At 63.5% G+C, this 51,357-nt stretch carries 75 protein-coding genes; 35 read left to right on the top strand and 40 right to left on the bottom strand.

The window, feature by feature from the left end; translation table 11 throughout:
* Positions 1–117: 117 nt before the first annotated feature.
* On the bottom strand, positions 118–999 hold the full coding sequence (locus EOA79_RS03265) for a tyrosine-type recombinase/integrase (protein ID WP_164893814.1): 882 nt from the start codon (positions 997–999) through the stop codon (positions 118–120).
* Between the two features lie 24 nt (positions 1,000–1,023).
* On the opposite strand from EOA79_RS03265, the gene EOA79_RS32605 reads away from it, so the two are divergent.
* Entirely contained in the window at positions 1,024–1,356 is a 333-nt protein-coding gene (locus EOA79_RS32605) for a hypothetical protein (protein WP_164748195.1), read from the top strand.
* Positions 1,357–1,508: 152 nt separating this feature from the next.
* Here the strand turns inward: EOA79_RS32605 and EOA79_RS03260 are convergent, their stop codons facing one another.
* From EOA79_RS03260 to EOA79_RS03175, 17 genes are all read right to left on the bottom strand, one after another.
* Positions 1,509–1,820 (bottom strand): hypothetical protein, encoded by a 312-nt coding sequence (locus EOA79_RS03260; RefSeq protein ID WP_127334957.1) that lies wholly within the window; start codon positions 1,818–1,820, stop codon positions 1,509–1,511.
* Positions 1,821–1,979: 159 nt separating this feature from the next.
* Entirely contained in the window at positions 1,980–2,420 is a 441-nt protein-coding gene (locus tag EOA79_RS03255; RefSeq protein WP_127334956.1) for a MucR family transcriptional regulator, read from the bottom strand.
* A gap of 220 nt (positions 2,421–2,640) precedes the next feature.
* Complete coding sequence (locus EOA79_RS03250; RefSeq protein WP_095825836.1) at positions 2,641–3,456, bottom strand: glycosyltransferase family 25 protein; 816 nt, start codon at positions 3,454–3,456, stop codon at positions 2,641–2,643.
* A 77-nt stretch (positions 3,457–3,533) separates the two neighbouring features.
* Complete coding sequence (locus tag EOA79_RS03245; protein WP_127334955.1) at positions 3,534–3,815, bottom strand: hypothetical protein; 282 nt, start codon at positions 3,813–3,815, stop codon at positions 3,534–3,536.
* A 234-nt stretch (positions 3,816–4,049) separates the two neighbouring features.
* The gene (locus tag EOA79_RS03235; protein ID WP_127334953.1) at positions 4,050–4,307 is read right to left on the bottom strand and encodes a hypothetical protein; all 258 of its coding nucleotides are present in this window, start codon (positions 4,305–4,307) and stop codon (positions 4,050–4,052) included.
* Complete coding sequence (locus EOA79_RS03230; protein WP_095825840.1) at positions 4,297–4,695, bottom strand: hypothetical protein; 399 nt, start codon at positions 4,693–4,695, stop codon at positions 4,297–4,299. The genes EOA79_RS03235 and EOA79_RS03230 overlap by 11 nt, the downstream gene beginning before the upstream one ends.
* Positions 4,695–4,874: a hypothetical protein gene (locus EOA79_RS03225; protein WP_127214613.1), complete on the bottom strand. Its 180-nt coding sequence runs from the start codon at positions 4,872–4,874 to the stop codon at positions 4,695–4,697. Before EOA79_RS03225 ends, EOA79_RS03230 begins: the two co-directional genes overlap by 1 nt.
* Positions 4,874–5,089 carry a hypothetical protein gene (locus EOA79_RS03220; RefSeq protein WP_127334952.1) on the bottom strand — a complete coding sequence of 72 codons (216 nt, stop codon included), beginning with the start codon at positions 5,087–5,089 and terminating at the stop codon, positions 4,874–4,876. The genes EOA79_RS03225 and EOA79_RS03220 overlap by 1 nt, the downstream gene beginning before the upstream one ends.
* Positions 5,089–5,325 (bottom strand): hypothetical protein, encoded by a 237-nt coding sequence (locus EOA79_RS03215; RefSeq protein WP_127214617.1) that lies wholly within the window; start codon positions 5,323–5,325, stop codon positions 5,089–5,091. The genes EOA79_RS03220 and EOA79_RS03215 overlap by 1 nt, the downstream gene beginning before the upstream one ends.
* Entirely contained in the window at positions 5,310–5,525 is a 216-nt protein-coding gene (locus EOA79_RS03210) for a hypothetical protein (protein WP_127334951.1), read from the bottom strand. The genes EOA79_RS03215 and EOA79_RS03210 overlap by 16 nt, the downstream gene beginning before the upstream one ends.
* Positions 5,522–5,776 (bottom strand): hypothetical protein, encoded by a 255-nt coding sequence (locus tag EOA79_RS03205; protein ID WP_095825844.1) that lies wholly within the window; start codon positions 5,774–5,776, stop codon positions 5,522–5,524. Before EOA79_RS03205 ends, EOA79_RS03210 begins: the two co-directional genes overlap by 4 nt.
* Positions 5,773–6,183, bottom strand: coding sequence for a hypothetical protein (locus EOA79_RS03200; protein ID WP_127334950.1), 411 nt, complete (start codon positions 6,181–6,183; stop codon positions 5,773–5,775). Before EOA79_RS03200 ends, EOA79_RS03205 begins: the two co-directional genes overlap by 4 nt.
* A 2-nt stretch (positions 6,184–6,185) precedes the next feature.
* The gene (locus EOA79_RS03195; RefSeq protein ID WP_127334949.1) at positions 6,186–7,292 is read right to left on the bottom strand and encodes a hypothetical protein; all 1,107 of its coding nucleotides are present in this window, start codon (positions 7,290–7,292) and stop codon (positions 6,186–6,188) included.
* A complete protein-coding gene (locus tag EOA79_RS03190) occupies positions 7,289–7,474 on the bottom strand; it encodes a hypothetical protein (protein ID WP_128292859.1) in 186 nt (61 codons plus the stop codon). The genes EOA79_RS03195 and EOA79_RS03190 overlap by 4 nt, the downstream gene beginning before the upstream one ends.
* Positions 7,475–7,476: 2 nt before the next feature.
* Complete coding sequence (locus tag EOA79_RS03185; RefSeq protein ID WP_127334947.1) at positions 7,477–7,788, bottom strand: hypothetical protein; 312 nt, start codon at positions 7,786–7,788, stop codon at positions 7,477–7,479.
* Complete coding sequence (locus tag EOA79_RS03180; RefSeq protein ID WP_127334946.1) at positions 7,785–8,621, bottom strand: hypothetical protein; 837 nt, start codon at positions 8,619–8,621, stop codon at positions 7,785–7,787. Before EOA79_RS03180 ends, EOA79_RS03185 begins: the two co-directional genes overlap by 4 nt.
* 610 nt (positions 8,622–9,231) lie before the next feature.
* On the bottom strand, positions 9,232–9,849 hold the full coding sequence (locus EOA79_RS03175; protein WP_164748194.1) for a helix-turn-helix domain-containing protein: 618 nt from the start codon (positions 9,847–9,849) through the stop codon (positions 9,232–9,234).
* Positions 9,850–10,129: 280 nt separating this feature from the next.
* Here EOA79_RS03175 and EOA79_RS03170 point away from each other — a divergent pair, with 280 nt between their 5' ends.
* From EOA79_RS03170 to EOA79_RS03110, 12 genes are all read left to right on the top strand, one after another.
* Entirely contained in the window at positions 10,130–10,681 is a 552-nt protein-coding gene (locus tag EOA79_RS03170) for a hypothetical protein (protein ID WP_127334944.1), read from the top strand.
* Between the two features lie 94 nt (positions 10,682–10,775).
* Entirely contained in the window at positions 10,776–10,985 is a 210-nt protein-coding gene (locus EOA79_RS03165) for a hypothetical protein (RefSeq protein WP_127334943.1), read from the top strand.
* Positions 10,986–11,125: 140 nt separating this feature from the next.
* The gene (locus tag EOA79_RS03160) at positions 11,126–11,365 is read left to right on the top strand and encodes a GIY-YIG nuclease family protein (RefSeq protein ID WP_245322469.1); all 240 of its coding nucleotides are present in this window, start codon (positions 11,126–11,128) and stop codon (positions 11,363–11,365) included.
* Positions 11,362–12,264, top strand: a complete 903-nt coding sequence (locus EOA79_RS03155) for a helix-turn-helix domain-containing protein (protein ID WP_127334942.1) — start codon at positions 11,362–11,364, stop codon at positions 12,262–12,264. Before EOA79_RS03160 ends, EOA79_RS03155 begins: the two co-directional genes overlap by 4 nt.
* Complete coding sequence (locus tag EOA79_RS03150; RefSeq protein WP_127334941.1) at positions 12,261–12,965, top strand: hypothetical protein; 705 nt, start codon at positions 12,261–12,263, stop codon at positions 12,963–12,965. Before EOA79_RS03155 ends, EOA79_RS03150 begins: the two co-directional genes overlap by 4 nt.
* A complete protein-coding gene (locus tag EOA79_RS03145; protein ID WP_127334940.1) occupies positions 12,955–13,380 on the top strand; it encodes a hypothetical protein in 426 nt (141 codons plus the stop codon). Before EOA79_RS03150 ends, EOA79_RS03145 begins: the two co-directional genes overlap by 11 nt.
* Positions 13,380–13,688, top strand: coding sequence for a hypothetical protein (locus EOA79_RS03140; RefSeq protein ID WP_127334939.1), 309 nt, complete (start codon positions 13,380–13,382; stop codon positions 13,686–13,688). Before EOA79_RS03145 ends, EOA79_RS03140 begins: the two co-directional genes overlap by 1 nt.
* A gap of 90 nt (positions 13,689–13,778) precedes the next feature.
* On the top strand, positions 13,779–14,129 hold the full coding sequence (locus EOA79_RS03135; RefSeq protein WP_095783013.1) for a hypothetical protein: 351 nt from the start codon (positions 13,779–13,781) through the stop codon (positions 14,127–14,129).
* Positions 14,130–14,132: 3 nt separating this feature from the next.
* A complete protein-coding gene (locus EOA79_RS03130; protein WP_127334938.1) occupies positions 14,133–15,218 on the top strand; it encodes an SAM-dependent methyltransferase in 1,086 nt (361 codons plus the stop codon).
* Between the two features lie 14 nt (positions 15,219–15,232).
* Complete coding sequence (locus EOA79_RS03125) at positions 15,233–15,697, top strand: hypothetical protein (protein ID WP_127334937.1); 465 nt, start codon at positions 15,233–15,235, stop codon at positions 15,695–15,697.
* A 131-nt stretch (positions 15,698–15,828) separates the two neighbouring features.
* Positions 15,829–16,104: a hypothetical protein gene (locus EOA79_RS03115; RefSeq protein WP_127334936.1), complete on the top strand. Its 276-nt coding sequence runs from the start codon at positions 15,829–15,831 to the stop codon at positions 16,102–16,104.
* Entirely contained in the window at positions 16,104–16,376 is a 273-nt protein-coding gene (locus EOA79_RS03110) for a hypothetical protein (RefSeq protein WP_127334935.1), read from the top strand. The genes EOA79_RS03115 and EOA79_RS03110 overlap by 1 nt, the downstream gene beginning before the upstream one ends.
* A 107-nt stretch (positions 16,377–16,483) precedes the next feature.
* On the opposite strand, the gene EOA79_RS03105 is transcribed toward EOA79_RS03110, so the two are convergent.
* The 19 genes from EOA79_RS03105 to EOA79_RS03015 all read right to left on the bottom strand — a co-directional run bounded on the left by EOA79_RS03105 (position 16,484) and on the right by EOA79_RS03015 (position 29,237).
* The gene (locus EOA79_RS03105) at positions 16,484–17,338 is read right to left on the bottom strand and encodes a ParB/RepB/Spo0J family partition protein (protein WP_127334934.1); all 855 of its coding nucleotides are present in this window, start codon (positions 17,336–17,338) and stop codon (positions 16,484–16,486) included.
* Between the two features lie 79 nt (positions 17,339–17,417).
* A complete protein-coding gene (locus EOA79_RS03100; protein ID WP_127334933.1) occupies positions 17,418–17,747 on the bottom strand; it encodes a hypothetical protein in 330 nt (109 codons plus the stop codon).
* A complete protein-coding gene (locus EOA79_RS03095) occupies positions 17,740–18,018 on the bottom strand; it encodes a hypothetical protein (RefSeq protein ID WP_127334932.1) in 279 nt (92 codons plus the stop codon). Before EOA79_RS03095 ends, EOA79_RS03100 begins: the two co-directional genes overlap by 8 nt.
* A gap of 11 nt (positions 18,019–18,029) precedes the next feature.
* Entirely contained in the window at positions 18,030–18,542 is a 513-nt protein-coding gene (locus EOA79_RS03090; protein ID WP_127334931.1) for a hypothetical protein, read from the bottom strand.
* A gap of 4 nt (positions 18,543–18,546) precedes the next feature.
* Complete coding sequence (locus tag EOA79_RS03085; protein ID WP_127334930.1) at positions 18,547–19,047, bottom strand: hypothetical protein; 501 nt, start codon at positions 19,045–19,047, stop codon at positions 18,547–18,549.
* A 47-nt stretch (positions 19,048–19,094) separates the two neighbouring features.
* Positions 19,095–19,697: a DUF6011 domain-containing protein gene (locus EOA79_RS03080; protein ID WP_127334929.1), complete on the bottom strand. Its 603-nt coding sequence runs from the start codon at positions 19,695–19,697 to the stop codon at positions 19,095–19,097.
* Between the two features lie 291 nt (positions 19,698–19,988).
* A complete protein-coding gene (locus EOA79_RS03075; protein ID WP_127334928.1) occupies positions 19,989–20,585 on the bottom strand; it encodes a hypothetical protein in 597 nt (198 codons plus the stop codon).
* A 106-nt stretch (positions 20,586–20,691) separates the two neighbouring features.
* Complete coding sequence (locus tag EOA79_RS03070) at positions 20,692–21,141, bottom strand: hypothetical protein (protein WP_127334927.1); 450 nt, start codon at positions 21,139–21,141, stop codon at positions 20,692–20,694.
* On the bottom strand, positions 21,126–21,482 hold the full coding sequence (locus EOA79_RS03065) for a hypothetical protein (RefSeq protein ID WP_066993672.1): 357 nt from the start codon (positions 21,480–21,482) through the stop codon (positions 21,126–21,128). The genes EOA79_RS03070 and EOA79_RS03065 overlap by 16 nt, the downstream gene beginning before the upstream one ends.
* 65 nt (positions 21,483–21,547) lie before the next feature.
* The gene (locus EOA79_RS03060; protein ID WP_127334926.1) at positions 21,548–23,119 is read right to left on the bottom strand and encodes a DUF4942 domain-containing protein; all 1,572 of its coding nucleotides are present in this window, start codon (positions 23,117–23,119) and stop codon (positions 21,548–21,550) included.
* A complete protein-coding gene (locus EOA79_RS03055) occupies positions 23,116–23,382 on the bottom strand; it encodes a hypothetical protein (protein WP_127334925.1) in 267 nt (88 codons plus the stop codon). Before EOA79_RS03055 ends, EOA79_RS03060 begins: the two co-directional genes overlap by 4 nt.
* Positions 23,383–23,620: 238 nt before the next feature.
* On the bottom strand, positions 23,621–23,806 hold the full coding sequence (locus EOA79_RS03050) for a hypothetical protein (RefSeq protein WP_127214664.1): 186 nt from the start codon (positions 23,804–23,806) through the stop codon (positions 23,621–23,623).
* 73 nt (positions 23,807–23,879) lie between these two features.
* A complete protein-coding gene (locus EOA79_RS03045) occupies positions 23,880–26,147 on the bottom strand; it encodes a DNA cytosine methyltransferase (protein WP_128292855.1) in 2,268 nt (755 codons plus the stop codon).
* A gap of 12 nt (positions 26,148–26,159) precedes the next feature.
* Positions 26,160–27,020, bottom strand: a complete 861-nt coding sequence (locus tag EOA79_RS03040) for a hypothetical protein (protein WP_127335457.1) — start codon at positions 27,018–27,020, stop codon at positions 26,160–26,162.
* Positions 27,013–27,513, bottom strand: coding sequence for a hypothetical protein (locus EOA79_RS03035; RefSeq protein WP_127335456.1), 501 nt, complete (start codon positions 27,511–27,513; stop codon positions 27,013–27,015). The genes EOA79_RS03040 and EOA79_RS03035 overlap by 8 nt, the downstream gene beginning before the upstream one ends.
* The gene (locus tag EOA79_RS03030; RefSeq protein WP_127335455.1) at positions 27,513–28,247 is read right to left on the bottom strand and encodes a DNA N-6-adenine-methyltransferase; all 735 of its coding nucleotides are present in this window, start codon (positions 28,245–28,247) and stop codon (positions 27,513–27,515) included. The genes EOA79_RS03035 and EOA79_RS03030 overlap by 1 nt, the downstream gene beginning before the upstream one ends.
* Positions 28,234–28,488 (bottom strand): hypothetical protein, encoded by a 255-nt coding sequence (locus EOA79_RS03025; RefSeq protein WP_127335454.1) that lies wholly within the window; start codon positions 28,486–28,488, stop codon positions 28,234–28,236. The genes EOA79_RS03030 and EOA79_RS03025 overlap by 14 nt, the downstream gene beginning before the upstream one ends.
* Positions 28,488–28,856, bottom strand: coding sequence for a hypothetical protein (locus tag EOA79_RS03020; protein WP_127335453.1), 369 nt, complete (start codon positions 28,854–28,856; stop codon positions 28,488–28,490). The genes EOA79_RS03025 and EOA79_RS03020 overlap by 1 nt, the downstream gene beginning before the upstream one ends.
* Positions 28,857–28,985: 129 nt before the next feature.
* The gene (locus tag EOA79_RS03015; protein ID WP_127335452.1) at positions 28,986–29,237 is read right to left on the bottom strand and encodes a hypothetical protein; all 252 of its coding nucleotides are present in this window, start codon (positions 29,235–29,237) and stop codon (positions 28,986–28,988) included.
* A gap of 147 nt (positions 29,238–29,384) precedes the next feature.
* Here EOA79_RS03015 and EOA79_RS03010 point away from each other — a divergent pair, with 147 nt between their 5' ends.
* The 7 genes from EOA79_RS03010 (at position 29,385) to EOA79_RS02985 (ending at position 36,712) form a co-directional block, all read left to right on the top strand.
* Positions 29,385–30,650, top strand: coding sequence for a hypothetical protein (locus tag EOA79_RS03010; RefSeq protein WP_127335451.1), 1,266 nt, complete (start codon positions 29,385–29,387; stop codon positions 30,648–30,650).
* Positions 30,628–31,368: a ParB/RepB/Spo0J family partition protein gene (locus EOA79_RS03005; protein ID WP_095783034.1), complete on the top strand. Its 741-nt coding sequence runs from the start codon at positions 30,628–30,630 to the stop codon at positions 31,366–31,368. Before EOA79_RS03010 ends, EOA79_RS03005 begins: the two co-directional genes overlap by 23 nt.
* A complete protein-coding gene (locus EOA79_RS32600; protein WP_164748353.1) occupies positions 31,358–31,507 on the top strand; it encodes a hypothetical protein in 150 nt (49 codons plus the stop codon). The genes EOA79_RS03005 and EOA79_RS32600 overlap by 11 nt, the downstream gene beginning before the upstream one ends.
* A gap of 250 nt (positions 31,508–31,757) precedes the next feature.
* Complete coding sequence (locus EOA79_RS03000) at positions 31,758–32,393, top strand: helix-turn-helix domain-containing protein (RefSeq protein ID WP_127335450.1); 636 nt, start codon at positions 31,758–31,760, stop codon at positions 32,391–32,393.
* Positions 32,394–32,398: 5 nt separating this feature from the next.
* Entirely contained in the window at positions 32,399–34,048 is a 1,650-nt protein-coding gene (terL, locus tag EOA79_RS33400) for a phage terminase large subunit (RefSeq protein WP_245479225.1), read from the top strand.
* Positions 34,045–35,622: a DUF1073 domain-containing protein gene (locus EOA79_RS02990; RefSeq protein WP_127335449.1), complete on the top strand. Its 1,578-nt coding sequence runs from the start codon at positions 34,045–34,047 to the stop codon at positions 35,620–35,622. The genes terL and EOA79_RS02990 overlap by 4 nt, the downstream gene beginning before the upstream one ends.
* Before the next feature lie 388 nt (positions 35,623–36,010).
* Positions 36,011–36,712: a phage minor head protein gene (locus EOA79_RS02985; RefSeq protein WP_127335448.1), complete on the top strand. Its 702-nt coding sequence runs from the start codon at positions 36,011–36,013 to the stop codon at positions 36,710–36,712.
* A 55-nt stretch (positions 36,713–36,767) separates the two neighbouring features.
* Here EOA79_RS02985 and EOA79_RS02980 read toward each other — a convergent pair whose 3' ends face one another.
* The 3 genes from EOA79_RS02980 to EOA79_RS02970 form a co-directional block, all read right to left on the bottom strand.
* On the bottom strand, positions 36,768–37,019 hold the full coding sequence (locus EOA79_RS02980; RefSeq protein ID WP_127335447.1) for a GlsB/YeaQ/YmgE family stress response membrane protein: 252 nt from the start codon (positions 37,017–37,019) through the stop codon (positions 36,768–36,770).
* 74 nt (positions 37,020–37,093) lie between these two features.
* Positions 37,094–37,408, bottom strand: a complete 315-nt coding sequence (locus tag EOA79_RS02975) for a HigA family addiction module antitoxin (RefSeq protein WP_095783039.1) — start codon at positions 37,406–37,408, stop codon at positions 37,094–37,096.
* Positions 37,408–37,686, bottom strand: coding sequence for a type II toxin-antitoxin system RelE/ParE family toxin (locus tag EOA79_RS02970; RefSeq protein ID WP_127239322.1), 279 nt, complete (start codon positions 37,684–37,686; stop codon positions 37,408–37,410). Before EOA79_RS02970 ends, EOA79_RS02975 begins: the two co-directional genes overlap by 1 nt.
* Positions 37,687–37,764: 78 nt before the next feature.
* On the opposite strand from EOA79_RS02970, the gene EOA79_RS02965 reads away from it, so the two are divergent.
* From EOA79_RS02965 to EOA79_RS02890, 15 genes are all read left to right on the top strand, one after another.
* A complete protein-coding gene (locus EOA79_RS02965; protein WP_127239323.1) occupies positions 37,765–39,741 on the top strand; it encodes a DUF2213 domain-containing protein in 1,977 nt (658 codons plus the stop codon).
* Positions 39,742–39,813: 72 nt separating this feature from the next.
* On the top strand, positions 39,814–40,764 hold the full coding sequence (locus tag EOA79_RS02960; RefSeq protein ID WP_127335309.1) for a hypothetical protein: 951 nt from the start codon (positions 39,814–39,816) through the stop codon (positions 40,762–40,764).
* A gap of 60 nt (positions 40,765–40,824) precedes the next feature.
* Positions 40,825–41,919, top strand: a complete 1,095-nt coding sequence (locus EOA79_RS02955) for a hypothetical protein (protein ID WP_206519851.1) — start codon at positions 40,825–40,827, stop codon at positions 41,917–41,919.
* A gap of 676 nt (positions 41,920–42,595) precedes the next feature.
* On the top strand, positions 42,596–42,865 hold the full coding sequence (locus tag EOA79_RS02945; protein WP_095825883.1) for a helix-turn-helix transcriptional regulator: 270 nt from the start codon (positions 42,596–42,598) through the stop codon (positions 42,863–42,865).
* Between the two features lie 132 nt (positions 42,866–42,997).
* Positions 42,998–44,725, top strand: coding sequence for a SulP family inorganic anion transporter (locus EOA79_RS02940; protein WP_127239326.1), 1,728 nt, complete (start codon positions 42,998–43,000; stop codon positions 44,723–44,725).
* A gap of 123 nt (positions 44,726–44,848) precedes the next feature.
* On the top strand, positions 44,849–45,490 hold the full coding sequence (locus EOA79_RS02935) for a hypothetical protein (protein WP_127335310.1): 642 nt from the start codon (positions 44,849–44,851) through the stop codon (positions 45,488–45,490).
* Between the two features lie 25 nt (positions 45,491–45,515).
* Entirely contained in the window at positions 45,516–45,941 is a 426-nt protein-coding gene (locus EOA79_RS02930) for a DUF4054 domain-containing protein (protein WP_164746624.1), read from the top strand.
* Positions 45,942–45,953: 12 nt separating this feature from the next.
* Positions 45,954–46,328, top strand: a complete 375-nt coding sequence (locus EOA79_RS33115; protein WP_206519852.1) for a hypothetical protein — start codon at positions 45,954–45,956, stop codon at positions 46,326–46,328.
* Between the two features lie 4 nt (positions 46,329–46,332).
* Positions 46,333–46,776, top strand: a complete 444-nt coding sequence (locus EOA79_RS02920; protein ID WP_127239328.1) for a hypothetical protein — start codon at positions 46,333–46,335, stop codon at positions 46,774–46,776.
* Between the two features lie 17 nt (positions 46,777–46,793).
* Positions 46,794–47,375 (top strand): hypothetical protein, encoded by a 582-nt coding sequence (locus tag EOA79_RS02915; RefSeq protein ID WP_127335313.1) that lies wholly within the window; start codon positions 46,794–46,796, stop codon positions 47,373–47,375.
* A gap of 6 nt (positions 47,376–47,381) precedes the next feature.
* Positions 47,382–47,774: a hypothetical protein gene (locus EOA79_RS02910; protein ID WP_127239330.1), complete on the top strand. Its 393-nt coding sequence runs from the start codon at positions 47,382–47,384 to the stop codon at positions 47,772–47,774.
* 1 nt (position 47,775) lies between these two features.
* Entirely contained in the window at positions 47,776–48,048 is a 273-nt protein-coding gene (locus EOA79_RS02905) for a hypothetical protein (protein WP_127335314.1), read from the top strand.
* The gene (locus EOA79_RS02900; protein ID WP_127335315.1) at positions 48,048–48,779 is read left to right on the top strand and encodes a hypothetical protein; all 732 of its coding nucleotides are present in this window, start codon (positions 48,048–48,050) and stop codon (positions 48,777–48,779) included. The genes EOA79_RS02905 and EOA79_RS02900 overlap by 1 nt, the downstream gene beginning before the upstream one ends.
* Positions 48,780–48,805: 26 nt before the next feature.
* Complete coding sequence (locus EOA79_RS02895; RefSeq protein ID WP_128292853.1) at positions 48,806–50,764, top strand: DUF3383 family protein; 1,959 nt, start codon at positions 48,806–48,808, stop codon at positions 50,762–50,764.
* Positions 50,765–50,797: 33 nt separating this feature from the next.
* A complete protein-coding gene (locus EOA79_RS02890; protein WP_067328704.1) occupies positions 50,798–51,229 on the top strand; it encodes a hypothetical protein in 432 nt (143 codons plus the stop codon).
* Positions 51,230–51,357: the final 128 nt, after the last annotated feature.

Genomic DNA, 51,357 nt, shown 5'->3' with positions numbered 1-51,357 from the left:
GTTATGGCAGAAGCGCCGCCATCGCAGGCTGCGGTAGCTCAGTGGTAGAGCACTCCCTTGGTAAGGGCGCAACCAAGATGGAAACGCGGCCCTTTTTCTAGCAAAATCAGATTGTTATCAGGCAGGCCGTTTTCGGCTGGTGTAAGGTCTCGTAACCACTTTGGTTGCTTTGTCACCAGCGTTCGCCGCCTTGCGCGGCTTCTTCTTCCCGAAGACCTTATCGATGACGCCCTTGCCCTCGCCGTGGGTGTAGTTTTCGAGGAGGAGCTTTTTCGTTTTCCAACGGCCCTTGTTTGCCGTGGTGGCGATGTCGACGCCGTTGCGCACGATCATCTCGGTGGCGAAGCTGTGACGGCCGGGTTGATGGGTGCCAAGATAGGGGATGCCGGCCTTTTCGCAGATGCGCTTGATGTCCTTGTAGACCGAACCGCGCTGGATATAGCCGAACAGGCGGGTGTTCGGCTTCTTAGCGGCCCGGCCGTTGTGGCGTGGGGCTGAGCGCCTATTCTTCCAGGGTACGCGCACCTCCCATGCGGCCAAGCGTTCCCGCTTCCACTGGCGGAGTTCCTGGATCTCGTAGACCATCTCGACCGTTAGATCGGCCTCGCCGTCCTCGCCATTCTTCGTGTCGCGGAAAATGACCTTGCGGTTCACCAGGTCGACATCAGGCGAATCATCCTCAAGCGCGATCGCCTCCGAGACACGGGCGCCGGTCTGGTAGATGAATAGCATCAAGGCGCTGATTCGGGGGTCGTCGCTGTGCTCCCGGAATGTGTCGATGTAGGAACGGTCGACCGCGCGCTTGGGCGGGGTGCTCGGCCGGCGGACGTCCTTGTCCGATTTCTTGAACCCTTTGATCACCACTTCTCGACATTTGCCGTCATCGGCACTGAGATTGATGACGGCCCGGGTGGGGATGATCACCTGCCGGTTCCATGTCGTGTAAGCAGCACCGGGGTACAGCACCTTGGCGGCGGCACGCACGCCCGATCCGGTCATGTCCGAGATCCTGGTGTCGGCGAAATGTTCGAGCAGCTTCTGGATGTAGCTCTCGCTCTTGCCGGCTTGCAGATAGGCCTCGACGGCTTGGGCGAAGGTGAAGAAGTCCTTTGGGTCGAGATCGATTTCCTGCTGGGCACGCAGCTCGCGATTCAGGCGGACCTTGTTCGCTTTGGCTTCGTCAGTTTCGCCAGTGCTCTCGTGTACGCGCTGCTCGCCTTGCCGGGTTGGGACCCTTCCGGTGAGCCACCAGAACCGGCCGCGCTTGTAGATCGTGAGCGGCATGACGCTTTACTCCACAAAAACAACTCATCGATCTGCCGCGGCGAGATCAGCACCTGCCTGTCGACACAGTAGCAGAGGCCCGTCTTGATCGCCTTCTCGCGCAACGACCTGGCGGACATGCGCAACCCTTTGTCGCGAAAACGCGACGACCAGTATTCCGGTGTCTGCGACATGGTCAGCACTTCGGGCGGCTGGTCATTCATGGCTCTTCCCGGTCGCGGCAGTCATCTCCTCGAAATCTTCTTCCTCGGGCGCGCGCTCGTGCGCATCGATGCGCGCCAGCTCGTCCCATTCCTCGCAGATTCGTATTCGGACTCGTCGCCGTCGAAGAACGAATGTCGCCCGAGATCGCGGTGCATGCGCCAACGGGTTTCGTCGGCGTAGCGACGGGTGTGGAAGGGCATCACCCAATCGGGCGGTGTCGGCTTCCAGGCGTCGTAGCTGGCCCAGGGGTCACCGTGCATCGGAACATCCTCGACCAGCCAGGTCTGCGAATTTCCCTTGAAGCCGAACAGGCTGTCGCCGGCCTCGATCACGGCGACAGCCCCGTCGTGCACCGCCGCGTGAAGATATGCTCTGGCACGACCTGGTAAGGTCCTTCGAACCACCACCGCCTCTGGCCACTGGAGAAGCCGAGGCGCAGGGAATCGCCCTTCGCAAGTCGCTCAATGACGGCGGTGACTTTCATGGCGCGCCTACTGGAAGGCGCGGCGCGCGGGCGTCTTGGTGCGGATCGGCGGCACCTTGGAATGCCGGCCGAGGCCAGAGGCCTTCGCCAGCCGCGACCGCGTGGCGGAATAGTTCGGCGCCACCATCGGGTAATCCGCCGGCAGACCCCACTTCGCGCGGTAAGCGGCGGGCGTAAGACCGTGGTCGGTCATCAAGTGCCGCTTGAGCGATTTGAACTTCAACCCGTCTTCCAGGCAGATGATGAAATCGGGATGGATCGACTTCTTGGGGTGGACGGCCGGCTCCTTCGGTGCGGTCGCGTTGACGACCGCCGGGCCGTCAAGCTTGCGCACAGCGGCGTTCACGCATGCGATCAGCTCCGGCAATTGCGCGGCTTGCACCGGGTTGTTTCCGACATAGGCCGAGACGATCGAGGCCGTTAACTCGATGTAGTTCTTGTCTTCCATGCTTACTCTCCGTGGTAGGGGTTGTGTCGTCGAGGTCAGATCGCCTCGGGTCGACCTGGTGACGGGCGCGCTTGCCCGATTGGCGCCGGCGTCTCGAGGAGATCGATTTCCATCATTGCTGGCAAACTGCTCATGCTGCTTCTCTTTGCTACCAAATCGGTGCTCAGTGTAACCATTTCGGTTACAATAATGTCAAGCAAAAAAGGCGGTCTAATTTTCCCTAGGTCTTGCTGCAGAAAGCACCTGTTTGATCGGCAAACATGACCTCGGTTCGCCAATGGCGGCGCAGCGTGTGTCCCAGCCGACGGAGCGCCTGCAAGACCTTTCGCTGCAGCCACGGCTTCTCCATCAAGTTCCCGGGAAAGCGAGGATCGCTGTGCACGGCGAGCGCCGGCACTTCGATCAAAGGGGAACCCTTGGGATAGAAGCTCTGCGTTTGAACGCTCAGAGCCGGGATCATCTGATAGGATTTCAGACTACCGGCGATCCCGCAGGCGGGGTTGAACTTCACATGGTCGACCGCATCCGAGAATACCCTGGTCATCGCCAACAGGCGCTCGGCCGCAGTTTTCGATAGAATGTATCCGCCGGACCCAAAAGAGAAGCTCCGCAAGCGCGCCAGTTCGAAGCCGTCGCGCAGCGCAAGTACGGTGCGGTCCAGCCACACCCTTCCGACGACTGTCTCGACCTTGACCAGGTCCGCGTCGCGAGGAACCCAGCTGGCCTCCTCGACCAGGAACAGACCGGCCCGCTTGGATATCAACATGTCGTCTTCGAAAACGCAGCCGTAAGCGTCCGGACCCGACGCGATCCGCTCCCAGCATTTTCGATGGCTCAGGAAGCAGCCCACCTCTTCCGGCGTCATCGCGGCCACGCCAGCTATGGGCTTGTAGACGTCCGCAATCTCAGCGTCGCTAAGCAGGCGCCCGTCCACCGCCGGCACTCGTTCAAAGGCTGCTCCGATGGAGTTGAGACGATCAGCCATGCGCTGCATTCTGCCCGGGCTGCGGTCCAGGTTGATGATGTAAGATTTCATGGAGGTTATTCGACACCAGTTGCGGGTCGATCCCTTACTTGAACCGCGCAACAAAGGCGGATCACGAATGCTTGAGCCTATTTGTGATCAGGTCGTGGCGCGCCGGCCCCTATGACGCGCAGGCCTGCTTCGGTGAGACGAACATAGGTCCAAGGGTACCCGTCGCTCCCTTTGAGGCTCGCCGGCCTGTAGGTCTCGACGAGGTTGCTATTGACGATCGCCGTGATCGCTCGGTTGGCGGTGGCTTCGAAATTGCTGAAACGGCCCTCCCGCTGGAGGATCGTCAGTATGCGCTCGGGGGTGATCTGCTTTCGCGGGATATCGTCGAGACCGACCGACCAGCAGTCGATGAAGAACATCTCAGTTTCGCCCGGCGGCTAGGCTCATGGCTGTGCCTCCGGAGCGCGCTCGAGTCTCAGGTAGCCGAAGCCAGGCCCCGAAAGGATCTTGTGGCCAGCCGCACGCAATTGGCGCACGTAGCGATATACGGTGCGGGGTGCAGATGCCGACTCGCTCGGCCAGCATCTCGGCCGTGACGACGTCGGGACCGATCTCCGCCAGGAGCTGGTCTCTTTTTAACTCTTGGATGTCGCTCATAGTAGCGATCCTTGTTCGGCAATTGAGGATGGAAGTTCGATCGAGGAAGTCGCGGTGATCGGCATGGGTCGGTACCCACGGGCCATCTTCACTAAGTCTCCAAACGGGTTTTCGCGTTTGAATTCACCAATGCGGTTGAGATTGACCCAATGCGCCGCGTGGTAGCCGAACATGTAGAACTTGTAGCGGGCGAGGGCGTCCCATGCCTTTTGCTCCGCGGTCTCCATCGCCGCCAAGATCCGCTCAGACATCATTGGCTCTCGCGATGAGTTTCGTCTTGAGCTTCCCGCCCTTGGCTTTGGTCTCGATCGAGATCGGCACGCCCGGGCGCTGCTCGAAGATCGTGGCGAGCACCTTGCGAACCTGGTCGGCGCCGGGCGCATCGGTGGCGAGGATCATCAGCGCCGCGTCGGCGAGCGCCTGATTGATGTTGGCTGCAGTGGCAGCGACCGAGGGGGCGGCGCGCACCCTCGCCCGGCTACGCCGCCGGGCGAGGCGGAAATATTCCCGCTTTTGATCCTCGTTCAGGCTGGTGAAGCTTCCCGGCTTTGGCGCGTTCTTCGCCGCCAGCAGCTCATAGAGCTGCGTCAGCGCCTCGTCGGGGCTCTTTTGCTTTTGGACATGTCCAATTGGAGTTTCCATCAGGGCGCCGCCGCCAGCAAAATGCCTATCAGGATCAGCAGCGCGCCGATGAACCCGACTATCGCGCCGAAGACATATCCCTCGATCGGCACCCATCGACCGGTGAAATCGAGGTAGGCGCGCCGGCCGCAAGCGCTGAGCATGATGATGAAGCCGGCGGCCAGGAAGAACGTGCTCATCAGGTGCCCGCGATGTTGGCGTGCGTGGTGATGATGTTCGCGCCGCCGTCGGCGCGACCAGGATCCGAGTCGGCCGGCGCAAGCCGGAAATAATTGAGCGCGGCTTCGGAGACGGCGCACTCCGCCAGGTCCTCGACCGACCGGCCTTTCTCGGCGGAAATGGCCTTCATGCGAGCTGCGGTCATCTCGTCGACATACACGGAGATGATCGGCATCACTCGCCGCCTTCGCCTCTACGAGGCCGCGCCTTGGTGATCAGCACCACCTCGCCGTTCGGATAGATCAGCTCGACTTGCTCGTTGCGGCCGATGCCGTCGAAGATCGTCGTCAGCTGGGACGTCAGGGATTCGTTGGCGCGCTCCAGCAAGTCCATCTTCGCCTGCGTCTGCGCCTGGGCGATGCGCAGTTGGAGGTCCGAAATCCTCGGGGGGTGCGCTACTTCGTTAGGCATGGGTAAGTCTCCTCGTTATGGTCAGGGGTAAAGGGTATGTAGCCGCAGCTCGCCTTGAAGCCGATGAAGGGGTGGTTCATGAGATCCCAGTCCACCTCCATGTGGCAGGCCCGGCATTCTTCCATGTGATCCATGCCGCAGCGGGTCGACCTGGTGGCCGCGCCCTTGCATGCCGCCTTGCGTGGATCATGCTCGCTCATGCTGCCTCCTCGTCGGGCGTCAGGTCGGCGTAGGGCGCGAAGCCCCGAAACTGGATGCCCGTGTGCAGCAGCTCGCCCCACTCACCCCCGCTGTCGCGATAGATGATGCGACGCTCGCCATAGGCGGCCAGGCATTGCTCGACGACGCGCTCGGCATCGTTGGTCACGCTCGGCAGGTCCGGCCGGCAGCGGTCCGCAATGAAGACCATCCCAGGCGTGACGGCGAGCTCGGCGTAGCTGGCGCGCCTCATCGAAAACCCCTGTGGAGCTTCGGGAAAGGCCGGCTCGGGATCTTCCGTTTCGGCTTACCCTTTCCGGTCCGTCCCTCGAGCCGCTTCGTCTTCGCGATCTCGCGTTGGTCGACCGGTGTTTTGACGCCATGCGTGGGCTTGTTCAGCGCCACGATGTAGTCGAGCGCGCACGATGGCGGGATGGTGTCATGCGCTTCTGGGTCCCAGCGCCGCCGCTGCAACGCCGGATCGTGATCGAACTGAACACCGTCGAGCGGGTTGAGCCGCGCGCCGCTGGGCTCCTTGCCCCCTTGGCGCACGACGATCTCAAGCTTCTCGCGGACGCTGAGCGCGCGCGGCCGCCAGTTTTCGGGCGGACCGAGCACCTGGGCGCCGTGGTCGGGAAGGAATGCGATCCGGCCGGCCATGATCAGCCCGCGCTCGGCGGAGCGAGCGCAGCGAGCCTCCGCGCCTTGATCTTGTCGGCCAGCTGGCGACTGCTCTCGTCGTCGTGGAATTGATCCTCGACGTCGAACTCGGTCCAGATTTCCTCCACAGCCGCGGTCGACTTCGCACCTTGAAGGGCGATCTGGAAATCCTCGAAGAACTTGCCGTAGTCGAAGGCCGCTGGTTGCTCCTCCTCGGCGGCTTCTGCGCCGTCGTGCATGCCCTCGACATCCTTGTCGAACCCGTTCTCGGGGATAGGGTCGACGGCGTCGAGGCTGGGCACCGGTGGCGGCGATGGCGGGGTAAGCCTCGCCCTGGGTGCCGGCTCGTCGTCGTGGTGCTCGATCAGATCGCCGGCGATCTCGCGGGCCTCGAACTCGTCTCGCACGCCGCCAAGAACGTCGCCGAATAGCTCGCGCAGACAGAAACCAGCTGCGCGCCATTGCTTCATCCGCTTGGGATGGCGGAACCAGGAGGAATCGTTAGGCACGTCGTCCCACACATGCTGATTGTTTTTCCAGACCTTGCCGCGACGGGTCGGACGTTCGTCCCAGAGGCCGGCTTGCTTGGCATCCGCGACCGAATAGGCCTCGACCTTCATTTCCCCTGTGTCGGAGCGCACCGCCTTGCACCAGCCGATGGTGCGCTCGTCGACGGTGTTCATCTGGGCAACCACGTCCTTGTGCAGGCCGAGATTGAGGAGCGCCTCTTTCGTCGCATCGCGCAGATAGCCCAGCTCGACCGATTTCGCTCTGCCCGACTTTCGAACGACGTTGATCAGTCCGTCGCCGTAAAGCGCCGGCTTGCCGCCGATGACGGTAAAGCTGCGCAGCGCCACCATGGGCGGCAGGCCGAGCTCCGCGCCGGACATGATGACGATGGCCACGGCGCTGGTGCCCTTCTTGCCCCAACGCTTCCAGGCGTCGTCGCCGGCATCCTCGGCCGGTTCGCGACCGACAAGCGCCTGTGGCGCCAGACCGGCCTCGACGATCATGGTGGCGAGACGCCACGTTTCCTCGATCGACTGAGGGATTATGGCGCTGATCGCGCCGCCGACCATAAGGGCCGGTACCTGAGCCCGTTCGTTCATTTCCAATCCTCGAGGTTGAAGCTGTTGGCGCGCCAGGTCCGGCGCATCTCGTCCTGCTCGATGCACATGTCGTTCCACGCGAACCAGAAAGCGGCGGGGACTTCGCGGAAGAGCCGACTGCAAGCGGCGCTGATCATCACGGGCAGCCAGAAAATGACGATGGCAACGCGGACCAAGCGCATAGCTATTTGTCCACGTCGTCGAAGAACGACCGGTTGCCGTTCTCGTCGAGCAGCGTTCCGTCGGGCGACCACTGGTGCCGGCCGTTAGGATGCTTGGCGGCGCGCTGCTCGTCGGTGCGCACGTCGATTGCGAGGATGGCTGTCTTGGCGGCGTCGGAATGATCCTTAATCTCGGCGACCGTGACGGACGTCTCGCGGCCGCGAACAGGCACCATGACGCGGGAGCCGACAGCCACGTCGAAGGCGCCGGCGAAATAGTCGTAGGTTTTGTCGCTCTCGCCGAATTTCACGGCGACGATCTTCTGGTCGGTCATGCTGCCCTCTTGTCTGGAACCCGCTCCATGCCGGCCGGCAGGGCGGCGTCTTTGTTGCGCGCGATGCGGCCTGCGATCTTCTCGATCGCCTCCCGGACCTCCGGCTCGTCTTTCAAGGCCACAACCAGCGCGTCGTAATCGGTGATGTTCGCGACCCAATAGGTGTGCAGGGACATCTTGGCGCCGGTCCTGCCAGCGAAGACCGGACGGGCTTGGGCCTCGCGTGCGGCTTCCGCTGCGCGCTGGGCCAACTGCCTTGCCTCGGCCTCGGCTTCGAGCCGCCGGGCCTCCTGGTCGCTCTCCTGTGCGAACGAAGATGCGAGGCCGGGTGAAGTGTCGGCTTCGCGCTGAGCCTTCTCCTCCTCGGCCGCGCGCGCGACGTCGGCCGCCCGCTGCTCAGCCGCCTCTGCCTCGCGCCGAATGCGATCTGCGTCCTCGCGAGCCTTGCGCTGGCGCTCCTGCTCCAGGCGGTCCAGTTCTTTCAGCCACGCCTCACCATGCTTTTTCAGCTTCTTGGCGAGGTCCTTGGCATCGGTCCGCAGATCGCGCCATTTGTCATCGACGGCGTTGCCGCCATCGAGCCAAGGACGCTTCTCGACGTTGAATTGTTCGTCCGCCTTGGTGGCGATTCCGGCGAGCCGCTTTGCCCAGACGCCCGCCTGATCGGCCTGCTCCTGGGTGCTGATCGGCTTTTTGAGGAAGCCCTCGACCGTCTCCTTCTCGGCGGCCAGCTCAAGGGTCAGGTCTTTGTGCAGATCGCCGGTCTTGGCCGGGAGGTTGTGTTCCTTCGAAACCGACGGAGGCTCATCTGGCCAAGGCTCGCCGGCCAGCACCGAATGATAGAGCGCTTCGGTGATCGGGTTGCGGCAAGCATAGTTCCAGACCCTATCGGCCTCCGCTTCCTTGCCGCCCTGCAGGCAGATGACATTGCCCGATGCGTCGCGCCAAATGGCAACAGGAACCAGGGGCGCATCCTTGAATGGACGGTTCCTGAAAAATCCTGACTCCGGGCTGTCGGCAGAAGGGGCGAGCAGGAGCAGCTGATCGTTGGTCAGCTCGCGATATCCGCCCGCCAGTTTCAAGGCCTGACGCCACCATGCATATTGGTCCGCCGTCATCCGTCTGTTTCCTTTTGTGTTACACGTGAAACCATTTTGGCAACGCAATGGGCGCGACGAAGCGGTCGCGGGGCGCAGTGCTGCTTAGATTGGGAGAACCCGGCCGAGCTGGTGCGGGCGAATGGTGCGGGGGGGTCACACCGGCCCGGCCGGGAACACGCAGATACTCAACACATGACCGCGAGGCATGATGGGAAAATACAACCAGGGGCAACTGGGCCATCGGTCTAGCGATCCTTCTGCGTGAATAGGATCGTAACCGATTTGGTACGTTTTGCAAGAGCTGTACCCAAATTGGTTACATCTCGCGCAAAAAAAATGCAGATCAGAGTGTGGAAATCCTCAGCCGGGCGCGTCCGATGACCTTCAAGTCCTTCGGCTGGACGGTTTCGTTGACCGCCGCGGGGTTGTCGTTGTGGACCTGGACGGCGCCTGCCGTCGTGGGCGAAAGGTAGCGCCACTGCACCGCGCCGGCGATCTCTAGGGCGAAGATGCCGGGTCGATTGGGGGTGTTGTCGTCCAGATCGATCACAAGCGCATCCCCTTTGGCAACAATGCCATTGGCCTGGTAGGCGTCGACCATCATGAACCGGAGGTTGTGGCCCGTTGAGTTCGGCAGCATCCGGGCCAGAAACTCAGGATCCAGCACGAGGCCTGGCGTTTGATTTTTGCCGCCGGCGATCTCGAACACCTGGTTGAATTTGCTGACGTCAATCGCCGCAAGCTCCGGAAACATAAGCTCTTCCGGCCTGACATTGAGGTGCGGCGCGATTCGCTCCGCCCACTTCAACGTGAGTTTCCGGCCGTTTGGGCCATCCTCTTCCTCGAGGCGGCCCATCTGGGGCCTTGTGGTGCCAACGCGACGCGCAAGCTCAGCCTTGGTGAGCCCGGCTTTCTCCCGGAAGTGCTTAATTCCATTCGCCATATCAATGCGGTAGCTCAAAACGATTTCCTGCGAAACTGTGCCAGAATGGTTACAAGCCTTGACTTGTAACCAAATTGGTGACAAAACCCGCCCATGGAAAACCTGCATCAACTGACGAAGTGGCGTGAAGAACGCAATCTAAGCACTGCCGACGTGGGCCGGATGATCGACTGTACGCGGCTGACAGTCGATCGGTACGAGGCCGGCCGGATGCCCAGGCAACCATATCTCGACCGCATCGTCGTTATGACCGACGGTGAGGTGAACGCAAACCATTGGTTGGGCAGGGAGGCGGCAGATGTTGTTGCACAGTGCCGGACTTCGGCTTGACCCGAGATACGATCCACACGGTTCCTCGTTCCGTCCGAAATTGGTCGGCGCGTTCAACAACTTCCCAAGCCGCAACTCCAAGCGGTTTCCAGCAATCATCGTCATGGGCCATCGGCATTCCCCTTGCGGTTGTCGCGATGATGGCGGGGAAATTGTTGGATGTGTCCGACAAGGCATCCGAGAATCCCGATGGGTCGTCGTTCCTTCTCCTGTTTTTTGTGAGGAATCGATGCAGGATATTGCTGCAGAGCTACAACAGGTGGTGTTCAAAGCCGCCGGAACTATCAAACCAGGTATGGGCATCAAAGCTCAGATCAACGCTGCCTGTGACGCGCTGGGCTATCCGCGTGGCCACTGGCGGGTGAGGGATGCTTGGTACGGCACCGCTTCCAACTGGAACGGCAAAGCCATCTTCGACCTCCTCGGCCGCTACAACCGTTTGTGCCAAAAGGCAGGCTCCGATGTGGAGCCGGTTAACGAACCTGTAGCCGTCATCGCGAAAGCTTCGAACAGGGGCTGATTTTGACGGAGGTGTGATTTCCTCCGCCAATTACTTCCGCCTTAGGTCCGCACGGATGTTTCAGGTTGAAACATTCCCAGGAGGTTTAATAAAAATGAAGCAGACTGACGGCGGGCAGGCGGTAAACGGTGAAGTAAAGACAGTTATGGCCGGGTTTTGTCATACAGCAAGGAGCATTGGATCGGCTGCCGCCGAGCGAAGTGCAACTGTGCATCTGGTGGCTGCAGCGGCATATCTGGGAGAAAACGTCGGTCCTACCATGACTAAACAAATCCTGTCGGCGGTGTTGGCGTCGATTGGATAGGCAATGAACTACCGCATTGAACGGCAATACCATTTGTAGCTTGTAGGATTGCCGCTCCTCGCAGTTGAGAGAGCGACATGACGATAATTCGTAAGCATGGCCCGAGACCGGTCCGCGAGGATCGGGCCTTCGTGTATGTGATGACGGCTGAGCACGGCGGGGTCAAGATCGGGATGTCGACCGATCCCACCCGCCGCTGCAAGGCCGTAAATCGCAACAAGGCCATCAAAGCGGTGGTGGTGTTCCAGCGGCACTTCGCAGACCATCAGGACGCTGAGCGGCTCACCCACATTGCCCTGGCCAAATGGCACCTGTCTGGCGAGTGGTATAGTTGCCCGGTTGAAACCGCGGTCGCGGCAGTTGAGGCACTGCCAACATGAGCCATGCCGCCACAAATTGGGCCATAACCCAGCGCGGGCTCAAACCTGCCACGCGCATCGTCCTCTGGCATCTCTGCGACCGCCACAACCCCGACCTTGGCTGCTTCCCGTCCCAAGACAAGCTCGCCTATGACTGCGAGATGTCGCGCTCTGCGCTCAATGAGCATCTCAAGATCCTGGAGCTGACCGGCCTAATCCGCCGGGAGCAGCATATCAACCCCCGCACCAAACAGCAGGAGAACACGCGCTATCGGTTCGCGTTCGAGGCCGATTTCGTCACGGCAGAAGATGTGGTGGAGCCGAGTCCGGAATCTGGACACGGGGCCGAGTCCGGAAAAGAGGGCGAGCCGTGTCCGGAAAATGCCTATAGCCGAGTCCGGAATCCGGACACTAACCCTGTAAGGGAACCAGTAAGAGAACCTCCAGGGCGCGCTGACGCGCCGGGCGGAGGGGATTTCGATATGCTGTGGTCCTCATGGCCAGAGAAGATGCGACCGGACAGCCGGGAAGCGGCTGCGAAGACGTTCGCAAGCCTTGAAGCTGACGGCAAGGCGCTGGCGGTTGCGACGGCGGGGACCTATCGAACAACCATGATCCTTCGGAAGGAAAAGCCCATGATGATCCCCTTCCTGAAAAAGCAGCTCTTCCTCGAGTTCCATGGCGCGCCACCCATCGACAAGGACGGGGATTTCGTGATCACCCCCGAGCGGCCCGAGTGGGGCGCATGGCTGGGCTCGATCCGCCGCCACTATGGTGAGCCGGGCGTGCAAAGCACGATTAAGTGTCGTCGCATCCTACGGAAAACACGTTGGCCGAATGATCTTTCGCTTGCCAATCGTGTAACCAATTTGGCAACATCCGGAACCGTAACGGATACTGCTTCGGCGGCTCGGGCATGATGAAGATGAAGCGCCTTTTTCTCGATACGCCCGCCGAGCTGGAGAAGCGGATCGACCGCTTTATCGAGCACATGCGGCATGCCGAGGACATCTTCTTCACCAAGAACAGGCGGGGCCTGCCCACGCCGCGCCACCTGCTCTGGATACTGTTTGGCGACGCCGTCGACACGGCCCGAAACATGCCCGACTTCGAACGCCGCATGGTCTCCAAGGTCGGATCGGCTATGCCCTCGTCGCGAGAGACCGAGCATCAGGCCTATGTGCGCGAGCTGTCGCGCATGGCCGACGGGATGCCACAGTACGACAACACCGAAGTTCGCATCGTGGTTCACCAGTCGGCCGCCGATCGCATGGTCGACATCATGGACCTTCTCCGCTTCGTGCGGGCAGGGCGGCAAGGGCAAGACGCGCAGCGCTACAAGCGGACGTTCCTGGCGCATGCCGGCGGCCACGGCGTCGAGTTCTGCACCCGCGTCTGGGACCGGCACCGCGTCGAGGTCATGTCGAGGCAGGCGTTGCACGACGTCAAGAGCCGCGTCCTGGGCCAGATCCTTGTCGGCATCGAGAAGGAGTTTGGCCTCGTCCGCACCAGCCGGAGCTTCCGGCGCAAGACCGTTCGGGAGATCGACCAACTTCGGAGGGAACGCAAGCGCGAGGAGAAACGTCGCCGGCGTGAGGAGCAGGAAAACAATGCCGGTTGACATCGCGATGCCGCGCAATCTGGTCGATCGGCGCAAGAACTCCGGCCATGCCGCGGTCTGCGCCGTCGGGTTCGAGGCCGACCCGGGCGTCTTCCGGCTTGCGACGGCCGAGAACATCGAAGCGCATCTCCCTCAGCTCCAGCCCGGCCGGTGGGAGAGGCTACATTTCGCGCATGTCGTCTGGACGCCGGGGCTCGCTGCGGCGCGCACCATAGTGCTTGGTGCCGAGCGGACTCTCGCCAACTGCCATCTCGGCCAGCACTGGTACCGGGCAAGTCTCGACATGCTTCACGGCGTGATCCTGGCCGAGGCCGCATCCCTTCGGTCTCCTATCTGGTCGCAGTCCGAGATGATGCACATGCTCATAGGTCAAGCCCTTCGCGCTGCCGACCGTTTTGCGGCGGGGATCATCTGATGTTCCCGACAGCCGACCAGATTGCCCTTGCCATCGTAATGGCCTGCCGGCCGCACCGAGAGGATCCGTTTGCGGTGTGCGCCGGCGAACTCGGCGTGCGCGCGCGTCATCTCGCCATGGAAGCCTTGATCATCGCCTTCCCTGACGCCCGTCGAGTTGGGCTCGGCAAATGTCTGGCCTACGGCACGCCGCGCTCGGCGCAGGGGCAGGTGATCGGCGCCAAGAAAAGCAAGTGGTGGAGCGACGACCACGTCGACGAGGTCGTCGGCGCCATCGTCGCCGAACAATACGGCGAACAAGCGCAATGACCTCCTTCCTTTCCCGTTTCATCCGCCGTTTTCGCGGCCGCGCAATCCCGCGCGTGTCGTGTCGCGGCATCTACCTGAGGATCAACTGAAATGGACACTCTACAAACCGCCGGCACCGAGCCGCTGGATGTCGACGAAGACTTCTCGGAAGCCGTCTCCCAGGAACTGGCCCGAGATCCCTCCCAGCCGAAACCCTCGGTTCGCAACATGATCGCCACCACCGGTATGTCGCTGAAACGGCACATCGACCGGCTGCGCACCAAGGAGACCGAACTTGAAGCGACCAAGGCCGCCGCGACGGTCGAGTACGAGCGCGTCATCGCCCAGGCGAAGCTGGTGCGGGACAATTGCTACCAGGAGACCGACGCCGATCTCCACCAGATCAGGACGACACTCGAGGTGCTCGATCCGGCGCGGGCCAAGCTGTCTGAAATGGCATAAGCCATGGAGGCGGTCGTCCCCTTCGACGATTCCGGACTCGCTCATGTCATCGAGCGAGCTCGGATGCTGTTCGACGACGGCGACGTCGCATCGGCACGCATGCTGGCCGCTGGCGCCTATGACCAGGCGAAGGCGGCAGGCAGCTACGCCACCCGCTTCCATGCCGGCGAGCATCTGATCCGGAAGGCACGCCGGCTCCAGGGTGACGCGCTGCTGATCGAAACGCGCGCGAAGATCACGATTGCCACCGAATGGACTGCCGCCCAGGAAAAAGGGGAGGCCTCGAAGGGCGGCAGGCCGAAAACCGTTCCAGACGGAAACGGTTTCACGGCAGCCGAAGCCGGGCTCACCCGAAAGGAAATCCACGACGCTCGCAAGCTGGCCGATGCCGAGCGGCGGGATCCTGGCATTGTCGAGCGGGTGATCGCCGGGCGCGTCGCGGAAGGACTCGAGCCGAGCCGGGCGAATCTGCGCGTGGCGATCGGCACCGACACCGCCAGCGCGGCCGAGCGCGGCAACAATCTCTACGAGACGTGCCCGGAAGCGGTGCACACGCTGCTGGCGCTGGAGACCTTCGGCCCTCGCATCAAGGAACCGGCATGCGGTCGCGGCGCGATCTCGCGCATGCTGGAAGCGGCCGGCTACGACGTCGCGCTTTCCGACCTCGTCGACTACGGCACCGCCGATCGCCATGGCGTCTTGCAGGACGTTCGGGATTTCCTCACCAGCGAGGCAGGCGACGATTGTGACGATATCGCCACCAACCCGCCCTACGGCGGCGTGCTCAACGCTTTCGTCGCGCATGCGCTGCGCGTGCACCGGCCGCCGAAGATGGCGCTGTTGCTCAACCTGAATTTCCTCTGCGGCTTCGACGATCCCGACCGCAACTACGCCATGGACGATTGCAAGCCGGCGCGCATCCATGTCTTCACGCGGCGCCTGCCGATGATGCATCGCGACGGCTGGGACGGCAACGAAGCCTCGAGCCGCATGAACCTGGCCTGGTTCGTCTGGGAACAGAACCTCGTCGGCGACTATGCCGGGCCGACGGTCATCAATCGCGTCGACTGGAAAGACTACCAGCCGTGAACGTCCAACCCTTCTTGATCGGCGAGGGTTGGATCGAGGTGCTCGATGGCAACGACACCGCGCGCGACATCTTCCACCGCCACTATTCCCGCTATCGCTACGCCGACGGGCGGCAGCCTGCGTTGTTCGTCGGTCCGGGCGAAATGCTCGTCTTGCTCACGGCTGACGCCGGCGCGGTTTCGGCTTGGCGACGCGAGCGGCACCGCTTCGATAATCAGCAAGGCGTCAACTGCGCGATCTTCCGTCGAGAGACCGGTGAAGTCGCAAGCGAGCTGCTTGCCGCCGCAATGGCGATCGTTTGGCAGCGCTGGCCGGGCGAGCGGCTATTCACCTTTGTCGATCCCCGCGAGGTCGAGCCCACCTGGAGCGCAGGGCGACCCACATGGGGCCACTGCTTCTATCAAGCCGGCTGGCGCTACGCCGGCATCACGAAAAAGCGGCTGCACATTCTGGAGTGCCGGCCGGAGTGGGTGAGTTGATGCCTGCCCACCGCAGCTCGGCCGAAGCCGAGATCCGAGATGCCGCTGTGGCTCGCATCCGCCAGCGCCGCCCCGATGCCAGGATCACCCGCCGATGAAGCCGATCCCGAAATTTTCGAAAGGACTGCAGCATGAATCACTTCGCCGGCTTCACTGTCCCCGTCGCGGGAGGTCATTACGCCATGCTGCGCTTTGCCGAGGACGGGCAGGCTGAGCCGGTGCTCGAGGACGGCGGCAAGCCGCGTCTGTTCCCGACCGAGCTGGAGGCGCAGAAGGCGGTCACCGACCATTTGTTGGCCTACTTCAATGGCCGGTTAAGGCGCGACGGGGAAACTCTCTCCACGGCCCGCGACGCGGCCGAGCGCATTTTTCGCAAGGGCCGGATGATTCCGGTGGAGCACCGCTGATGACAGGATTTCGCGAGGGCTGGGCTCTCAAGTCGCCGACTGCCGTCACCACACACTACTTTCGCCGGCGCGGTCTCGGGCTCGCCGTCTCGCTCTGCGGATCCCAGGACGCGCCGGCCGGATGGCTCATCGAAAATTCGGGCGCCGGGCAATGCGAGCGGTGCGCCATACTGCGGGAGAAGGAACTCGCTAGATTGGACGCTGCGCCGCCAGAGGCGGCCGAGGACGAGCGCGGCGACCATCGGGCGTGTGATGGGAAGGCCGGCGACTGACGCGCGCTGGCGGAGCCTCTACACTCGACAAGAAAATGGGGCAGCGGAGACCAATCCGCTGCCCCTCCCTACCACAACCCGCCGGCCGGAGCCGGCGGCGCGGATTCCTACACCAGCATCGAGCGCGCATGTGCCTGGCGCAGCTGCGACTCCATCGAACGGATGGAGCGCGACGCCGCCGCCAGCGTGTCGGCCCACTTGTCGGCCTTGCTGGGGTCAACCGACTTCAAGGCGATGCACTCGCCGTCCTTGAAGCCGCCGGCGATCGCGGCGATGATGCGCTCGACCGTCTTCTCCATCCGGCTCACGGCGGCCATATCGTCTTTCGAGGGCTCCGGCCTATTCTCGTCGTCGAACATGCCGCCCTGCTCGATGCGGTCGCGGACCGCCTGCGCCGCTGCCTTGATGCTCGACCAGTCTTTCAGCTTGCCGCTGGAGAACAGCCTCACGATGTTGATCTGATCGGCCGTGGGGAGGTCGACCAGGTCGTTTGCGTGGCCGAGCGGGAAGGCGCCACTGTCGACCAGCTTCTGGATCGTCTCGTCGAGATTGAGGAGCGCCGTGCGGGCCTTGATGCGCGTCGGCTGGACGCCGATATCCTTCGCCAGCTGCTCGACCGTCCAGCCGCGGTCGATCATCGCCTGAAAGGCGCGTGCTTCCTCCAGCGGCTTGATGTCGGCCCGGGCGAGGTTTTCCACGATCGCCTGCAGCGCCATCTCATTGTCGTCGATCTTCACGACCTCGCAGAGAATGTCGGCCGCCTCGATGAGCTGGTGAGCGCGCCAGCGGCGCTCGCCGCCGACGATCATGAACTTGCCGTCGACGGGGCGGACCGTGATGGCCTGGATAAGGCCTCGCTCGCGGATCGATTCCGCCAGCTCGCGAAGCTTCACCGGGTCGAAATGCTTGCGCGGCTGGTCGGGGTTCGGGATCACCAGGTTCAGGGGGATGCGCTTCTTCATGGTCTTGGTCTCCGTGGTAGGTAATTGTTTAGCAACATCAAGAACTTAGCCTGTAACCGATCTGGTTACAAGTGGGTTACTAAGAAAAGTTGCCGACCAGTTCTGCAGCGCGACCAGGAAATGCCTTCGCGACCGAGCGCGTCCAGATGGTCGCTCGATAGCCCTGCCCACAATCTAGATCGCAAGAGAGATTGCCGACCCTTGTGATGCGCCAGCCGTCCGGCATCGGCTCACCGGCAAGCCAGAGGATGCAGCGGCGCGCGTCGTCTCGCCGGGCAAAGTCCTCGGCAACTCGGTCGTGGTAGGCCGTCACGGAATACCAGTCGCCGCCGTCGCGCTCGGTGTAATAGCCCGGCGCCAGCGATTTGATCGCCTGTATCAGCTCGTCGGGGGTCCGAACGTCAGCCATTGCCCTGGCCCTCCGTCCTGGCACGCGCGGCCGCGAGAAACGAAGCCGTGCAGATGGTGAAGTCGCCGCCGGCGCCGCCGCCGATATGGGCATGGTGATACTCGTCCAGCTCGTCGAGCAGCGGGCGGATGTCGCCCCAGGTCGGATAGGCTTCCTGGTTGCTTTGCCAGAACTCCCCCAGCGTGCCGGTCCACTCCGGCTCGCCGAGGTCGAGCGGGTTCTTCACATGGCCCACGAACAGATGGACGGTGGTGGTGATGTCGATCGTCATGGTGGCTCTCCTCAGTCCATATTGCAGCGAGCGAGCGCGGTCGCGTAGTCGACCCCGGTCTCTTCGGCATAGATCGCGGCCTGATCGCCGGGGCGATTGGTGGCGGCCTCTGGCGCCGGCGGCTTGGCCTTGGCGATCGCCTCCATCACCATCGCGTTGTATTTCAGGGTCGGGTCGCGGATGACGCAGAGCCGCAGTGCGGCCAGCAAGTCGGGCCCGGCCTGCTCACGCCGGATCGCCGCGCGCAGGCCGGCGAGCATGTCGGCAATACCCACCTGCAGCAGATCACCCTCGAAGCCGGAAATGAAGGACTGAGCCTGAGTGAGATCGTCGACGGTGTCGCGGGCGTGATCGAAGGGGATCTTTTCCACCAGCTCGTCACGAAGCTTCTTCGCGGATTCGAGCGTGATGGTCTCGGTGCCTCTCGTGCCGCCCTTGGGGCCGTAGAACGAGACGCAGACCTGGTCGAGGTGGGGCGTCGAATGGCCGTTGGCGGCCACGCTGATAAAGATCGCGTCAGCCATGGTCTCAGCCCTCCGCCTCGATCTTCTCGGCCAGCGGCATGATGACCTCGTCCCAGATCGCTCTGCAGATTGCGTTATCGGAATGGTCAGACACGACATCGTAGCCCGAATTGCCGTAGATCAGCTGGAACCACCCGAGTTTGTCGCCGGTCGGGCTCCGCAGATGGATGGCGTCCTCGTCGGTCGAGAACAGCGCCAGCATGATCGCCGCCTTGTCGTCGGAGCGTTTCACCACCCAATCCTCGCCGTCGTTGACGGAAATCAGGTGGCCCCGGTCGAGGCAGGCCTTCACCAGGGCGCGGGCAATGCGGCGCTCGGCGCGGATGCGGTTGACAGTGTCGCGCGACCGGCGCGCTAGCGCCTGCTCGATCGCTTCGTCGAAGCCAGTCTTCGGCTCGCCGATCTCGGCATCCTCGGCCAGTCGGGCGGACAGCGCCTGGTTGCCCGAGGCGGCGAGAGCATTGCAGATAGCCAGCATCTCGGCCGGCGTAACGTTGATGGTCATGATCATTCTCCGTGATAGGGGGTGGATCTCGAGGAAGGCGCGGGGGATCAACCCCACGCCAGTCCCCAGCGCTTGGCGCACACCGGCCCGTAGCCGACGTCGATGGAGCGGTGATCGGTCAGCTCGGTCGCGCAGAAACAGCAATTGCCGGTACGCTTGCCGTGGGCGGCGCCGGCCTTCGAGGGGTTCTCGGCCAGAGCGGTGAGAGCCGTGACCAGGCCGTCAGGACCGGGCGACCGACGCGAGCGGGTGAACTCGCCCTTGCGGTCGATGCGGCCGTACCAGTCGCGGCTCTCGAACGATCCGGGCGACGACACGTTGATCTGGCCGGCGTGGGCGGAGCGCTCACCGGCGAGAGCGAGCACGACCGTCTCGCCGTTGATGTCGAAGCGGATCTTCGGATGCTTGAGCTTGTTGGCGATCGCCGTGTCGAACAGCGCGATCAAGCCGTCCATCGAGCCGACCTTGGCCTTCGGCGCCGCGGGCTCGCCGGCCTGTGCGCGCTGGGTCAAGGTAGCGACCCAGGGCCACTGCCGTTCCGAGAGACTCGAGCGGCTGTCATACTGGTGCAGGAGTGAAGCGGCGAACTCCGCGTCGCGGCCGTGCAGCTTCGGAGCTGACTGGCGCAGGGCTTCGATTTCGAGGTTCAATCTGGTCTCCGTGGTAGGGATTTCCCAGATCGGTGCGGCTCCGGCGGTTATGCTAGGCCTGGCCCGTCCCCGGTTCGATTTCACTCGGCCGGTCAGTTTGACGAGAAGTCACCAATCGCCGGCCCGTTGCTGAAAGGGGAGTTCCGGCGAAGGCTGCAGCGGTGAAAGGAAACGGCTTTCTGCTGCACCGATCTGAATTCTAAGTTACTTCAATAACTTAGCTTGTAACCAAATCGGTTACAAGTGGGTGCAGGCAAAAAAGAACAATAATTTCAATGACTTCGGTGGTAGTCAGTTCACCGGCTTGAACCGGGATTCCAGGACGGCGCCGGAAATCGAGCGCTGGTCGTCACCGCATTGCACGAGTGCCTGGTCGACGTGTTCCGGATTGACGCCGATCACCTTCCAGACGCGGCCCTGCTGGTCGGGCGCTTCGGCGCCGAGGTAGGGCGCGACCTGGACGGGCTGCGGTGGCTGACGCAGGCGGTATTGCGCCGGCAGCTTGGGATGATGCCAACCGCAGCCCTCGGCCTCCAGGCCATGTTCGAACACATCGAGCCGGAGCTTTTCTTTCAGCCAGACCGAGATGTAGGCGCGATGGCAATACTGGTTGTCGGTCGGGGCCTCGTAGCAGAGCAGGGCGACGTCCCTGCCGCCCGAGAGGTCTTCCATCTTGGCGACGATCCGGCCGGGATTAAGCCTGTCGAGGCCTTCGAAGTAAAGCTGCTTGTACTCGCGCTCGCTGGCGGTCTTGAACCATTCGCCTGGGGCGAGTTCGGGCATTTTGCGGTAGCCCGCCGGATATCCTCGCGGCGTTCCCCTGGACACCCCGATCTTCTGGATTTCGGGCGGCAGCTTGGTGAACCAGGAGCTGGTGAAAATGCGCATCTTCGTCTCTTTCGGTGGTAGGGCTTTGGACAGGTCCAAATGTAAATCCGGTGAATTTCTCAAGCAACCAAAATGACACTGTGTGTTACCATTTTGGTACGTTGCCTCACCCGTACATCTGCATTAGGTATGGGTTCTCTCCAGCGCCTTCGGGCGCTGTCCTGTGGTAGGGATGGAGAGGAGGGCCGATCAGGGGCAACCCGGTCGGCCTTTGATATTTTCGGCGTGGCTGCGGCGCCTCGAAGCGCACTTCGGGATAATTGACCCACGCCGTCACCGTCTCGAAACTGATGGCGCGCGGCAAGCTCTTGACGTCGTCGAGCAGCGTTCGTCCTGCCAGGATCCCATTGCCCGCGAACTCGGCGCCCGAGCGGAAAAACTGGAACGTCCTTCGCCATGGTCCGGTTGAGAGCCAGAGGTCCAGGCCCGGCGCCAACTCCACGCGGTCGAGGCTGTCGCTCTCAAGAAGTTCGCAGAAGAGCTGGTGCCCCAGAGGGCGCGGCGTCTGGTAGTCGGTGGCGCGCCGGAGTGTGGAATCGATCAGGATGAAGCGCATTGCAGTTCTCGTGCCTCGAGGCGTTGGTTGATGGTGGGGAGCGTCTCGCTGGCGAACAATTCGAGCCACCACTTGATCAGCTCGGCCTGGTAGCGGTCGTCGGCCGCACGATGGCGGGGCTCGCGTAGCTGTCGCTCGATCCAGTCAAGCCGGTCGCGAAGCTCCGGCCGGTAGAGCAGATTGCGGAATGCATCTGCGAGCCGCATGTCCAGGGCGTAATCCCCGGTGCAGCCGAGGGGCGACCAGTCGCTATGCCAGGACGACCACATGTCGAGGGCCTGGCTGATGGTGGGGAGCCGGCGCCGCCGCTCCTCCTCGTCTTCTGGTAACGGGCGAAACACTTTTGGACTCCGTGGTAGGGATAACGATCCTATGATGTAACCAGTTTGGTTACAATATGGTCAAGCTAAAAGTAATTTCTGCGGCCGTCCTTCCATAGCTTGACCGTGACGGTGTTCACGTAGGTCCCGACCTCGGCGAAGGATCCGTGCGGCAGATCGCGGAACTGGCCGTTCAGCTTCTCGATCAAGGCCCGGAAAGCGATGGCCTTGCGAGTTTCGCGAAACTCGGTGCCGGCCGACATGATTGCAGCGAGGCACCCGCCGTCTTCCAGGAAGTCCAGGGCGTGCACTACATGGTCGATGTCGCGCTCCATGTCGAACGGCGGGTTCATGATGATGCGATCGTATTTTCCCGTCACTGAGGGGCGGAGCGCAAGGAAGTCGGTCGCGTAGACCTTGCGATAGAGGCGCTGCGCTTCGAGCGCGGCCGCCAGCGCAGGCTGCAGCTCGACGCAATCGACGATATTGTCGAAGCGATACTCGGCGCGCCATCTCTCGCGCTTCACCGGGTCGTCGTAGCCGTAGTGACCGGAGAAGTCGTTTAGGCTGGTGATGCAACGTCGCGCGAGGCTGCCGGTGCCGGCGCTGGGTTCGAGGATCCGAAGGCGCGGCGCATCGCTGGCCTGCATGATCGGAATGCCCTTCAAGAGCTCGTCGGCCGCCTCGTCAGGCGTCGGGAAAAAGCCGAAGTTCTTCGCCGGCGTGGTCTTGCGGTTCCGGAACAGATCGTCCTGCTCGCGCGTCTGGCCGTCGCCGATCACCTCGCCATAGTATTCGGCGAGCATCTTGTTGACCCTTTCCACCAGGTCGTCACGCGTGAACCAGAGATGCGCGTTGCCGTTCTTGTAGGCGACGATCCTGAAATACTCGCCGTGATGTTCGGACTGCTGAGGCTGAAAGCCCCTGCGCTCGGCTCGCACCTGGTTCTCGATGCTGTTGTAGGTCGGCTTCTTGCCGTCGAGGATTGAGAACGTCCGCTCGATATCGCGCACCGTCTCCCATGTTCCGCCCCACGTTACGGTGCCGTGGTCGCGGTCGAAGGCATAGGGCAGGATCATGCGGCTGCCGACCTTGAAGCCGTCGTGCGAACGGAAACGGCGATCGAGCTTGGAAAACGCCGTGGCGATGCCCCGGCGGAAGATCATTTCGGATTCGCCGGCCCACTTGTCGATCGTGGCGTACACGTTGTCGACGGTCACCGGCGGGATCCCCATGATCTCGTCGAGATTGACCAGTTCCTTTCCGTCGCCGTGCCGGTGGTCGTAGCGCTCCGGCACCCACCTGAGAGTGTCGCGCAGCTCGTCCTTGGCCTGCTTGTCCATCAGGATCTCGAGGTCGGTCATCTGGACCAGGTAATGCCAGCACGAGATATCGATCAGGCGGATTGCTGTGCGCTTCCACTGCTCGGCGTCTGGCAAATCGACGGCTTCGAAAAATGCCCTGACCTCGCGGTTGTCGCGGTCTCCGTATCGAGAGCAGGCATGATCTCCGGCGGCCGCTTTCCAGAGCGCCGCCGCCTTCTTCAATTCCCAGTCGGCTTGCTCCATTGAGGCGAACGCCCCGTGATAGGCCGCGACCGCGGCGTCCCGATAGGCGACGATCTGCTCGATCGTGTTGCGCGGGATGAGCGCGTTCATGGGCTGATCCCTTCTGCGATGCAAAGAGTCTTCCAATCGACGTATGCAATCGACACACCGCAGCGCGTGAAATGGCTGTCTCTCTGTTCCCAACCTGCGGCTCGGGCGGCGGTCTCCCATGGGTCGGCCGCGTCCACCGGCTTGAAGGATCGCGCCTTGTGCATGCGCTGGAAAGCGAACGCGTCGCCAAGCTCGCTCACGAACTCGTAGCGCTTGCTGCCGTCGAGCAGGGTGAACTCGTATTCAGTCATCTTGTCGGTCATGGTCTCTGGTCTCTGTGGTAGGGGGTTGGTGGGCGACGGGACTTCCTCCCGCCGCCCTATCGAAGGGATTGTTTGCCTCTCTCAGTGCATCGCGCCTCCTTCTCCTGTTGCGTCGGCTTCCATCTCCGCTTCGGCGGCCTGGAGGTCGGCCAGCCGCTCGCGGCAGGAAGGGCAGCGGCAGCTTTCGCTGTCGTCGAAGGGGAAAGGGGTTAGGCAGTCGTCGCAGTAGGGCATGATTTCAAACCCCTGCGAGTTCGCGGGCGGCGCGCTGCTGGTAGGCGACAACGGTTGCCTCGCAAGGCTGCATCTTCCATTCCGCCATGAGCTTGCGGGCGAGCGTGTACGGCGCAGAGCCGCCGCCGCTGGGGGTGCAGGCGAGGAGCGAGGCGAGAAGCATCTGCTTCTCGGTGTTGCTGAGGTCCATGGGGGGCTCCGTGGTAGGGAAAAACCTTGTAACCACAATAACTTAGCCTGTAACCAATCTGGTTACAAGTAGGTTACAAAGAAATGTCCTCCAGGGGGATATTGCCCCGGTCGTCGACTGCGAGGGCGACGGCAACATTGCGGACCCAGATCGGTTGCGAGCTGAGCATGAACGTCTCGCCCGTCATGGCCAGGAGCAGGGTGGTGGCCATCACGCTGGCGATCGCTGCAGCGGCGTGGGGCGGGACGGCGTTGCCGATCCGCTCGCGCCAAGCTGAGTCCGATGCGCCGTCCAGCTTGAAGCCGTCCAACTCGTCGGGGTCGACGAGGCTCTGCAGCGCGGCCAGCTCCAGAGTCGTAAAGGGCCGGTGCCACGTGTTGTCGAGGGCGCGGATCACCGCGACCAGACGATCCTCGGGCTTCGGCAGTTCGATAAGGGGTTCTGCGGGCGCGCCGTGCGGGTCCGCCACCGACCAGTGCCCGCGATCGTACTTCGCGAAGCCCGGCACCGCGTAGCCGGTGCCGTCCCAAGGCACCACGCCATAGTGTCCGCCTGTCTTGTAGTTCTCCCGGTTCGCGTTGAGCCCGACCGGGCGAGGGTCGGCGACGCTGAGCGCGCCGCCGGCGACATGCTTCGCGCCGGAAATGACCTTGGCCGAATCCTCCCAATCGGTGACTGCGAGAATGTTCTGGTGAGCGTTCTCGCTGTAGCCCGGCCTGGGGTCCGCGACGGCGCCGCCGCCTGAGAGAATCCTGGCACCGGAAACGACGTTCGCCGGATCGTCCCATCCCTTGACGTGCAGCTTGCTGCCGTGAGCGTTTTCGCCCCAATTCAGGCTCGGGTCCGCGACCGCGAACGCGCCGTTGCCGGTGGTCGACGCGCCGATCACGGCGCCGGCTGCCTCGTCGAGGTTGGTGACGCGGTATTTCGTCTGCTTGTAGTCGTCGCGTTGCGAGGGGCGCGGATCGGCAACAGCGAGACCGCCCGGTGGGCCGCCAGGACCGGCGACCGCCGGCGAGGCGCCGGCCCATGGCACGATGCGGAACGTGTTGTTGAAGCGCGGCTTGCCCTCCATGCGCGGATCGGAGACCGCATAAGGCCCGGTGCCGACCGAAACGTCGCCTTTGACGCAGGCCGCCGTCTGGTCCCACTTGCGCACCCCAAGCTGGACCGATTTCTCGTGGCCATCGACGCGAGGGTCGGCGACCGAGAAGCGGCCTTGACCTGGTGAGCGCTGCGACGTGATCGTCGCGGCCGCATTATCCCAGCCGCCGACGCCATAGGCGCCCCGATCGGACTCAATCGGCGATCTTGGATCGGCAACACTGAAATTGCCGGCACCCGGTCTGCCATTGGCGGTTATCACGCCGGCTGGCTGATCCCAGCGGTTCACACCGAGGAAGCCGGTGCCTTCGCGCGTGTTGAGCACGTTCGGATCGCCAACGCGCTGCTCCCAGCCACCATCCGGCAGAATGCCGAAATCGCGCAACACGCCGTTGTCGACGGCCAGCTTGTTGAGCGACCGCCAGTCCGAGCCGGCCTCGACAAAGGCGAGGCGGACCCATGTCTTCCATTGTAGCGCCGGCATGCGGTGCATGGGGCCGGCGGCCGGGTCGCAAGGGCGCGGCAGCTGGTCGAGGATTTCGCCGACGCCGCGCAGCCTGCGCTTCTCGGGCTCATAGAGGAACGGGGGCACCTTGCCCTCATGCCGCGCGACCAGGAGGAAGCGCTTGCGGCTCTGGCCGAGCCCGCCGAGCTCGCCGCAATCGTGCGTCGTCTCGCGGACCGCGTAGCCGTAGGCGCGGAACAGGGCGATGATCTTTTCCAGCAGCTTGCGGCCGCGCTTGGCGATGCGCGGCACGTTCTCGAACACGACCAGCTCAACCGGATCGTCTTTCCACGCCTCCAGCATGAGCCAGACGCCGCGAAGGGTGAGTTCGTTGAGGGCCTGATACTTGTCGGTGATGCTGGAGGCCTCTGGCAGCAGCCCGGAAAAGCCCTTGCACGGTGCTGAAAGGAAGACGGCATGCGGCCGCTCGCCGTGCGCCGCGCGCCTGATATCCTCAGGCGTTGCTTCGCGCCAGGACGCCGGCGGCTCACGGCCCTTGAAGGCGACATATTGCGCCCGGCTGAACATATCGAGCACGGTGCCTTGGACGCCAGCGGCCCGGCTGAAATCCCGGATGGCGGCGGGGTCATTGTCGACGCCGCCGATGCAGCGCCAATTGGCCTGCAGGCTGCCGACTCGAGCGTGCCCCTTGTTGAAGCCCTTCGCCCCGCCGCCGAGGCCGCAGAACAGGTGGAAGTGTCGAAATTCGACCGTGGTCGTGAGATTGTTCAAGGAATGGCCCTTTCAGAAGGCAAATGCGAATTGGCCGGAGGCTTCCTGTCTGGAAGCGACACCGAGGGGACGGAGACCTGGTAGAGCAGCGATGAAGCCGCCGGGCTGGTAGGCGGGATCTTTGCGACGCTCCTCACGGAGCCGGCTGTCGTCGGCAGGGTGCCGCTTGTTGCCCTGCCAATAGGCGAGGCCGAACGGCGGGTTGTGGAGCTTGCACTTTGCGGCCGTCTTGCCGTGATGATCGATGAGCAGGTTGTGCTCCATCGAGATCGTCAGCATCTCGTCGACGGTCATTGCCTCCTCGACGAACCAGCGTTCGCGGAGCCCGCCGCCGGTGAAGGATCGGTAGCCGGTCTCGCTGAAAAACGGCTGATCGAGGTCGATCACGCGACCGTCGAGGCCGACGCCGCCGAAGACGCCCGGGTAGCGCACGTCGGTGCGGCAACCGTGAATGGTCAGCATGAACCGCCCGGGCTGGCCGTGCATCGGGATTCCGCCATCGGGCGCGGCCAGTTGTTTGCCGAGCCAGGACGACGCCGAGTTCCAGCAGTTGAAGCGGGAGCGGCAGCGCGGGGGCCAGGAACGGCCGGAACCGTCCGCGCGCTCCTCCCGGCCGCCGTATTCCTCAATCCGGTAGAGCGTCTCGACACATGCCTCGATCACTAGCTCGTAGGGAAGGCGGCCGGGCTTGTCGCAGGCCATCATCGCGGCGTGGTAGTGGTGGAGGGCTTCCCGAGCGATTCCGACCAGATATTCGTCGGACCCGTCGCGCAGCATGGCGACATTCTCGGCGATCTCCTGACGGCGTTTCTCGGCCTCGATCTGCCAAGCGTGCTTCTTGGCTGGTGCTTTCGCCTTGGCGGTCTTAGCCATTGCCGTACCTCGGAAGTTCTGCGAGCGACGAGAGGGGCGGCAACCCCATGCGCTCGCGAGATCGGTTGATGATGGGGAGAGGGTCGAAACCCTTGACGCCCGGACCTCGGTAGACCCATGGCGGGTTCTCCGGGTCGAGCCGGCCGACGTCGTAGGTGTGGAGCATGTCGGCGAAATATTCCGGCGTGCCCGGGTAGGGAGCGCTATTCCAGAGTGCCCGCAGGATTTTCCGGATGTTGTCGCCGTAGGCGAAAAGCCGGCTCCTTGCACGACGCCAGTTCGCGGCGCGGCGGTCGCGAGTATTCTGCTCCCAGATCACCGCTTGCTCGGCGCGCTGCGCCATAACGGTGTCGGCGTCTGGCTGCTCCTCTGCGATCATCTCGGAAAAGAGCGGCAGTTTCTCTCGCTCAAGGCGCTGCTTTCGGGCCAAGGCGAGCCGCTTTCGCCTCGTGTCTTCGAACGGGCCATATCGGCGTGTCCGGAAGTGGCGCATCAGAGCAACCTCCCCTCGGCCACCTGCCAGACGCCCTCGCCTAGCGGTTCGAACGGGCCGCGCTGCAGGGTCTGGCGGACCTTCGCCTTCCAGTTCGGATTGCGTTCGGACTTCGGATTCTCGGCCAAGGCGCGGTAGAGATCGTCGAGCCGCACCGCCGCGCCGGCGCGCTGCATCACCTTCAACACCTCGTCGACCCACGAGCCGACGGAGGCAAAGCCGAAGATCAGCGAGCGCAGGCGCAGCGGCACGAAAGCGCCGGGAATGCCGCTGGCCGCAAGGCGGTCAGCATCGTCGGCGCCATAGGCGCAGAACACCGACGGCGCGCCGGCATTGGCCTTTGCTCGAGTCCCTGCGGCATCGTGGAAATGCAGCCGCCCTTCCATGAACAGCAGCGCATCGGCCGCGCGCCAGACGCACTCGTGAAACACCTGCGTTTCGGTCCGGGCGAAGATCAGCGCGATTCCATGGGCGTGCTCGGCCATACGGCCCATCCAGCGGCCGATCACGTTGTTCGAGTATGGCGGGTTGAGCCACACGCGACCGTGCCAGGGCCGGGCTAGACCGTTGTCGGCGATGGTGTAGTGCTGGCGCGCCATGTCCCACGGCCGATCGAGCGGAGCGCAGGGATCGAGGTCGAAGCTCTCGGCGCCACCGAGCGCGGCCAGGATGGCCGGAGGGGTCAGCCAGACGTCGGTGCCCGCCGCCGCGGAGTGATGGCTACCGATGGGCATGGCGCGCCTCCTCGGTCAGCCTGCGCAGCACGTCGCCGACGCTGCTGATGGAATTCTCCAGCCGGGCCTCGTCGAGCTCGGCCAGATCGATCTTGGTTTCGTTCCCGTCTTCATCGATCATCGTGAAGACGCTTGCGGTGGAGTGCGGCTTGCGCAGGATATCCCACGCCCAGCGTGCGGCCGCTTCGGGATCGCCTTCGCCCTCGTAGTCGATCTCCCATGTGACTAGATAGCGGGCCATCAGCGCTGCTCCCGCTTGAGCATGTCGCGCGCCGCTCCGCGCGCCATGGGTCCGTCGCCGAAAGCGCCGTCTGCGATCTCTTGCAATTCAGCAGTGCGCGGGTCAGGTCCGTCGCAGGCGTCTTCCTCCTCTTCGTCCACGTCCTCGCGGGTGAGCTGGTCGAACGTCCACTCGTCGCCCTCCTCGTCGAGGAAGACGATCTTGCCGTTGCGCTTGGCGGTCTGGATATCGTTCCAGAAGATTTCGGTGCCGCCGGCGTATTCCGGCTCGCCCGTCTCCGGGTCGATGTCGCTGATGTGAGCGCGGCCGGTCAGCCGCTCCAATGTTCCGGTGATCGGGCTTCCGGTAGGTGATAGGTAGTTGGCCATGGTCTCTGGTCTCCGTGGTAGGGGATTGTTGCCAAAATGGTTGCGAACGCCGCTTGACAAAAAGCCGGGGGGAGAGGCAGAAATCGCGCAGCCTGATATTGCTTCGCGATTCGGCCGGTCCCTGAAAAATCAGTTGGTGTTGAAGCCGTCCGGCGAGGGCTGAATGCCAGCCTCTTTCGCCACAAAGCCCACGACGTCGAGCACGTCGTCAGAGCTTAGTTTCTCAATGGTTTCGGCGAAGCGCCGCTTGAAATAGGTCTGGTGCTCGGCACCGGCGTAGCGGGCCAAGCCGATGGCAGCGGCGAAGGTGATCGCTTCCAGGCGAGCGCCGCAGAAGCCGGACTTCTGATGAAGGCTGGCCGCGAGGTCGTTTAGCGTCATTGGTCGGTGATCCGTGGTAGGGGAAGTAACCGTTCTGGTTACAAGTAACTTATTCGGTTACACCTCCGATGCAAGTGAAAAAGCGAGGCCCTCGGCGTTATGTTTCAAGGCGTTGTGCCGAAGGAATGCATCGCGCAAATCCTTCGCGTGTCTGAGGTCGACAAGTGGGGCCGGGTCTATAATTGCTGTTCCGGAACGTTCCGGTTCGAGCAGATCACGCTCGCCACTTTCCCCGGCGTTGAGATGCACTCCAACGACGTCAGCCTCTACTCGTCAGCCATCGCCGGTTACGTGCTGGGCAAGCCGATAGACTATGAGTTTCACGGCGCGCTCGACTTCGTGAACGAGTTCGACTTTCGGGAGCCCGATCAGCGCCTCGCCGCGCTGGCCGTCGGCTTCAATCTCGGCCGCTTCGCTGGCGGCAAGGCGAACGCCTACAAGACCAGCCATCGCGAGCACCTGGTTGCGAACTTCGCCAGCTATGTCGAGCGCACCCTGGACAAGGTCCGCAAGCTTCCGGGCATGATCCCGATCAAGAGCTATTCGCCGCGCGACTGGATCCTGCATCTCGAGGAGGCGATCGAGCGCAAGGCCGCGATCTTCTCCTACCCGCCGTTCTACAAAGGCGGCTACGAAAAGATGTTCGAGTTCCTGGCCGAGAACATCAAATGGGAGGCTCCCCGATATGAGCTGTTCGACCCTAAGGCGCTGCGCGGTCTCATCGAGCGCGTGCGGCAGGCGGGCGTCCCCTATTGCATCCTCTCGGACCAGATTTACGACGACCTGAAACCGGAGTTGGAATTCGTCTCCGGCCGGGGCCACCCGCACTACTGCTACGTGTCGACCGGCAAGTCGTCCTACCTGCAGCTCGTGCCGCGGTCGGCCCCGTTCCGCTACAAGCCGATCGACCTCGACAAGATCAAGCCGGATTCGGTCGTGACGATTGGCCGAGCCGACGCTGCCCAGATGACGTTCCTCAAGGACGTCTACCTCAAGAAGGGCATCACCCACACGCCCGGCATGGTGAACTACCTGGTGCGCGTCGACGACATGCTGGTCGGCGGCCTGATCTACAACCTCGACAAATTCGCGAAGCGGTCGATTTACCTGCTGTCCGACTTCGCCATCTCGCGCGAGGGCAGGCTGTCAAAGCTCGTCACCAGGCTCGCCTGCAACGGCGAGCTGCTGCGCGACATGGGCAAGCGCTTCATCGACCGTTTCGACAAGGTGCAAACCTCGGCGTTCTCGCATCATCCCGTCTCGATGAAATATCGCGGCATCTTCGAGCAGACCAAGCGCGAGGAGATCGACGGGCCGGAAGGCAAGTTCCGCCTGCATTACGTCGGCGCCCGCATCGACGAGACGCCGCAACAAGCGTTCGAGTGGTGGTATGGCAAGCACTTCAAGCGTTGACTGGAAGGCCCTCGATATCGAGGCGCGCCAGGTTGATCCGAACACGCTTCGCCGCCGCGAGAAGAACGCGCACTACATGGCACCGGCCATGTTCAAGCGCCTTGTCGAGAACGTCAAAATCGATGGCCGCCTCACCACCACGGTCCTGGTGTGCCAGAACAAAGACGGCTCCCTCGAGATCCTGTCCGGACATCATCGCACGGCCGCCGCGATCGAGGCCGGCTTGCCGCTGGTTGACGCGCTCGTCATCACCACCCCGTTGACGGAAAAGCGCAAGGTGGCGATCCAGTTGAGCCACAATTCGATCAACGGCGAAGACGACCAGTCGCTGCTCGCCCAGCTCTACGCCTCGCTCGACATCGATGCGAAGAAGTTCTCCGGTCTCGACGACAGCGTGCTCTCTGGCGACAAGGGACCAGGTGCGACAGCGCTCGGCGGGGCGAACATCAAATACGACGAACTGCTGTTCTCCTTCTTGCCGGAAGACCGCGTGCGTTTCGAGGTCGAGCTGGAGGCTCTCGCCAAAAGGGCGAAGCGCTTCCGCATCCATGCCGCGCCGCAGTCGAAGTTCGACGAGTTCTTCGACGCCATCGTGCGCACCAAGAGCCAGCTCAACATCGTCAATTCGGGCATCGCCCTCTCAGTCATGGCGCGCCTTGCCGGCGAGCGGCTGGATCAACTCGAAGCGGAAGCGGAGGACAAATCCGATGCGGCATGATCTGCCCACCATGCGCGGCTCGTTTCCCAAGCCCGAAGCGCCCATCGCCGGCCCGCCATTCGGCACCCCGTTTATCGTGGTGCTCGCCATCCTGTCGTTCACCTTCGCTGTGTGCCTCGCACGCGTCCTCCTTCCGTGATCCAGATGAATTCGTGTGTGTGTAACGTAGTGCCGGTGGTTAGCGTGGCCGCAGCGTCAAGCATTATGGGTCAGTTTGCATTTCGGCGCATGTTTGCAGACCTTATGCCCAGCAACGCTTTGCGGCCCGATTTGACCAGCACAATCGCATTCGGTTCGGCTCGCGGCATGATGTCCATGGGTTGCGGGATGGGTGGCAAAAAAAAGAGCCACCCCGAACATTCCGAACACTCGCACGCGCGAGTCGTCCGGTGATCAAGACCACGACCACCGCGACGACATCGAAGCCGAAGGCCAAGGCCAAGGCTGAAACGGCGAAAGCGAAGCCGAAAGCCGAGCCGAAAAAACAGCCGGCGCGCGGCAAGAAGAAGCCGGCCGGCAAGGCATCGCCTCCTGTGGCGCCCAAGCCTGCTCCCAAGCCTGAGCCGGCACCACAGCCGAAGCCGGCGGAAGGCAACCGGGGCGGGGCATCGCCGAAACTGACCGAGCGCGACGTGCCGCGCGTGATCGCGATGCTGCGCCAGTGCGGCGGCATCAAGACGGTCGCGGCGGAGAAGCTGAACGTCGGCCGCACCACGCTCTACGCCTTCCTGAACGAGCATCCTGAAATCCAGGAGGCCGATTCCGAGATCGCCGACGAGTTGCTCGACGTTGCCGAGGGGCAGGTGGTGATCGCGCTTCGCTCTGGCGATTTGCAGACCGTGCGCTGGTACCTGGAGCTCAAAGGCAAGGACCGGGGCTATGTGCGCCGCGTCGAGCAGACCGGCAAGAATGGCGGCCCGGTCGAGACGCAAGCACGGGCGAACCCGAAAGACTACACCGACGAGGAGTTGGACCTCCTGATTGCGGCAGCGCAACGACGGAAGGCCGCCGAAGCGCAAGGGTGAATTGAATGGCGCAGAAGTCTGCCGCCGCCCGCGCGCCGCTCATTGCCCCCGACCTCGAAGACCTGCTGATCGAGCGAGACCGGCGCAAGGCCAAGGGATCGTTCGCCGAGTTCGTCAAGATGGCGTGGCTCGAACTCGAGCCGGAGACGCCGCTGGTCTGGAACTGGCACATGCAGGTGGTTTGCGACCATCTGCAAGCGCTGGTCGAGGGCAAGTTTCTCGAGCTGGGCCTGCGCAATCGCCTCGTCATCAACGTGCCGCCCGGCACATCGAAATCGCTGCTCGTCTCGGTGCTGTTGCAGGCCTGGGAGTGGGGACCGGCCGGCCGGCCCGGCATGCGGTATTTGTCGACGGCGTATAACGACGGGCCGGTCAATCGCGACACCCGCAAATGCCGCGATCTGATCCTGTCGCGCTGGTACCAGGACCGCTGGCCCGAGGTTTATCTCAGCCGCAGGGCCGAGACCTCGTTTGCCAACAACAGCACCGGCACCCGCGAGGGCGTGGCGTTCGGCTCGCTCACCTCGCAGCGTGGCGATCGCCTGATCATCGACGATCCGCACTCGACCGAGACGGCGGAATCGGCGACCGAGCGCACCGCCACGACCCGCAAGTTTCGCGAGGGCGCGCAAAACCGCCTGAACGACCAGAAGCGCAGCGTGATCATCGTCATCATGCAGCGCCTGCATGAGGCCGACGTCACGGGCGTGATCCTCGACGGCAAGATGGATTACGTCCATCTGTGCCTGCCGATGCAGTTCGAGCCCGACCGCTGCTGCTACACCCCGGTCAAGGTTTCCAGTTCCGTCGGCGAGCCTATCCTGGCGCGCTATGACGCGAGCAAGCAGCACTGGTATGGCAAGAACGACAATCTGCCGGACGAGCGTCGCGCCGAGATCGAGGCGATCAAGCTCCAGCTCGTCTGGCGGCAGGATCCTCGCACCGTCGACGGCGAGATCCTCGATCCGATCCGCTTCCCGCCTGATGAGCTGAAACAGCTCTACAACGACATGACGTCGTATGCCGTCGCGGGCCAGTATCAGCAGCGGCCAGCGCCGCGCGCCGGCGGCATGTTCCAGCGCGCCTGGTTCGAGGGTCGCATCGTCAGGGCAGCGCCGAAGGGCACCACCTGGGTCCGCCATTGGGACTTGGCCGGCACGCGCGGCGGCACTGGCGCTCGCACCGCCGGCGTCAAACTTGGCCGCGATCCCGAGGGCCGCTACTATGTCGGCCATGTCGTGACGCTGCGCGAGGAAGGCAAGTCGGTCCGCAAGACGATCGAGACGCAGGCCGCGCTCGACGGCAAGACGGTCCACATCAGCCTGCCGCAAGATCCTGGGCAGGCCGGCAAGGCGCAGGTGCAGGATTTCGTCGCGCAGCTCGCCGGCTACAAGGTGCATGCCGAGGGCGAGACCGGCGACAAGGTCACGCGCGCCGAGCCGTTCGCCGCGCAATGCGAGCACGGCAACGTCTACATCGTCGAAGGTGAGTGGAACACGCTCTACCTCGACGAACTCTGCCTGTTCCCAGCCTCCAAGCTGATGGACCAGGTCGACGCATCTTCCGGAGCCTTTACGAGGCTGCTCAACATCAAGGGGGCCATGGTGATCAGCGACGACGTTCTTCGGCGCGCTGCCCAGCCGGGGCCGCGATGATCAAGAAACTTTGGGGCGCATTGCGCCGTCGTTGGGGAAGCAGGCCAGTCGCCGACCTCCCTGTGGCGGCGCCGCCGGCAGCAGTTCCTCCTGGAGCGCGTTCTCCCACGCGCATCTCGCATGCGATGCTGTCGGCGCTCCGCGCGCAAGCGGCCGCACCGAAACAGCCGGTGCCGGTCTTCACCTTGCCCAAACACCCGGATGGCGTGCTCCCGTCGGGCAACACCGGGCTTGCCATGGACAGCGCCGTCGGCGCGGTTCAAAGCTGGGCCAACGGCTTCGCGCTGAGCGGCTACTTCTCGGAGGGGATCACCTTCCTCGGCTACGCCTATCTCTCGGAGCTGGCGCAGCGCCCGGAATACCGGGTGATCTCCGAGACGATCGCCACCGAGATGACGCGCAAATGGATCCGCTTCACCTCGAACGACGGCGAGGACAAGGCCGACAAGATCGCGGAGCTGGAGGCCGAGTTCAAGCGCCTGAACGTGCGCGACATCTTCTGCCGCGCCGCCGAGCAGGACGGCTTCTTCGGCCGCGGTCACATCTACATCGACACCGGCGATACTGACGATGTCGATGAGCTCCAAAAGCCGATCGGCGACGGCTGGGACAAGCTCAGCGTCACCAAGTTCTCCAAGAAGCCGATCAAGGCGCTGCGCACCGTCGAGGCGGTCTGGTGCTATCCGACCAACTACAACTCGAGCGATCCGCTCAAGGACAACTGGTATCGGCCCGACAGCTGGTATGTGCAGGCCAAGATCGTCCACACCACGCGGCTGATCACGCTGATCGGGCGCGATGTGCCCGACCTGTTGAAGCCGACCTATTCATTCGGCGGCCTGTCGCTGTCGCAGATGTGCAAGCCGTATGTCGACAACTGGCTGGAGACGCGCCAGTCGGTGAACGACATCATCTCGATGTTCAGCGTTTTCCTGCTGGCCACCAATCTCGGCGAGACGCTGCAAGCCGATGGCGATCAGCTCTTCCGGCGCGCCGAACTTTTCAATTTGGTCAGGTCCAATCGCGGCCTGATGATGATCGACAAGGATAGCGAGGACTTCAAGAACGTCGCGGCTCCGCTCTCCGGGCTCGACGTGCTCCAGGCGCAGGCGCAAGAGCACATGGCGTCGGTGAGCCACATTCCGCTGGTCAAGCTGCTCGGCGTCCAGCCGGCCGGCTTGAACGCCTCTTCCGAGGGCGAAATCCAGGTCTTCTACGACTACGTGCATTCGTTCCAGGAACACCTGTTTCGCCAGCCGATCCACCGCCTGCTCGGCCTGGTGATGATCTCGCTGTGGGGCGAGACCGATCCCGGCATCGACTTCGAGTTCGAAAAGCTCGAAGAGACCAACGAGAAGGAAGCTGCCGAGGTGGAAAAGACCAAGGCCGAGCGCGACGTCATCCTGATCGACGCCGGCGTGATATCGCCTGAGGAATCGCGTCGGCGCGTTGCCGGCGATCCGGACTCGGACTTCTCCTCGATCGACGTCGAGGACATGCCCGACCTGCTCGAAGAGGAGGACGACGGCCTTGTGGTCAAGGGCAGCTCCGAGGAACGAGACGAGGCGGCTTGACGAGGCCCGCGAAATCCGGCTCCGGCTGGTCGAGCTGGTGGGCATGAGCACGTCGGGCGAGATAGATCCTGACAAGTTCTTCCAAACCGTTCTCGTGTTGGAACGGTTTGTTTGGGACGCGGGTGTTGCCAAGCCCGAGGAGCCGGCAGATAGTGCGGCTCCCGTCACTGACAACGCCGGCACCGCTTGATCACGCTCCACCTGTGGGAACTCCTCAAAGCACAGACGCCCGACGATCGCGAGATCGCCGAGACGCTGAGGGATCGTGATGTCCAGCCTGCAAAGTCGTCGGACGGCCAAGCGCAACGAAAAGGTGCTTCGCCCCGTCCGACCCAACGTCGGGATTGAGACGGCCTACAGGGGCCGCCTGACGCGCTTGATCGACGCCATGAGCGACAGCGTGATCTACTGGCTGAAAGCCTCCTACCGGGCCAATACGCCCCGCATAGCGCAGGATGAAACGCCGGCGGATGCGCTGCGCCGATCGATCCGCAAGCTTCCCGCGCAGTGGACCAAGCGCTTCGACGTCGCCGCGGTGAAGCTCGGCGACTATTTCGCGCTCTCGGTCGAGCGACGTTCGAGTGCGGCCCTGCGCAAGATCCTGCGCGACGGTGGCATCTCGGTCGAATTCAAGATGACGGCCGCGATGCGCGACATCGTCGACGCGACGATCCACGCCAATGTGACGCTGATCAAGTCGATCCCTTCGCAGTATTTCGACCAGGTCGAAGGCGCGGTGATGCGGTCGGTGCAGACCGGCCGCGACCTTGCCGGCCTGGTGCAGGATCTCGAGCGCTATTCCGGCATCACCCGGCGCCGGGCCGCCTTCATCGCCCTCGACCAGAACAACAAGGCGACGTCGGCCTTCAACACGGCGCGCCAGCTCGAACTCGCTATCGATGAAGCTGAGTGGCACCATAGCGGGGGCGGGAAAGAACCTCGCCCCACGCATGTCCAGGCCGGCCGCGAAAAGGTCCGCTATAAGATTTCGACCGGTTGGTACGACCCGGCCGTCAAGCGGTTCATCCGACCGGGCGAGGAGCCCGGATGCCGATGCGTGGGCAAGCCGGTTCTTAGGGGCTTCTCCTAAGGAAAAGCGCGTGATCGTATGGGATCACGCGCTTCAGTGCGCCCGGTTTGCCGGTTCAGCGTCTGAACATCCGGGCAACAGCGATCAAAATACATGCGCCGATAAAGCCGGCCACAAGATAGCCAAGCCATCCGGTCAAGGATACGCCCAGCAATCCGAGAAGGAGGTTAGCGACGATGGCGCCGACAACCCCCAAAAGGATGTTCATGAGCACGCCCATATTGCTCCTCATGAACATCTCGGCGAGCCAGCCGGCGATACCGCCGATCACAATAGCAGCGATCCAACCGACACCTGGATTTTCCATGTTTCCCCTTTCCTAGAACCGAAATTGGTTCGGCGGGAAAAACGTGCGGCAAACCAATAAAGTTCCTCGACCGCTCAGGCGGCAGCATGCAGCGTCGGGATGGCCTTGATCTCGGCGCTGAGTGCCTTCTCGGCCTGCTCCAGATCATAGTTGCGCTGGAGGTTGAGCCAGAGCACCGGGCCGTTGCCGACCAGCTTTCCAATTCGGAGAGCCATCGGGACCGTGATGGGCTGCTTCTCGTCGATGATGTCGTAGAGCGTCTTGCGCGAAATGCCGAGCAGCTTGGCGATCTCGGTCTTCGACTTGTCGAGCGCCGGGATGACGTCTTCGCGGAGCAGTTCGCCGGGGTGCATGGCGGGTAAACCGCGCTTGATGGCTTTCGTGTTCATCAGTGGTAATCCTCTAATTCGACTTCGGTTGCGTCTTCGCCGTCCCATGCAAACGTGATGCGGTAATTGCCTGTGACCCGGACCGAAAAGCGACCCTTGTCGCGACCCGAGAGGCCGTGGAAGTGATAGCCAGGAAGGTCCATGTCCTGGGGCCGCGCCGCCGCTTCCAAGGCCCGCAGGATGCGAGCGACACGCTTGTCGTCCTGAACGCTGAGACCGCGTGCTTTGCCGGTTTCGAAGAAGCGTTGCAGGGCTTTGTTTCGGAACGTCTTGATCATGCTTAGAGTGTAAGGCGCTACCTTACATAAGTCAACCAAAGTGTGAGGTCAAGCCTTACATTTAAGGAGCGATTTTCGATGCCTGCGAAGTCTGAGGCCCAGCGCCGCGCCATGTACGCAGCGGCCGAGGGTCGAGGCGTGCTCGGCATCCCGAAGGCGGTCGGCGAAGAGTTCGTCGGCAAGGACAGCGCGGGGCAGGCGGCCTCGCTGATGCTGGTCGCGCCCGATGGCGATGTCCTGGTGCTCCGGCGCTCGTCGACCGATACCAGCTGGCCCGGCCATTGGTGCTGGCCCGGTGGCAAGTCGGATGAAGGCGAAGACGCCGAGACGACGGCGGCGCGCGAGACCACCGAGGAGATCGGCACGCTGCCGTCTGGCGCGCGCCAGCTCATCGATACGCGCGGCACCCCGAATGGCTGGGTGCATCACACCTTTGCTCAGGCCGTCGAGACGAAATTCGCGCCGGTGCTGACCGACGAACATTCCGGCTATGCCTGGGCTCCCCTGCGCTCGCTGCCCGAGCCGCTGCATCCGGGCCTGCGCGACATGCTGGGCGAGCGGCTTGGCATAGCGGCCGACATGTCGCCTGAGGCATGGGACTCGCTGCGCTCCAACTTCGTGAAGTGGACGAGGGGCGAAGACATCGTGATCGAGGGCGCTTGCCCGATTTGCGGCGGCACCGGCGAACTCGCTGGACCTGGGATCGTGTGCGACGAATGCCGCGGCACGGACGCGGTGGCACAGGCCAACGACGCGCTCGCCATGGATCGCAATAGCGTGCGCTCGTTCGACCAGGACGGCCATCTGCGCGTCGAGATGACGCCGATCTCAAAGGCCAACATCTGCCCCTACTATGGCCGCGAAATCCCGGACTTCGAGGCGCTGGCGCTCGATCCCGAGCGCATCTATCGCCTGTACCGCGATGCGGACGAGCTCGCGAAAGCCGCCCCGACCTTCGTCGGCAAGCCGCTCTTGCTCAAGCACATCCCGGTCAGCGCCAAGGATCACCCGCGCGAAGCCGTGGTCGGCGCGCTCGGCGATGCCGTCGAGTTCCATGCGCCCTATCTCATGGCGCCGCTCAGCATCTGGGATGGCGCTGCAATCGCGCTGATCGAATCCGATCGGCAGAAAGAACTTTCGAGCAGCTATCGCTACCGGGCCGACATGACGCCCGGGACGCTGGCTGGAGAATGCTACGACGGCGTGATGCGGGACATTTCCGGCAATCACGTCGCGTTGGTTGAGGAAGGCCGCGCCGGGCCTGATGTTGTTGTCGGCGACAGCAAAATGGAGATCATCACGATGAAGAAAACAGCACTGCTGTCGCGCATGGCGTCCGTCGCCCACGGCGCGATCCTTGCCCACGTCATGCCCAAGCTGGCAGCCGATCAGAAGATCGATCTTGGCCCAGCGCTGGCTGACATCACCGCCGAGAACTTCAAGGCCAAGCGGCCTGCGCTCATCGAGGCGATCGCAAAGGCCACGAAGGGCAAGCTCGCCGCTGACGCCAAGCTCGACGGTCTCGAGGCGGTCCTCGTCGCGCTCGACGAAGTCGAGGTCCAGGAAGCCATAGACGAAGACGACGAGGAGGAGGACGACAAGAAAAAGAAAGCCGAGGACTCCGAAGAGGAGGAGGACGAGGACGAGAAGGAGAAAAAAGCCGAAGATAGCGACGACGAGGACGACAAAGTCGACAGGAAGGCTATGGACGCGGCGATCGCCGCAGCTGTAGCGCAGGCCAAGACCGAGGTCCGCGCCGAGATGCTCAAGTCGGCCGCCGAAGTGCGCGCCGCCGAGGAGGCCGTTCGTCCCTACATCGGCAAGCTCGCCATGGCCCATGATAGCGCGGATGCCGTCTATCGCACCGCGCTCACCTCACTCGGCGTCAACATCGATGGTGTCCATCCCTCGGCACTGCCGGCCATTCTCAAGGCCCAGCCGCTACCTGGCGTCGGCGCACCGAAGAAGCCGGTCGTCGCCCTGGACGCTGCCGGGGTGAACTCGTTCTACGAGCTTTTCCCAGCCGCCAAGACCCACATCGTCAAGTCGCTCTAAGGCGAGCGGCTTCCCCTTCCAAGCCCGTCGAGCCGGCCAGCGAGCCGGCTCTTTTCATTTAGGAGATCGCCCATGTCTGGGTTTCAGACGCAGGTAGCCTACAATCCCGCCCCCGCTGTCGGGGGCGACTTCGCTTCCACCAATCCCCGCTCTACGGTCCTTGCCGCCGCTGGCGCGCTGGTCTGCGGCGCTCTAGGTGCTGTCATCGGCCGCTTCGCCTGGCTGAGTTATGTCCAAGCCGACAGCGACAATGCGCCGGCCGTGGTCAACACCTTCGGCACCGGCCCGGTCGCAGGCTTCGTCCATCGTGAGCAGCAGGGCCTAATCGAACAGTATTTGCAGGAATCCACCATGCTGGTCCCGGCCGGCTTCCCCATCACCCTTTTCGATGGCGGCGATTTCTGGGTGAAGAACGCTGGCGCGACGCCTGCCCTGGTCGGCCAGAAGGTCTACGCCAACTATGCCGATGGCACGGCGACCGCTGCTCCGTCCGGCTCGCCGAATGGCGCGACCACTTCGGCCGGCTCCATCGCAGCCGCGACCAGCGGCTTACTGGGCTCCATCGTCGGCAATGTGCTGACGGTCACGACGGTCAACTCGGGCACGATCTATCCAGGCACCACCATCTCGGGTACCGATGTCGTCTCCGGCACGAAGATCATACAGCAGCTCACTGGTACCCCGGGCGGTGTGGGCACGTATGCGGTCAACATCCCCGACCAGGACGTCGACCCCGGGACAGAGATTTCCGGCACCTATGGCGTGTTCACGGCGGGCGGCGCTATCGCTGGCGTCTTCGGAGTCGGTGACACGCTGACCGGCGCCGGCATCACCGCAGTCACCACGATCACCCAGCAGCTCACCGGCCCGGCCGGCGGCGCTGGCAGCTACGCGGTCGACGTCAACACCGTCGTCAACGCGGCAGCGCTCACCGCGGCCACCAACGTCGAGACCAAGTGGACCGTGCGTTCCTTCGCGCAGCCCGGCGAGCTGATGAAGATCAGCTCTTGGCCTCAGGGCTAAACCCGCCCGTCAATCTCACAACCATGCGCCGCAAGCCGGCGATCTGCGAGGATAACCACCATGAAATTTCACGACTTCGATCAGGCCGCTGCGGCGTGGGCTCAGCATCGCTCGATGTTCGAGCAGGCCGGTATCTACCTTCCCGATGCACGCGCCTACATCGTCGAGGCGTTCCGCACCAATCATCTCGCGATGGATGCACAGCCTCAGCTAGCGACAGCACCGAACGCCGGCATCCCGGCGTTCCTCACCACGCTTGTAGATCCTGAGGTCTACCGCATCCTTTTCGCACCGACCAAAGCTGCCGAAATCTTCGGCGAAATTCGAAAGGGCACCTGGATCGACCAGACGGCGATGTTCCCCGTCGTTGAGCAGACCGGCGAAGTGTCGAGCTATGGCGACTACAACGACAACGGCCGAGCCGGCGCCAACATGAATTGGCCGCAGCGCCAGTCCTATCTGTTCCAGACGATTTCCGAGTATGGCGAGCTGGAAATCGAGCGCGCCGGCCTTGGCCGCGTCAATTGGGTTGGCGAGGTGGATGGCGCCGGCGTCACGGTGCTCGCACGATTCCTCAACACGACCTACTTCAAGGGCGTGCAGGGCTTGCAGAACTATGGCCTTCTCAACGATCCGAACCTGGCGGCTCCGATCACCCCGGCGCCGAAGGCTTACGGCGGCGTGAAATGGATCAACAACGGCCAGATCGTCGCCACCGCGAATGAGATCTATTCCGACCTCCAATCACTGTGGCTGCAGCTCGTTACCCAGACAGCCGGCCTGGTCGACCAGAACACCAAGATGACGCTGGCCATGTCGCCGGAATCGCAGCTTGCCATGACCGCGACCAACTCGTTCAACGTCAATGTTGAGGACCTGCTCAAGAAAAACTTCCCGAACCTTCGCGTCGTCTCGGCGGTGCAATATAGGGCGGAGACAGCGATCAACCCGACGGGCATCTCAGCCGGCAACGTGGTTCAGTTCATTGCCGACGGCATCGATGGTCAGCAGACCGGCTATTGTGCGTTTAACGAAAAGCTCCGCGCTCATCCAATCGTGCGCGCGCTCTCCTCGTGGAAAAAGAAAATGTCCAGCGGCACCTGGGGCGCGATCATCCGGCAGCCGATGGGCATTTCCCAGATGGTGGGCGTTTAGATGGCGTAGAGATAGTATTGCGCGCCCCAATACGAGCCGCATTCATCCACTGGTTTGGGGCTGGGACGAAGTAGGCTTGCGCCTAAGGCATTCCAGACAGGCGACCGCTGCACGGCTTCAAGGATTGCAGGAACACTACAGCGTCATACGGCAACAACATACGCGCTTGTGCCGCAAGTCTGCTCACCAGTTCTTGTTGGCGGGCAATGATTTGCTCGCCTTCACGGTCTCTGCCATCTCGACTGGTGTTCCCGTCGGCATAGCACCTATCGGCGCTTGATCTCCGCACCGTGGGCGATCAAACCTGCCTCGTCCGCGGTTCCAGCCTGAAAGCGCCGAGCAGAATTGAAGCTAACCATTCCCTCTCAGCAGCATGCGCGTTAACCGCGAGAACCTTTTTCAAGACGCGTTCAATCATGGCCATATCGTCTGGTCCGATGTTTCCTTGGGATCAAAGCCGCTGCCGGCTCCGCAGCTTGTCCTGCCTGCTTGCCGGCTGCCGCGGGGGTTTTGCCTGCGCCATGCTGTGCTGGCTTGAGGCTCGGCTGCTGCAGCGGAGCAAGGCCGTTTACGGACAGCGAGTGGCCAATGTCTCATCCAAAATGAATGAGGCTTGAAGCATCATGATATTTGTATTATCCATTGATACCGCAGACTCAGACAAAGGTTCTGGCCGATGATCACTGCTGCGCAGATGCGCGCCGCGAGGGCGTTGGCCGGTATCGACCAGCGAACTCTTGCCGAGCGCGCCGGAGTTTCGCTTCCGACGATACAGCGCATGGAGGCGAGCGAGGGTGTCGTGCGAGGCGTTGTCGACACGTTGATGAAGGTCATCCAGGCCCTTGACGAGGTTGGCGTGGAACTGATCGGCGAGAACCAGACCAGCGAGCGCGGCGGCAGGGGCGTACGCCTCAAGGCCACCGTGGCGCAGAACCCGCAAGGCTGAGCCGCAACCGCATCCGCCCCGGAAACCCTTGCCGGTTTCGGGCAGCGCAATGCGGGGTCGCAACAGTTATCGCGACGGCGACCGCCGACATGCAGCCGACGATCCCGCCGCCCTTTGGAGCGGAATATGGTCATGGATCAGGCTCGGCCTGCAATTCACCATCAAGCACGGCCGACATTCGCCGAGCTGTTCACACCAAAGCTGGTGACGGTGCTGCGCGAGGGCTACCACCTCAAGCAGCTGAGGGCGGATGTGATCGCCGGCCTGACAGTCGCCATCGTGGCGCTGCCGCTGTCGATGGCGATCGCGATCGCCTCGCATGTGGAGCCCGAGCGCGGACTGTTTACGGCGATCATCGGCGGTTTCATCGTCGGCGCGCTTGGCGGCAGCAGGTTCCAGATCGGCGGGCCGGCCGGCGCCTTCATCGTGGTCGTGGCCTCCGCTGTCGATCAGCACGGCGTTGACGGACTGATCCTGGCAATGCTCATGGCCGGCGCCTTCCTGCTCGCGGCCGGTTATCTGAGGCTCGGCGCCTATGTGAAATTCATTCCCTATCCGGTGACCGTTGGTTTCACCGCGGGCATTGCCGTGATCATCCTGTCCAGCCAGTTGCATGACCTGTTCGGCCTGACTCTGCCGGGGAAGGAGCCCGGCGACCTGTTGCCCAGGCTTATCGCACTTGGCAGGGCGGCCGGAACGGTAAATCCAGCGGCCATTGCCGTCGCCACGCTGACGATAGGGATCATCGTGGGCATGAAGCGCTGGCGGCCTTCATGGCCGGGCCTCCTGGTCGCGGTGGCGGCGGCCTCTCTCGCCACGACGCTTCTCGGCCTTCCCGTCGAAACGATCGGCACCCAGTTCGGCGGCATTCCGCGGATCTTGCCCGACCCGACTCTGCCGGCCTTCGACGCGCATAAGCTCGTCTCTGCAGTACCCGACGCAATTTCCTTTGCCCTGCTCGGAGCAATCGAATCGCTGCTGTCGGCCGTGGTCGCGGACGGCATGACCGGCCGACGGCACCGCTCCAACTGCGAACTGGTGGCGCAGGGCATCGCCAATATCGGCTCGGCGCTGTTCGGCGGGATCTGCGTGACCGGACTGATCGCGCGCACGGCGACCAACATCCGCGCCGGCGCGCATGGACCGTTGTCGGGGATATTCCATTCCGCCTTCCTGCTGCTATTCATGGTGGTGGCTGCCCCGCTTGCCAGCTACATCCCGCTGGCGGCGCTCGCCGGGGTGCTGGCCACCGTGGCCTGGAACATGGTGGAGAAGCCCGCCTTCTTGGCGCTGATCCGATCGTCCTGGGGCGATGCCCTGGTGCTGCTGGCAACCTTCGGACTTGTCACCTTCCGCGACCTTACCACCGGCATCGTGATCGGTTTTGCGCTGGGCGCCTTGCTGTTCATCGGTAGGATGGCTCGTTCGGTCGAGGTAGAAGCGCATGTCCCGCCGGTGACGGACGACCGCGCCGATGATGAGAACGGCGGCCGCTTCGCCTACGATCTTGGCTCAGCCACGGATCCCGACACCGTCATCTATCGCATATCCGGTGCTTTCTTCTTCGGCGCGGCGGCAACGGTCGCCACGGTGCTCGACCGCATCGCGGACCAGAGCAAGAACTTCATACTCGACTGCTCGGCGGTGCCTTTTCTGGATTCGACCGCGGCAAACGTGATTGAAAGCACCGTGCACAAGGCAGGGCGGGCCGGAGGACGCTTCATCATCGCGGGCGCCTCGTCGCAGGTGAGACGCACACTGATAAGCCATGGCGTCAAGCGGCCGCTGGTGACCTATGCCGCCTCGATCCGTGACGCGCGGGCGCAGCTGGACGAAAAAGCGGAGACGCGGCTCGGCTAGCTTCGGATTGGCGCGCGCGGCGATCAGGCAGCAGGGGACGGAAGGCTTTGGCGTATGAGAGCGGGGCTCTGACTAAACGGGACTGAGGTGGGTAGCGAGCGGTCGAGCCGTCCCGACTCTTCTATGCCCGAGGCGCAAACAGCGCCCGATTATCACCCAGACGGAACTCCCGGCAATCGGCGATTGGATTCGGCGAGGGGCACCATCATCTTCGCGGATGCTCTGAGCAAAACGGCCGCCCACGGCTGTGAGCTGCGTTCGATTCCCAGCATCCGCTCCACTGACGCCATCGGCGACGGCCACCGTTTTTCCACCAACCGGAGTAAATCAATGTCCACGACTGTCACTGTTGCCTGTAAGCTTCCGCATGGCCTCGTTCTGCGCCTTCACGAGATGGTCGAGCAGAACGAACCGACCGCCGGCGGCAGCTTTCGGAAGGTGAAACGCGCCCAGGTCATCGGCGAGCCCGTTGTCCTGAAAGGCTACCTGCGCCGCTTCGACCGCCGCAAGGAGCCCGCCCCGATGGCCCAGGACAGCGACTACGCCCTGACCTATGGCGTCGATGCTGATTTCTTCAAGAAGTGGCTCGAGCAGAACAAGGACCTCGACGCGGTCAGGAACAACCTCGTCTGGGCCCATACCGAGACTGACATAGTCGAGGGCTTCATCAAGGAGCATGAGGCGCAGAAGTCGGGACTCGAGCCGATCGATCCCCACAACCTGCCGCGTGGCATCCAGGCCTACAAGGCGGATGCCGCGGCCTGACACGCAACCCCCAGGGAGGTTCGCCATGGGCGTTATCGTCGAGTTCAGCTTCGCGAACTTCATCGCGATCTACCCTCAGTTCGCAACGCTCAGCCAGCCGCAGGTTTTGCAGGGCGCGCTCCCGGTTGCGACGCTCTACTGCCGCAATGACGGCGGCGGCCCCGTCACCAAGACCGAGACGCAGACCACGCTGCTCAACCTGATGGTCGCGCACATTTGCCAGCTCATGTACGGCGCGAACGGTCAAGCGCCGGGCGGGATCGTAGGACGCGTCTCGAATGCTGCCGAGGGCAGCGTGTCGGTGCAGGCCGACTTCCCCGTGACGCCCAACAACGCCTGGTTCATGCAAACCCAATTCGGCGCGGCTTACTGGCAGGCCACCGCCGCCTACCGGACCATGCGCTACATCCCCGGCCCGCGCCGCGTCTTCAACCCGTGGCTCAACCAGTAAAGGACATCACCCATGGACCTCCTCCAGCAATTGATGCGCGAGTTTCGTGCCTTCCGTCAGCACGCCGAAGATCGCATCCAGACGCTTGAGCGCAGCCTGCGCCTCGCTTCGCCGGCTCCTCTTGTGGATGCGCAGGAGACGCCCGCCACCTCCACGGCGGCCGCAGATGGCGCGGCAGGCGCAACCGGCGCCGCCGGCGCGACGGGCGCGACCACTGGTGCCACCGGCGCGGCCGTCGACAGCGGAGCGACCGGCGCTGCGGCCGACGTCAGCGCAACTGGTGCCACGAGAGCAACCGGCCCGGCCGATCCTGCTGTTGATGCAAAGGCGAAGGCAAAGGCGAAAGCCGCCGATCAGCCCGCCGATCAGAGCGCACCCAGCGCGTAAAGCGATGGTGAAGCTCTCCGGCGGCGACAAGCTCGCCGCGAAGCTGGCCGAGATCGCCAAGAGCCTCCAGAACGCCGTGTCGGTCGACGTCGGATTCCCGGAGGGTGCGACCTATCCCGACGGTACCTCCGTCCCGCTGGTAGCGGCGCTGAATGAATTTGGGACCCGCGACACGGCGCCCCGCCCGTTCTTCCGGGGCATGATCGACGACAAGAGCCCCGAATGGCCCGACGCCGTGGGCAATCTCCTGGTCGCGAACGGCTACGACGCCGAAAAGACGCTGGGCCAGACGGGCGAGGCCATCAAGGGCCAGTTGCAGGCGGCGATCACCGCCTATGACGGCCCGCCGCTGCAGCCCGCCACCATCGCCCGCAAGGGCAACGACAAGCAGCTCGTCGACACCGGCCACATGCTGGCGTCGGTCGACTATGCCGTCAAGAAACCCTGAACCCGGAGACCACTAAGATGAGGGCCGTCCTTTTTTCGAGCAACGTCGGCGACATTCCAGCCGACCTGGCATTCAAGAACAATTTCTCGGCCGTGACCGATCCGGCCGCCACCGACGACGCGAGCGAGGGTTATCAGGTCGGCTCGGCCTGGGTGAACACCGCGACCGACACCGCCTTTGTCTGCGTCGATGCGACCGCCGGCGCTGCCATCTGGACCTCCTCCGCACAGGTCGGCAGCACCCAGGGCGCGCCGGCAGCGCACACCGTCTCAGGCACGCTGGCGCCGGCCGATCTGCTCGCCGGCATCATCACCATCCAACAGGGCGTAGGCGCGGCCTCAGTGCAGCAGCTCCCGACCGGTGCCGCGCTCCAGGCAGCACTGCCGGCCGACTTCCAGGCCAACGACTCCTTCGACGTCTCGGTGATCAACACCTCCATCGTCGATGCCGAGGATGCGACCATCACCACCAACGCCGGCATGACGCTGGTCGGTTCGATGGACTTCCCGGCGCACAGCAGCGCCACGATCCCGTCGAGCGGCATCTTGCGCTTCCGCAACACGGGCGCCGGCACCTTCACGGTCTACCGCGTCGGCTGACCGAACATGAACCTGCACGGGATCGTTTCGGCGGCCATCGGCACGGTCAACCCGTTCGTGACCGCTACGCTGAAACGGTCCAGCGGCTACACCACGGCGGTCGACGGCACGCGCACGCCGAGCTTTGTCGACGTGCCTGGCGTCTCTCTGCAGGCGCAGTCGCTTACCTACAACGATCTGCAGCTGCTCGACGGTCTCAGCATTCAGGGCGTGCGCCGCGCCGTCTATTTGAACGGTTCGGCCCTCGGCGTGGTGCGCGAGCTGCAAGTCGGCGGCGATCTTTTCGTCTTCCCCGCCGGCACCTTCCCGGAAGGCAACACATGGCTCGTGGCACTCGTGCTCGAGTCCTGGCCCGACTGGTGCAAGTGTGCCCTGACCCTACAAATGGATGGAGCCTGATATGGCGAACGGAACCTTCACGGTGCCATGCCCTGCCGGCCAGTGGACTAAGGTCGCCGACGGCGCCAACTATTCATCGGCGCTGTTGCAGGTGACCAGCATAGGCGGCGTGTTGGCAGCGATCGCGGACAGCCAGCCGGCGGCGGATGCCTCGAATTGCGTCCTGCTCTCCCAGAGCCTCGTTCCGTTCCCGCTCGCGGCCGGCGACCAGGTGTGGTGCCAGCCGGTCGGCGCCGGCGAGGCCACGGTGCGCGGGATCGGCACCAGCGTCTGATGAGCGGCCCGGTCCCCAGCCAGTCTGGCATCCAGACGGTCCTGCGCGGCTTTCTGCTGCAATACCTGCCCGCCGGCGTCGAGGTGATCTCGGCGCAAGACAACCGCGTCCCGGAGCCGGCTGGCGACTTCGTCGCAATGACGGTGAGCCGCCGCGGTCGCCTCTCGACGAACGTCGACACCTATCAGGACTGCGCGTTCGAGGCCTCGATCGCGGATACGGTGATGACCGTCACTCAGGTCGCGTTCGGCGCGCTGCTGGTGGGGGCGACCGTCTTCGGAACACAGGTGACTGCCGGCACGCTCATCAGCGAGCAGGCGAGCGGCACGCCGGGCGGCATTGGATCCTACGCTGTCACGCCGGCGCAGACCCTGGCCGCGCAGACGCTCTCGAGCGGCGCCGAGACAATCATGCAGCCGACCGACGTCGTCATCCAACTCGACGTGCACAGCGCCTCGGATGGCGGCGCTTCCGACATGGCGCAGACGATCGCCACGCTGATCCGCGATGAGCGGGCGACACGGTATTTCGCGGATGCCGGCATGGATGGCGCTCCCCTCTATGCCGACGATCCCAAGCAGGTCCCGTTCTTCAACGGCGAGCAGCAATACGAGACCCGCTACGTCGTCGACGTGCATCTGCAGGCCAACCAGGCAATCGGCCTGCTACAGCAATTCGCCGACCAAGCCGTGATCGACGTCGTCAACGTCGAAGCGACTTTCCCGGCCTGACCCCTCAAACAGAAAGGATCTGGTCCATGACGACCATCCCGGCCTCGCAGCTTGTGAACGTCATTCCGAACGTTCTCAACGCGGGCGGCAACGCGCTCGTGATGAACGGCCTCGTGCTGACCCAAAACACCCGCGTCCCGATTGGGCAGGTGCTCTCGTTTCCGAACGACGGTGTGTCGGTGTCGAACTTCTTCGGCCCGTCCTCGGAAGAGGCCGAGATCGCGGCGGTCTATTTCAACGGCTTCAACAACTCGACCCAGAAGCCGGCCACGATCCTTTTCGCGCAGTATGCGTCCGCGTCGGTCGCGGCCTATCTGCAAGGCGGAAAGGCCGACCAGCTCTCGCTGGCGCAGCTCCAGGCTTTGAGCGGCACGCTCAGCGTCAACGTCGATGGCTATGTGCGCACCGCGAACGCGATCGATCTATCGAGCGCAAACAGCTTCTCGGCCGCCGCGGCGCTGATCCAGACCGACCTGAACTCCGCTCCTCCGCAGGCGGCCGCCGTGACAGGGGCAATTGCCCCTGCAACGGCAGCTGTGACCGCCTCCATCGCCGGCAACGTCATGTATGTGACCGGCGTGACGTCGGGGGTTCTGGTCGCAGGCGCGGCGCTCTCCGGCGCCGGCGTCTCGGCCGGCACGCAGATCACCGACCAGCTCTCGGGAACGCCCGGCGGCATCGGCGAGTATGCCGTGTCGATCGAGCAGGTTGTCGCCAGCACTGCGGTCTCCGCGACCTATGGCACCCTCACGGTCACTGCGCTCGCAAGCGGCACCCTGGCCGTCGGCCAGACGCTTGCCGGTGCAGGGGTGACGGCTGGCACGCGCATCGTGCAGCTTGGCAGCGGCGAGGGCCTTACCGGCACATACTTCGTCGACAAAACCCAGACGGTGGCGAGCGGCGCAATCACGGCGTCGGCTACGCCGCTGGACGTCAGCTATGACTCAGTCTCTGGCGGCTTCGTCATCACCTCCGCCATCGCCGGCGCGGCGTCGTCCGCAGCCTTCGCCACCGGCTCGGTCGCGGCGGGGCTCTTCCTGACCCAGGCGACCGGCGCGACGCTCTCTCAGGGCGCCGATGGAACGACGCCTGCCGCGTTCATGGCCGGGATCACCCAGCTCACCCAGAATTGGGCGACGTTCATGACGATCTTCGATCCCGATGGCGGTTCGGGCAGCGTGCAGAAGCAGGCCTTTGCCGAGTGGGTCAACAACACCAACAAGCGCTATGCCTACATCGCGTGGGATACGGACATCACTCCCACCGAAGGCAACGATGCGACGTCGAGCTTCGGCAACATCATCGCGAGCGCCAATCTCGACGGCACCTGCGCCATCTACCATCCCGCCGGCGGCATCACGACGCCCGCGCAGATCGCGGCCTTCATCTGCGGCGCGGCGGCCTCGATCGACTTCCAGCAGACCAACGGCCGCATCACCTTCGCATTCCGGGGGCAGGATGGCCTGGTGGCAGGCGTCACCACCGCGACTGTGGCGAGCAACCTCATCGCCAACGGCTATAACTTCTACGGCGCCTACGCGACGGCCGCGCAGCAGTTCCTGGAGTTCCAGAACGGCACGGTGTCGGGCGAGTTCGAATGGCTGGACAGCTACATCAACCAGATTTGGCTGAACAACCAGCTCCAGCTCTCCCTCATGGAGCTGATCCAGAACATCAACTCGGTTCCGTATAACGCGGCCGGCTATGAGCTGATCAAGGCGGCCTGCCTCGACCCGATCAACCAGGCGCTGAATTTCGGTGCCATCCGCGCCGGCGTGACGCTGTCGGCGCTCCAGATCGCGCAGATCAACTCGGCCGCCGGCGTCAAGGCGAGCGACACCCTTGAGCTGCAAGGCTGGTATCTCCAGGTCAAGGACGCCACCCCGCAGGTGCGCCAGGCCCGCCAGAGCCCGCCGATCAACTTCCGGTACATGGACGGCGAGTCCGTGCAGCAGATCGAGCTGACCTCGACCCTCGTCCAGTAAGCGGCAACCAATCCACCCGTCAGGAGCCAGACCATGTCGACCCTAACCGCCGCGAACGCGGTCATTACCCTTGCCGTGCCGAACCTCTTTCCGACCCCGGTTCAACTCCAGGGCTTCGCCACTGACAACATCTACGACATGGACAGTGTCGACCAGGTGGAGACCGCCATGGGCGTCGACGGCATCCTGTCCGGCGGCTTCGTCTACAACCCGATCAACCAGACGTTCGTGTTGCAGGCCGATTCCCCGTCGATCGCCTTCTTCGAAACCTGGGCTGCGACGCAGGTGCAGGCCAAGGACGTCTACACGGCCAACGGCTCGACCACGCTGCCGTCGCTCGGCCGCTCCTACATCTCGACCAAGGGCTTCCTGGTGAGCCTGCCGCCGATGCCGGCGGCGGCCAAGATCTTGCAGCCGCGCCGTTTCGCGATCCGCTGGCAGAGCGTCCAAAGCGTCCCGAACTGAGGTAATCCATGCGTAAAGAGATCGACGTCACGATCGCCGATGACGGCCGTGACCAGGGCAAGACCTTTCACATCCGCGAGATGCCGGCGACGCGCGCGGAGAAATGGGCGATGCGCGCGCTGCTCGCC

The organism is Mesorhizobium sp. M1A.F.Ca.IN.020.03.2.1 (assembly GCF_004023205.1).
Classification (GTDB): Bacteria; Pseudomonadota; Alphaproteobacteria; order Rhizobiales; family Rhizobiaceae; genus Mesorhizobium.
The sequence above is the reverse complement of the archived record's forward strand: the minus strand, read 5'-3'. Positions and strand labels throughout refer to the sequence as shown.

What these genes read in the sequence shown, in the direction of transcription:
- EOA79_RS03250 (WP_095825836.1), bottom strand. Translation starts at nt 3,456, where the DNA reads ATGAAATCTTACATCATCAACCTGGACCGCAGCCCGGGCAGAATGCAG.
- EOA79_RS03220 (WP_127334952.1), bottom strand. Translation starts at nt 5,089, where the DNA reads ATGCCGATCATCTCCGTGTATGTCGACGAGATGACCGCAGCTCGCATG.
- EOA79_RS02915 (WP_127335313.1), top strand. Translation starts at nt 46,794, where the DNA reads ATGAGGGCCGTCCTTTTTTCGAGCAACGTCGGCGACATTCCAGCCGAC.
- EOA79_RS02980 (WP_127335447.1), bottom strand. Translation starts at nt 37,019, where the DNA reads ATGGAAAATCCAGGTGTCGGTTGGATCGCTGCTATTGTGATCGGCGGT.
- EOA79_RS03165 (WP_127334943.1), top strand. Translation starts at nt 10,776, where the DNA reads ATGAAGCAGACTGACGGCGGGCAGGCGGTAAACGGTGAAGTAAAGACA.
- EOA79_RS03205 (WP_095825844.1), bottom strand. Translation starts at nt 5,776, where the DNA reads ATGAGGCGCGCCAGCTACGCCGAGCTCGCCGTCACGCCTGGGATGGTC.
- EOA79_RS03265 (WP_164893814.1), bottom strand. Translation starts at nt 999, where the DNA reads ATGACCGGATCGGGCGTGCGTGCCGCCGCCAAGGTGCTGTACCCCGGT.
- EOA79_RS03255 (WP_127334956.1), bottom strand. Translation starts at nt 2,420, where the DNA reads ATGGAAGACAAGAACTACATCGAGTTAACGGCCTCGATCGTCTCGGCC.
- EOA79_RS03060 (WP_127334926.1), bottom strand. Translation starts at nt 23,119, where the DNA reads ATGAACGCGCTCATCCCGCGCAACACGATCGAGCAGATCGTCGCCTAT.
- EOA79_RS03070 (WP_127334927.1), bottom strand. Translation starts at nt 21,141, where the DNA reads ATGCGCTTCATCCTGATCGATTCCACACTCCGGCGCGCCACCGACTAC.
- EOA79_RS03230 (WP_095825840.1), bottom strand. Translation starts at nt 4,695, where the DNA reads ATGGAAACTCCAATTGGACATGTCCAAAAGCAAAAGAGCCCCGACGAG.
- EOA79_RS02900 (WP_127335315.1), top strand. Translation starts at nt 48,048, where the DNA reads ATGAGCGGCCCGGTCCCCAGCCAGTCTGGCATCCAGACGGTCCTGCGC.
- EOA79_RS03105 (WP_127334934.1), bottom strand. Translation starts at nt 17,338, where the DNA reads ATGAAGAAGCGCATCCCCCTGAACCTGGTGATCCCGAACCCCGACCAG.
- EOA79_RS02940 (WP_127239326.1), top strand. Translation starts at nt 42,998, where the DNA reads ATGGATCAGGCTCGGCCTGCAATTCACCATCAAGCACGGCCGACATTC.
- EOA79_RS03200 (WP_127334950.1), bottom strand. Translation starts at nt 6,183, where the DNA reads ATGGCCGGCCGGATCGCATTCCTTCCCGACCACGGCGCCCAGGTGCTC.
- EOA79_RS03075 (WP_127334928.1), bottom strand. Translation starts at nt 20,585, where the DNA reads ATGCGCATTTTCACCAGCTCCTGGTTCACCAAGCTGCCGCCCGAAATC.
- EOA79_RS03090 (WP_127334931.1), bottom strand. Translation starts at nt 18,542, where the DNA reads ATGGCTGACGCGATCTTTATCAGCGTGGCCGCCAACGGCCATTCGACG.
- EOA79_RS03005 (WP_095783034.1), top strand. Translation starts at nt 30,628, where the DNA reads ATGGCAAGCACTTCAAGCGTTGACTGGAAGGCCCTCGATATCGAGGCG.
- EOA79_RS03015 (WP_127335452.1), bottom strand. Translation starts at nt 29,237, where the DNA reads ATGACGCTAAACGACCTCGCGGCCAGCCTTCATCAGAAGTCCGGCTTC.
- EOA79_RS03185 (WP_127334947.1), bottom strand. Translation starts at nt 7,788, where the DNA reads ATGACCGACCAGAAGATCGTCGCCGTGAAATTCGGCGAGAGCGACAAA.
- EOA79_RS03035 (WP_127335456.1), bottom strand. Translation starts at nt 27,513, where the DNA reads ATGCGCCACTTCCGGACACGCCGATATGGCCCGTTCGAAGACACGAGG.
- EOA79_RS03140 (WP_127334939.1), top strand. Translation starts at nt 13,380, where the DNA reads ATGTTCCCGACAGCCGACCAGATTGCCCTTGCCATCGTAATGGCCTGC.
- EOA79_RS03040 (WP_127335457.1), bottom strand. Translation starts at nt 27,020, where the DNA reads ATGGCTAAGACCGCCAAGGCGAAAGCACCAGCCAAGAAGCACGCTTGG.
- EOA79_RS02970 (WP_127239322.1), bottom strand. Translation starts at nt 37,686, where the DNA reads ATGATCAAGACGTTCCGAAACAAAGCCCTGCAACGCTTCTTCGAAACC.
- EOA79_RS32600 (WP_164748353.1), top strand. Translation starts at nt 31,358, where the DNA reads ATGCGGCATGATCTGCCCACCATGCGCGGCTCGTTTCCCAAGCCCGAA.
- EOA79_RS03050 (WP_127214664.1), bottom strand. Translation starts at nt 23,806, where the DNA reads ATGGACCTCAGCAACACCGAGAAGCAGATGCTTCTCGCCTCGCTCCTC.
- EOA79_RS03210 (WP_127334951.1), bottom strand. Translation starts at nt 5,525, where the DNA reads ATGAGCGAGCATGATCCACGCAAGGCGGCATGCAAGGGCGCGGCCACC.
- EOA79_RS02910 (WP_127239330.1), top strand. Translation starts at nt 47,382, where the DNA reads ATGAACCTGCACGGGATCGTTTCGGCGGCCATCGGCACGGTCAACCCG.
- EOA79_RS02935 (WP_127335310.1), top strand. Translation starts at nt 44,849, where the DNA reads ATGCCCGAGGCGCAAACAGCGCCCGATTATCACCCAGACGGAACTCCC.
- EOA79_RS03195 (WP_127334949.1), bottom strand. Translation starts at nt 7,292, where the DNA reads ATGAACGAACGGGCTCAGGTACCGGCCCTTATGGTCGGCGGCGCGATC.
- EOA79_RS03215 (WP_127214617.1), bottom strand. Translation starts at nt 5,325, where the DNA reads ATGCCTAACGAAGTAGCGCACCCCCCGAGGATTTCGGACCTCCAACTG.
- EOA79_RS03190 (WP_128292859.1), bottom strand. Translation starts at nt 7,474, where the DNA reads ATGCGCTTGGTCCGCGTTGCCATCGTCATTTTCTGGCTGCCCGTGATG.
- EOA79_RS03100 (WP_127334933.1), bottom strand. Translation starts at nt 17,747, where the DNA reads ATGGCTGACGTTCGGACCCCCGACGAGCTGATACAGGCGATCAAATCG.
- EOA79_RS03115 (WP_127334936.1), top strand. Translation starts at nt 15,829, where the DNA reads ATGAATCACTTCGCCGGCTTCACTGTCCCCGTCGCGGGAGGTCATTAC.
- EOA79_RS02905 (WP_127335314.1), top strand. Translation starts at nt 47,776, where the DNA reads ATGGCGAACGGAACCTTCACGGTGCCATGCCCTGCCGGCCAGTGGACT.
- EOA79_RS03055 (WP_127334925.1), bottom strand. Translation starts at nt 23,382, where the DNA reads ATGACCGACAAGATGACTGAATACGAGTTCACCCTGCTCGACGGCAGC.
- EOA79_RS03145 (WP_127334940.1), top strand. Translation starts at nt 12,955, where the DNA reads ATGCCGGTTGACATCGCGATGCCGCGCAATCTGGTCGATCGGCGCAAG.
- EOA79_RS03085 (WP_127334930.1), bottom strand. Translation starts at nt 19,047, where the DNA reads ATGACCATCAACGTTACGCCGGCCGAGATGCTGGCTATCTGCAATGCT.
- terL (WP_245479225.1), top strand. Translation starts at nt 32,399, where the DNA reads ATGGCGCAGAAGTCTGCCGCCGCCCGCGCGCCGCTCATTGCCCCCGAC.
- EOA79_RS02945 (WP_095825883.1), top strand. Translation starts at nt 42,596, where the DNA reads ATGATCACTGCTGCGCAGATGCGCGCCGCGAGGGCGTTGGCCGGTATC.
- EOA79_RS02960 (WP_127335309.1), top strand. Translation starts at nt 39,814, where the DNA reads ATGTCTGGGTTTCAGACGCAGGTAGCCTACAATCCCGCCCCCGCTGTC.
- EOA79_RS33115 (WP_206519852.1), top strand. Translation starts at nt 45,954, where the DNA reads ATGGACCTCCTCCAGCAATTGATGCGCGAGTTTCGTGCCTTCCGTCAG.
- EOA79_RS03225 (WP_127214613.1), bottom strand. Translation starts at nt 4,874, where the DNA reads ATGAGCACGTTCTTCCTGGCCGCCGGCTTCATCATCATGCTCAGCGCT.
- EOA79_RS02990 (WP_127335449.1), top strand. Translation starts at nt 34,045, where the DNA reads ATGATCAAGAAACTTTGGGGCGCATTGCGCCGTCGTTGGGGAAGCAGG.
- EOA79_RS03235 (WP_127334953.1), bottom strand. Translation starts at nt 4,307, where the DNA reads ATGATGTCTGAGCGGATCTTGGCGGCGATGGAGACCGCGGAGCAAAAG.
- EOA79_RS03245 (WP_127334955.1), bottom strand. Translation starts at nt 3,815, where the DNA reads ATGTTCTTCATCGACTGCTGGTCGGTCGGTCTCGACGATATCCCGCGA.
- EOA79_RS03160 (WP_245322469.1), top strand. Translation starts at nt 11,126, where the DNA reads ATGACGGCTGAGCACGGCGGGGTCAAGATCGGGATGTCGACCGATCCC.
- EOA79_RS03030 (WP_127335455.1), bottom strand. Translation starts at nt 28,247, where the DNA reads ATGCCCATCGGTAGCCATCACTCCGCGGCGGCGGGCACCGACGTCTGG.
- EOA79_RS02955 (WP_206519851.1), top strand. Translation starts at nt 40,825, where the DNA reads ATGAAATTTCACGACTTCGATCAGGCCGCTGCGGCGTGGGCTCAGCAT.
- EOA79_RS03025 (WP_127335454.1), bottom strand. Translation starts at nt 28,488, where the DNA reads ATGGCCCGCTATCTAGTCACATGGGAGATCGACTACGAGGGCGAAGGC.
- EOA79_RS03170 (WP_127334944.1), top strand. Translation starts at nt 10,130, where the DNA reads ATGTTGTTGCACAGTGCCGGACTTCGGCTTGACCCGAGATACGATCCA.
- EOA79_RS03130 (WP_127334938.1), top strand. Translation starts at nt 14,133, where the DNA reads ATGGAGGCGGTCGTCCCCTTCGACGATTCCGGACTCGCTCATGTCATC.
- EOA79_RS02895 (WP_128292853.1), top strand. Translation starts at nt 48,806, where the DNA reads ATGACGACCATCCCGGCCTCGCAGCTTGTGAACGTCATTCCGAACGTT.
- EOA79_RS03095 (WP_127334932.1), bottom strand. Translation starts at nt 18,018, where the DNA reads ATGACGATCGACATCACCACCACCGTCCATCTGTTCGTGGGCCATGTG.
- EOA79_RS02975 (WP_095783039.1), bottom strand. Translation starts at nt 37,408, where the DNA reads ATGAACACGAAAGCCATCAAGCGCGGTTTACCCGCCATGCACCCCGGC.
- EOA79_RS02920 (WP_127239328.1), top strand. Translation starts at nt 46,333, where the DNA reads ATGGTGAAGCTCTCCGGCGGCGACAAGCTCGCCGCGAAGCTGGCCGAG.
- EOA79_RS02890 (WP_067328704.1), top strand. Translation starts at nt 50,798, where the DNA reads ATGTCGACCCTAACCGCCGCGAACGCGGTCATTACCCTTGCCGTGCCG.
- EOA79_RS03020 (WP_127335453.1), bottom strand. Translation starts at nt 28,856, where the DNA reads ATGGCCAACTACCTATCACCTACCGGAAGCCCGATCACCGGAACATTG.
- EOA79_RS02930 (WP_164746624.1), top strand. Translation starts at nt 45,516, where the DNA reads ATGGGCGTTATCGTCGAGTTCAGCTTCGCGAACTTCATCGCGATCTAC.
- EOA79_RS03155 (WP_127334942.1), top strand. Translation starts at nt 11,362, where the DNA reads ATGAGCCATGCCGCCACAAATTGGGCCATAACCCAGCGCGGGCTCAAA.
- EOA79_RS03135 (WP_095783013.1), top strand. Translation starts at nt 13,779, where the DNA reads ATGGACACTCTACAAACCGCCGGCACCGAGCCGCTGGATGTCGACGAA.
- EOA79_RS02985 (WP_127335448.1), top strand. Translation starts at nt 36,011, where the DNA reads ATGAGCGACAGCGTGATCTACTGGCTGAAAGCCTCCTACCGGGCCAAT.
- EOA79_RS32605 (WP_164748195.1), top strand. Translation starts at nt 1,024, where the DNA reads ATGTTCGAGCAGCTTCTGGATGTAGCTCTCGCTCTTGCCGGCTTGCAG.
- EOA79_RS02965 (WP_127239323.1), top strand. Translation starts at nt 37,765, where the DNA reads ATGCCTGCGAAGTCTGAGGCCCAGCGCCGCGCCATGTACGCAGCGGCC.
- EOA79_RS03150 (WP_127334941.1), top strand. Translation starts at nt 12,261, where the DNA reads ATGATGAAGATGAAGCGCCTTTTTCTCGATACGCCCGCCGAGCTGGAG.
- EOA79_RS03110 (WP_127334935.1), top strand. Translation starts at nt 16,104, where the DNA reads ATGACAGGATTTCGCGAGGGCTGGGCTCTCAAGTCGCCGACTGCCGTC.